Genomic DNA, 56,925 nt, shown 5'->3' with positions numbered 1-56,925 from the left:
TGCAAATGTTCAAAGTTGAGATACTGATACCGTTGGCGGTGCTGGCAATGACGTACTCATAGGTGGTACGGGTGCTGGCAAATTCCTTTACAACACTGATGCTGCTTTTGCCCTGAGTGGTGTAGATGCGATCGCTGACTTCAACAGTTCTCAAGGTGATCAAATTATCCTAGATAAAACTACTTTTAGTGCGTTCCCGCTTCTCCTGTCGGAGACGCTACGCGAACGGGTTGCCGTAGGCATCGCTTCAACTGCGGGAGCAAGTTTTAGTAACAGCAGTGATTTTGAAATCACTTCTTCAGCAGGGACTAGCACGGCAACAATTGTCTACGATCCTGTGAGTGGGCAGTTGTTCTACAACCAAAATGGCAGCGCAGCTGGTTTTGGTAGCGGTGGTCTATTTGCGACTCTAACTGGTGCGCCAACTCTTAGGGCATTAGATTTTGTGGTGCAAGCGTAGTTTGTCCAAGACACCCTTTTTCTATAGACCTCTTGCAAAAGTCTCTAATACCCCAACCCCAACCTGACTTTTCCCGTTAAGTCTCTCTAGCAAGCCGCCAACCCTCTCTACGAGACGCTACGCGAACACAGAGATCGTGCAATTTTAATCAGCCGCGCCACAGTACGTTAGTTTAAATTTCCTGCTTCCTTAACTACTTGTTTCAACCCTTCAAAGGTGATACTACCGTCTTGATCACCATACATAGATAGCAATGCCTGGGGGCTACTGATACCTGTTTCTGCGGAGATGATTGCACTTAAGCCTGGGCTAAAAAAAAGCTCATTAATGGAGACTTTGCCATCTTGATCGGTATCTAAGGTATCAAAAAGAGATTGAAGTTCTTGCTCGGTTGCCATAATTTTTCTATCTGAATTAATTTTTTGAATTTAATATCTCAAAATCTTGACAAAGATGCAAGAACAGTTAAAAAAAACTTAATCACTTATTCCTACGCGATCGCACCTTGTACTTTGCTCAAGGGGTGCGATCATCTGGAGTGCGGAAGGGGAGGAGGATGGGAGGGGGCTTATCAAACTATCTGTCTATCTGTAATGACTGTGCTTTTCATGTATTTGAGGGCGTTGTGCGGTGTATTCACCCTGATGAAGCAGGTGATAACCCGGATTTCTCACTCCTCTTTATGAAACCCAAGTCCAAAGGCTGTAGGGGCGGGTTCACAAATATGCTTCAATCATTCACGAACATCTCGTGAACCTGCCCCTACCGTTTTGTGAGAAATGCGGGATAAGTCCTACATCCATTTCCCACGCTGTAATTCCTATATTTAGCTATTTTTCGTTTGTCTCCTAACTCCTAGTACTGTCCCACTCTTGCGCCGCATCTTCTACAGCTTTATCTACCGTCTTCTGGCCTAACATTGCTGCTTGCAAGTTTTCGTAAACTGCCTTTTGCAGTTTGTTGGAATCCTTCAAGGTAGGGGTTAATATTTCTGCCTTTGGCAGTTCTTGAGCACTCATCACTCGCGCTTTTTCTATTGTTGAAGCATTAGCTGGAACATCATTAAAGTAACTATCAGACAATGCTTTGACTGTAGAAGGTAAGACATTTGCAGCTTTAGCAAAGGCTAACTGATTTTCGTCATTGGTGACAAATAAACCAAATTTCACAGCGCCATCTGGTTGTTTGCTATCGCGGGGAATAACTATATTCATTACCGCAACATTTTTCTTACCTGTGTCACCGGTGAGTTGAGGTGCTATTTCCGAAGCTTGAGCAATTTTTGGGGCATTATTAGCGATCGTTTTCAGGAACTCTGGCCCAGAAGAGAGAAACGCAGTCTCTCCAGATTGGTATAAATCGATCGCATGGCGATGTCCTTGGGTCAAAGCCTCTTTAGGAAGCAACCCTTTTTTATACAAGTCTACCCAATACTGAAACGCAGCTTTTCCTTGTGCTGAATTAAACGCCGCTTTACCCTCAGCATCTATGAGAGTCACTCCCATTTGCACGAAAGATTCCAACACTTCACCAGAATCTTGCGGTACGAAAGTTGCAAAAAAGGCATATTTCCCCGTCTTGTCTTTAATTTGTTGCGCAGCTTGTGCCAATTCTGCGTAGGTTGCAGGGACTTTATTGATACCTGCCTGTTTTAATAAATCAGTGTTATAAATGGTTAGCCGTGTGGTGAGATACCAGGGAATCCCAAAACTCTTACCATTCAGCGTGCTTGCTTTCCAGATATTCGGCAGATAGGAGGAACGTACATCATTTGGGACTTTCGCATCTAAATCTAACCAGGCATTTCGTCCGGCAAGTTGGGAAGCAAAACCCGGATTCAAGTTCACTACATCAGGCGGCGTTTTTGCGGAAACAGCTGTTAATATTTTGTTCTCCATTGCCGCCCAAGGTACATCAACCCAGTTAATCTTTATACCTGGATTTTGCGATTCAAAATTCGCAATTAGGCTTTTGAAGTAGTCGGTAAATTGAGGTTGGAGTTGCATTGTCCAAAACTCAACAGTTCCCACTCCTGAAGTAGCTTGTTTTGTACTTGTATTAACATTACCTGTGCTGCAACTTACAACCCAACTGGTTATTAAGCCAAGCAGTACCAAAGCAACAAGTTGTTTAAATTTTCGCAATTGAATCATTTTCCCAGTATTTTTACGCTTGATCGGTGTGAAAAGCTTAGACAGAATTGTTGAGATTATAGGTTAAATAAATTATCCGTAAAGACGTTATACATAACGCCTTTACTGCAACTAATTTAAATTTTCAATTTAGCAGTCCAGCGGGCACAACTGTGGTAAAAAGCTTCAATAGTCTGTTTGGCAAATCGAAAAAAGGGGTAGGCATTGAACTCGCTCCCGAACGGGTGAATGTAGTTCAGCTACGCAAGCAGGGTCAAGGCTTGAAATTAGAAATCTATACATCGGTAGCAGTTCCAGAAGGGATAGTTACCGATGGTCAAATCAACGACCCTCCAGCAATGGCGCAATTAATCCAGCAGGCCCTAGCTGAGAGCAAAATCAAAACTTCTCACGTTGCTACTGGTGTCCCAGGACGAGATTCCATCGTTCGGATTATACCAGTGCCAGCAGAGTTAGATGATAAAGAACTGCGAGAAATGGTGCTGAACCATGAAGCAGGTTTGTATTTACCCTATCCTCGTGAAGAGGCTGATGTAGATTATCAGAAACTTGGGTACTTTGTAGATGAAGATGGCATTGAAAAAGTACACGTACTCCTAGTTGCCACCCGCAAGGAGATAACGGATACCTATATAAGTACCTTCGAGCAGGCAGGATTACAAATTGATGTTTTAGAAATTAACAGTTTTGCTCTAATTCGGACTATTCGCGAACAACTGCGACAATTTGGGCCGCAAGAAGCAGCAGTATTAGTTGATATCGAGTTCGACAGTACAGAAATCGCCATCATCGTTAACGGAGTGCCGCAATTTTCGCGCACAGTCCCCATCGGGACTTATCAAATGCAAACTGCCTTAGCAAGGGCAATGAGCTTACCTACATCACGAGATATGGAACTGTTACACGGAATGGTTATTCCTGCAACTTCCCTAGACGGCGGCAAAACTGGTGTTACCGAACTCAATCCTGGTATGGCTGCCATATTAAGAGTTTTGGGAGAACTAACGGATGAACTGCGCCGTTCCATCGATTTTTACCTGAATCAAAGTGAAAATTTGGAGGTAGCGCAGATTTTATTAGCTGGGCCAGGAGGTGGACTTCAACAGCTAGATGAATTCTTTACCCAACGATTGAGCTTGCCAACTACCCAAATAGATCCAATCGGGTCTTTATCTCTGGAAGTGGACACTGATAAATATCCACAGGTACAACGCTCTGGCTTGGCGATTGTACTTGGTCTAGGAATGCGGGAGGTGTAACACAATGTACAGCCTAGATGTTAACTTTCTTAAAGACCGCCCACAATACCAAAAAAAGCCTGAGAGAAACAAGGGAATATCCCTAAAGTTTCCTACGGGAGATTTGACACTATTGTATGTGGGAGTTGCAGTAGGTATAGGTATTCCAGCTTTATTGGGAATTGGTTGGTGGTTGTTGCAAGGAAAGATTGTTGAATTAGATGGTCAGATAGCACAACTAGATCAAGAAAGCAAGAGGTTAGATACAGAAATAGGAAATATTAATAAAATCAAGGACGAGACGAAGGCAGTTAAAGGGGAAACCCAAGCTTTAGTAACAGTATTTGACCAAATTCGACCTTGGTCAGCAATGCTGCAAGATTTGCGCGATCGCATCCCAACGGCAGTGCAAATCGAGAACATCAAGCAAATTCCACCCGTTGCGGTAGCGGCAGGTCAGCCACCAAATAATCCCGCAGGGGGATTAGAAATTAATGGATTGGCTCGTTCCTTTAATGATGTCAATGATTTCTTATTGAGTTTACAACAGTCTCAGTTTTTGAAGTCCACAGAAACCAGAATTCTGACAGCAACTTTAGTAGAGGCTCCCTTAACATCAGGTGGGGGTCAATCTCCTAGCGATGTAATAATTAAGCCACCCCAAGTAGTTAAATACACTATTCAATCGAGCATGAACAACGTTCCAGCGTCGGAATTAATTCGAGAGTTGGAAAAAAAAGGCACAGTGGGGTTAGTGACTCGAATTCGTAATATGCAACAAACAGGAGTCATTTCAAAATGACGCTGAGTGATGATTTAAATTTTTCCGAACAAAGTGGGGAATTCGACCAGGCAACGCCAGCCTCACCTGTGGTATTTGGTATTGCCTTCACACCAAAAATTATTGGGATCTTGGTGGGGGTAGCTGGTTTAGCGGGAGCAGGTTATATATTCTTAAACCTGCTGATGCCAGCTTGGGAAAGCTATCAGCAGCAACAAGCCAAAAGCTCTGAACTGCAAGGGCAAATTGAGCAAAAAAAAGCCAATATCAAACAGATTGACAAAGTTAAAGATGAACTAGCACAGGCAAAGCAGCAAAAAGTTCAGGTTTTAAGTTTATTTGCTAACGAAAAAACCTTAGATACATTGCTATTGGATTTGAACCGCTTAATTGAGTCTGGCAATACTGCAACTTCTATTAACGCAGTCAGAGCCAAACTGAAGAAATATGTGCCGATTTCCCAAAAACCAGAACCGATTACCGATGGAAGTCTAGGACTACTGGTTGACGGCAAGCTGCAACGCAGTACTATCAGTGCTGAGATTACAGCAACTTATGAACAAACACAATCGATAATTCGTAACATTGAGCGGTTACAGCCTTTGTTAATAGTTAAAGATTATCAAGCAACTTTGGCTCCAGCAGAAACAAGATCTCCATCAGATAAAACGCCGATGCAGGTAGGCCCAGCAGCGATTAATACATCATTCCAGTTACAGGTATTGATGCCACTTAGTCCAGAAGAAATAGCCGCCGCAGCAGCTAAAATTGCCCCGAAAAAGTAGTTAGAAGTTGTGAGTTAGGAGTTATGAGTTATGAATTATGAGTTATGAATTATGAGTTATGAATTATGAGTTGTGAATTATGAGTTGTGAATTATGAGTTGTGAATTATGAGTTATGAGTTATCACTCCTAACTATTCACTCCTAACTATTCACTCCTAACTCCTAACTATTAACTCCTAACTATTCACTCTTAACCCCCAACTTCTCAAAATTGTTTGTAAACAAGGTTTTATCAGGTGAGGAATGAACTGTGAAACAGCTTCACGGTAATAGTTTTATTTTAGGTACTGCCGCTTTTGTATTTTTGGCAGCTCAACCAGTTTGGGCACAAATGAGCCAAGTTACTAGTGTCCAATTAAATCCAGCTAATGGTGGAGTTAGTGTTGTTTTGAAAACTTCTTCTGGGTCACGCCCCCAAGTTTTCACTACAAAAAGGGGCAAGGCTTTAGTCGCAGATGTTATCAACACTCAATTACGATTACCACAAGGTAATAGTTTTCGTCAAGATAACCCAGCACCAGGAATTGCCTCTGTTGAGGTTAATCAGCTTGATGCTAATAGTATTCGGGTAACGGTAACTGGCAGCAACAATGCACCTGGCAGTCAACCGGTGGTGCGATCGCCAAATGGAATTACACTCAGCTTTAGCCCTTCAACAGGCACTACAGCATCAGCACCAACCCCAACAGCCCCAATATCCACAGCACCACCTGTTACTACTCCAGCCCAACCGGGTCAAAAGCCAGGTGTTCTCGTTCCTAACCCGCAAGTCACTATTGACGGACAACTTGCACAAGCCGCTGGGCCAGGTCAACCTCTGAGTCAGGCTCCACCTTTCTTACCTCGAGCCGTCGCCCCACCAGTGGGAGATATTGCTATTTCGGCTACTGATGCTTCTCCTAGCACCGTTGACTTAGCAACTCAGGAACGTGTACCTCGTCTAGTACTGCGAGATGCGCCGGTGCGTGAGGTTTTGTCATTGCTTGCTCGTGCTGCTAATTTGAACCTGGCTTACGTAGGAGGTGAGCAAGGTGCCAGTGCTAATGCACCAGCAGTTTCTCAAACTATTTCTTTAGATATAGAAAATGAGCCAGTGCAAGATGTGTTTAACTACGTTTTGCGCCTGAGTGGTTTAGAAGCTAATCGCAGTGGTCGTACAGTTTTTGTCGGGGCTAAATTACCTAATGCTACGCGTGATATGGTTGTACGTAGTATACGACTCAATCAGGTAACAGTGGGAACCGCTCTGAATTTTTTGGTTGGCTTAGGAGCAGAAAGTGCCGTCAGCCGCGAACGACAAGTTACCAGTGTTAGCGCCGTAGCCGTGGGTAATACGGCTGCTCCCATCACCCAAACTCAGACGACCACGGAAACCAGACTGGAAACCCAACGCGCTAATTTTACAGACTCTAGCCCATTACTGAGAGGTTTACAGGCATTAGGAGATGAGCGCACCAATTCCCTGACCTTAATTGGCGCTCCTAGACTGATTGAGATTGCAATGGCTCAACTAACTCAGCTTGATATCCGCCGTCGTCAAGTGGTAGTTAACGTCAAGATTATTGATGTCAACCTCTCGAACATTCAAGACTACAACACTAGCTTTTCTTTTGGGGTTGGTAACAACTACTTTAGCAATGATGGTGGTGTCGCATCTCTGAATTTTGGCGGTGCCAGACCAGCTACTAGTGCTGAAGCGAGAACTAGCTTGACTAGTACACCAATCGTCAATGATGTCGTTAGCACTATTGCAGCACCGATACGGCTTACCAAAAGTCTTCTCGCTAGTTTGCAAGCTCAGATTACAAGTGGCAATGCCAAAATTTTGACCGACCCAACCTTAATTGTGCAAGAAGGTCAACAGGCTCTGGTCAATCTGACTCAAGAAGTAGTGGGAAATATAACCCTCCAAACAACGGATACTTCTGGTGGTTCTAGGACAGAAAGAACAATTGAGAAACAAAAAGTTGGCTTAACCTTGAGTTTAAAAATTGAGCGGATTGACGATAATGGGTTCGTTTCTTTATCGGTTGCTCCTACTGTCAGCGCTCCTTCCGCCTCACAAGATATAGGAAATGGACAAATTGTTTTAGTGTCTGAGCGCTCTCTTACTTCTGGCTTAATTCGCTTACGAGATGGTCAAACACTAATTCTGAGTGGTATAATTCAAGACCAAGACCGGACGGCTGTCTCCAAAATTCCTATCTTAGGCGATCTTCCACTGATTGGTTCGCTATTTAGAAGTACAAACCGACAGAACCAACGTCAAGAGGTAATTGTGTTGCTCACTCCTCAGATTATGGATGACTCTGAAAATTCTTCCTACGGCTATAACTATACTCCCAGCCCAGAAGTGCGGCAAATCCTTGAGCGTCGGGGGTTGAAGGTTCCTGGCAGGTAATAAAGATAATCAGTAGGTGAGTTAACCTGGCAAATGCTCAGATCCCCGACTTGTTTAAGAAGTCGGGGATATTCTTGTTCACGAATAGGATTCAATTTAAACGTCATTCTACAATAAAAATACCCAATCACAATAGAAGTAACAGTAGTGGGTAAATACTAATGAGTTCAGAACAAGAGTTATTAACAAAGTGGCGTTCTCTTCCACAAGACAAACAAAAGGAAGTTTTAGATTTTGTTGAATTTCTTGGTTTGAAAAACTCTGCAAATAAAATCCCATTGGGCGAACGTTTGCAGCAAATTCGCACTGGGATTGTTGCTTCTGGTAAACATTTATTAGATGAAGATGAAATCGAAAAAGAACTCGCCAGTCGCAGAGGTGGGCTACAGGGTAGAGAAGAATGAAAATAACTTATATTACGCCATGTGCAACTTGACTCTCAAACCTAACCCCCAACCCCTTCTCTACCAGGGAAGGGGAGCAAGAATCAAAGCCTCTCTCCGTTTTGGAGAGGGGTTTTAAGAATAAGTTGCACATCGCGTTATATTAATTCTGGGGTGTTACTCAGCGCAAGAGATGGTGTTGGTATAATTGCCGAGAAAGCCCTTGAAATATATGGATATAGATTTGTAGCCTACTCATCTAATAAAAAGGGAAATACTCTTATGACAGCACTTACATTAAACCTCAATTCTGTAATTAAATTGACAAGAGAGCAGTTTTCTCAATTGTGTGAAGAAAACCCCGATTTAAAATTAGAACGCAATGCCCAAGGAGAGTTGATTATCATGCCACCTACGGGAGGAGAAACAGGAAAAAGTAATTCTACTATTAACGCTCAAATATGGTTTTGGAACGACCAATATCAATTGGGCGAAGTTTTTGATTCATCAACTGGATTTACTTTACCTTCAGGGGCTGATCGTTCTCCAGATGTTTCTTGGGTAGAAAAATCTCGTTGGGATGCTTTGACTAAAGAACAAAAAGAAAAATTTATTCCCCTCTGTCCTGACTTTGTGATCGAGATACTTTCGCCTAATGATAGCTTAAAAAGAACTCAGAATAAGATGCAAGAGTATATCGAAAATGGTTGTCGTCTAGGTTGGTTAATCAACCGAAAAAAACAGGAAGTAGAAATTTATCGTCCAGGACAAGATGTGGAAATTTCAAAATTTCCTCAAACTATTTCCGGGGAAAATATTTTACCTGGTTTTGTACTCAATCTAGAACGAATTTGGTAAAAGGTTTGGTATGTAAATTTTAGTTATCACATAGTTAGAAAACAGCAAATGGAGTTGTGGTTACATTAGTAGACCTCCAGCTTGAAAAATCTGTTCAGCAGTTAAATTCAATTCCGGGAAAGTAGGCGAGACTATGTTAGCGTTGCCCCTAAATTGAGTAACTTGGTATTCACTATCGATTAATTGATAAATAGATATAGTCGGCTGTTTGGGGTTGCCAGTGAACTTTTTAGCGCCTAGACCGAGATAATCTACAACCCAGTATTCAGGAATTCCAATACCTTCATATTTACCCTGTTTTGTGTAGTAGTCATCATCCCAGTTGGTACTAACTACCTCAACTACTAAGGGAATTGATGCTGCAAGGCTTACAGTTGATTCTTTTTTCCATAACGGCTCATTTATCAAATTAGGGCGATTGAGTAATAGCACATCTGGGGAGTAGCCAGATTCCGACTTAATTGGTTTTACCAGCGCAGTTTTGGGGATTATATAAGGTAGACCATTACGAACGTACTCAATAGCAATTTTTTCAACCAAAAATCCAACAATATCCTCATGGTCTCCTACTGGTTGTGCCATTTCAACAATCACTCCATCATGTAATTCATATCTTCCACCTTCGGGTCGCCACGCTGCAAAATCTTCAAAGGTTACTAGTTTTGGTATGGCTTGAGTCATAATCTATCACCCCTAGTAGTCGTTTCGATCATAGCTTTCTTACGTTCAGCCTTAACAGTAATATTAAGGGGTACAGTACTCGAAAAAGTTTGTTGCGGAGAACTTAACTATGGTGGCAATAACAACATCCGCAGAAAATAGGGTTTTACTCCAAAACATCAGCTGGCAGACATTTAAAACCATGCTGGCTGAAATGGGTTCAAAACGTAATTCCCGATTTGCCTATGACAATGGAACCATAGAAATTATGACCCCACAAATGCCGCACGAGAACTCAAATCGCTTAATAGAGGTTTTTGTTGGCGTGCTGTGCGAAGAGTTGGACTGGGAAATTAGACGCGCTGGTTCATTAACTTTAACGCGGGATGATTTGCAGCGGGGAGCCGAGCCAGATAGTAGCTACTACATCCAAAATGAAGCATTAGTTCGAGATAAAGAAAATATTGACCTCGCCACCGACCCGCCCCCTGACCTGGTGCTGGAAGTGGAATATTCCCGGTCTGCAATAGACAAGCTGAGGCTTTATGCTGCAATGGGAGTCCCAGAGTTTTGGCGTTATAACGGCAGTGTGTTGCGAGTTTACACACTTGCAAGTGGGCAATACTCAGAAGTCGAAACCAGCCCTACTTTTACGCCTGTGTCAGTGAAGGAGATTCCTCAATTTATCCAAGAAGCAAAGAAGAATGGGGAAATTGCCACTACCCGTGCTTTTCGGGCTTGGGTACAACAGAAAATTTCTGCTGGGGATTGACTCACTCCAGCATTTTTTTATCTACTTTGCTGGGAAGACCCCAAGTGTAAGGCAGTGGAACTTGGGGATGAAAGGCAGTTAAATACGAAACATCCCTTGAATGTTTTCTTGCGGTTCTTGAACAGAGAAAGGGATAGTTGAGTATTTCACAATTTTAGGGAGTAGTACAATCCCTAAAATTCTATATAATTTTTTCAGGTCGATAAGGTGAAAAAGATGATTGTTTTTGAGTTCAAGGCTAAAGGCACTCTTCGACAATATCAACAGATAGATGAAGCATTGCGGATTACTAAATTCATCCGTAATAAGTGCTTACGGTTTTGGATGGATAATCAAAATGTTAAACCTTATGACCTAAATAAATACACTGCTGTGATAGCGAAAGAGTTCGACTTTGCTGAGAAATTAAATTCTTCAGCAAGACAAGCAGCAGCAGAAAGAACAGCTTTTGCAATCAAAATATTTTTTGATAATTGTAAGACTAAAATCCAAGGGATAAAGGGATATCCAAGGTTTCAGAAAAATAATCGCTCAGTAGAATATAAGGTGAGTGGCTGGAAACTTTCAGATGACCGCAAGTACATGAAATTCACAGATAAATGTAATATCGGTCAACTAAAGTTAATCGGAACTTGAGATTTGCATTTTTACCAAATCAAACAAATTAAGCGAGTCAGAATAGTTAAACGTTTAGACGGGTAGTATGTTCAAATTTGCATAGATGCTGAACGTAATATAGATACTCAACCAACAGGTAAAACCATAGGTTTAAATATTGGTTTGAATCATTTCTACACTGATTTGCAAGGCAATACAGTTGATAACCCTAGATATTTACGCAAGTCGGAGAAGGGATTAAAACGACTTTAAAAACAAGTTAGTCGTCAAAAGAAAGGGTCTAATAATCGCAAGAGAGCTATTAACCATCTTGGTAGAAAATATTTGAAAGTTTCGCGTCAGCGTCAAGATAACGCTATCAAGAAAGCGTTATGCATGGTGAGGTCTAACGACCTTGTGTCCTATGAAAAACTGCAAGTGAAAAACATGGTTAAAAATCGAAAACTGGCAAAATCTATTAGTAATGTTTCATGGTCATTGTTCACGCAATGGCTAGAATATTTTGGCAAAATATACGGTTGGGTGATTGTACCAGTAGCAGCCCAATTCACTAGCCAAAACTGCTCATATTGTGGTGAAGTCGCGAAAAAATCTCTATCTGTTCGCACTCATATTTGTAAGTGTGGATGTGTTTTAGATCGGGATTTGAACGCAGCAATTAACATATTGAACAAAGCCCTAAAACAAACTAATTACGACTTCAGTACGGTGGGGCGCACCGAAACTTTAAACGCTTGTGGAGAGATGACCCTCTACCCAGATTTGGAAACAAGTTTGAGCAAGGTTGCTCAGTGAAACAAGAATCCCCGTATTCCGCTACGCTTCATACGGGGAGCGTCAAAAAGAATAAAGACCAAAGTCCTGACTACGAAATTGTTTACCCATAACTTTAAAGATAGACTACTACGGCGAGGTGCATGAGTTGACCTCACCAGCCATAAACCAGCTGACATTTGCTGCTTGTATGTGTAAAGTAGTTGAGAGTCAACTACAATTTCTAACCTTTGACAGAATTTTAGATTTGGAATTTTGCTGAAGCAGCCCGCTTAAACAGTGGCTCAAGTATGGAAAAATCCAAAATTTTTTATCCAGACTAAGTGTATTTACATACCGATTCAATTTAAAGTCTAAAATACAAAATTGAGTAAAACATCCATCTATGGCTAGAAAAACACAACGCCTTTTGCTGCTGATTGTTTCTTGTAGTATCACTGGTGTAATTTTAGGAGGTACTGCTGGTTGGGCAGAAAGTAATCTCTGCTTGGAAGACAGTAAGGTTACAAGTGAGTGCTTAACCCAAGATCCATTCCAAAAAACTATCCAAGGAATGAGTACTGGATTGTTAGCTGGGGCTGGGGCCGCTTTTGGTGCAGTCTGGCAGTTACGGAATGAAGATTGAGCATGAACTACCACTAACCCGAAACTTCGGGTTAGATTAGGTTTCTGTACTAATTAGCCAATGCCTACACTTTAAGGGTCAATCATCCTGATTTATATGGCTTTGGAAGAATACCGATCTATTAATGCACGAGCAAATTTCTGGTGTTGTTCAGCTAGATATTGAGGAGAGATGAACTGAGCATTGCCCATGAAGCGGTACACCCAGCGACAAAACTCCTCCAGCGATCGCTCAGGCAATCTTACAATATAATCTACATAAGCAAATTTGCCATCTTTTCCCTTAAGCCCTGGTTTGATTTCTTGGTGAAGATGTCGCTTTTCTCCCTCTTGGATAAATCCCATTACTTCAGGGAAAAATCGAACTTTCACTTCTACAAGCTCCAGTTCTCCACGGATCTCTTTTTGTTGCTCTTCTCTTAAACCCAACTTCAAGCCACAACCTGCCTTTAAGAGCCGATGAGCAATATGTAAGCTTTTCCATTGGCTATCTAAGCCGCGGCCTTTGCTATCCAGAACATTAAAGTGATCACTAAAGCGATCAATACGTGACACTACGAGATGACCGTTGTTATAATCTTCCAGCAACAAATACCAGGCAATGTCTGCATAAATCAATTGTAAAGGATAAACTTGCTCATATCTGGTTTTGTTGGGATTGTACGGATTACGACAACGATAAAGCTCAACTGCTTGTCCTTTAATAATTGCTGCTTCAAGTGTATCTAGTTTTTCAAATAACGTGCCTCGGCTTTGATATTTGCCCTTGGCCATCATTTCCACCGGATCGGTGTAGACAATAACTCGGTCTAATTGGGTTCTCACCGGATAAAGTATCTCATCTTTCAGGTTTAACCCTCCTAATCGCCGCATTAGTCTTTGATAGATCCGGTTAATTTGAGGGTCTTCCTGATATCTTGCCTGAGAGTGTAGGGCATTGAGCGAAACTTGTAACTCCTCCCGATTCATTAAACCTTTACCAACATAGTAACCCCATCGGTAAGGTCGCCTATCCAAAAGTCCATAGCGACGAAGAGTCTTCAAATCTTTTTGGATGGTATAACGCGAATATGGCGGTAGCTTTACATTTAATTCGCTTGCTACTTTTTGTAAGTACAATTGTACTAATTGTAATGTATCATGATTATTAGAGTCAGATTGCATAGGATCAATACAACCAACTCCTGGGTATCGGACAAAGGTTGCAATTAATAGTAAAAGTCGCTCGAAGGCAGGAAGAGGAGCATAAGAATGCGCCATAAACTATATTTCACCCTGAAAAGTCAATAATATAAAAGTATTGACCTGTAATTTATAAAAAGTTTAAAACTTTTGCTAAGTATAGTTCCTAAAGATTTCATTTTATAGCCTTTAATACTGCCAAATAGTCGCGCTCTATCTGAACCTCTTTGTAAAATGCAGTTCAAATAGAGTTTTGGAGACTTAAAAATATGCAAACATGTCCCTCCTGCCAACATCCCTTGTCTAGCAATGGATTCTACTGTTCTAACTGTCCTCAGCAGATTCGATGTAAAAACAAAGACTGCTATGAAATACTTCTTCCCGGCGCAAAAGGATGTGTAATGTGTGGAACCCCAATAGGTGAAGGGCATAACGGATCAGCATCCAGTAATAATGGTCTTCTACCTGCCGTAATGAATACATTAAAATTTGTTGAAACCAGCAAAGGCTACTCACGAGAGATTCAGGCATCTCTGAGCAACGAAGTAGGTATTAGCTGGGGTGGTGCTGCGATCGCCGCGATCGTTGGTGGACAAATGACACCTGGAAAACCACCTAATGGTCGTCCTGTGATTCGTAATTTAAGTAATGCCAAACCTCAACAACTTTCCTTATTCAACGACGAATCCAGGGATGAGAACAATAAATCTACAATTGATACAGTTGCTCAACTTGCTGCTGCTAATGGAATTGATGCTGACAAATTAAAACAGATTTTCCGACACAACGGCGAACAACTACAGCTAATGGAAACGCGGCTCAAAGCTGCAAACAGGCTAGATGCTGCACGTCGGTTAACCTATCTGGTTCTCCTGTACTCATTGGATGTCGATGGACGAGAGGAAATTCCTCGTAATGAATTGAATGACATTCTTAAAAGAGTTGGATTGTATGACAACAATACGATCACATGGATTGGCAAAAGTCCTGAATTGATTGTTGAGAAAGATATGGTTGGGCTGCGACTGTCGGGACAAGAGCAAGCGCGAAAAGTTCTCACAGAGGTACTTGATGACAAGATAAAGGGTAAGTGGAATTTAGCTACAGGTGCAACTTCACGAAGCTCGAAGTCTAGTGCCAAAAGTGAGGAGGATTCAGAGAATTCCACAAAGAATGGCAAGCGCAAGAGTAATGGATTTTCCAAAGAAGTGGAGCCTTGGGTAGCTAGTTGGAAATTATTTGCCTCGAATATTGATTTTCATGCAGCCATTAAAGATTGCACAGTCACACAGAAGGGCTTATTTAGTCTGTGGGCAATTGGTAAAGCAACAAGCAACCCTGAAATAGTGGTTTCGAGCTACAAGCTACAGCAGTTCCTGTATTTCGGACTTGGCATCAAAATAGATGAGCGTCATTTAGGACGGAGCTTACAAGCTACTTCAGGACAAGGAAGCTTGATTAAAGTGCAGGGTGGTTTCCAACTACTACCTCCAGGCTTGGCTGAGGTAGAGAGATTGACAGACTCCGCACAAAGTAACGCATCCACCGATGAATCTTCTGAAAATTCTGGTGAGGTGTAGCTATGAGAAGGACATCTGAGCAACTAATTCAGGAACTTTCAACAATTATTGACTCTCACTTTGCCCATGCAGTGGTGGAATGCTACGTCGAAATGCAGCAACGATTTCTAGCTGGCGACTGGCAACCAACAGAACTAGACGGTGGGCGGTTTTGTGAAGCGATTTCGCGTTGCTTGCTTCAAATGGATACCGGAAAGATTGATCATCGCAAATTGCCTGGTAAGGTTCGTGAAGATTTATTGAACAAAAACATTCCTCATAAACTTGGCTCGAAGGATCGTTATCATTTGGCTAAAGTGATTGAGGTTGTATATGGATTTCGCTCTGATCGCGGTGCTGTTCACATATCAACCGAGTATACCGCAAACTATATGGATTCAATGCTGGTGCTTCATGCAAGCAAATGGATTTTTGCAGAATTTCTCCGCCTAGTTTGGAATCGAGATCGAAAGCTTGTTGCAGAAACCATTGCCCAAATTGTTCAACTAGAACATTCAGTAATTCATGAATTGGATGGAAAACCTCTAGTTCTAGCAAGGGATATTTATGCAACGGATGAAGTTCTGTTGCTGCTGTATCATGCAGCTAATAATCGCTTGAGTCGGGCTGAACTACGTGAACATGCTGTCAGCCAGAACCCTAAAAACGTTAATGTTGCTATATCTAGGCTAATCAAAAGTAAAGATATTCGACCTGTTGCAGAGGATGAAGTTGCTCTCACCCCTAATGGTCAAAAACGAATCCTTGAGCAGGTATTGCCTAAGCTCGTTCCCCAAAAATAGAATTCCTAGTTCAATTGCAGGGTAAGCATTTATCAAATCCCGTCTAAATATGGCGAAGATAGCAGATTACTCAACAAAGTGAAGATTTTTTACAGCAGTTCAGAGTAAATACGGCTTCTATTGAGCTTTCAGTTACTCTATGTTTAAAGATAAATAGCTATTTTACAAGCGATCGCACAATCATGGATGACAGTAAGGCATTGTTTGACTATTGGCATGACCGAGTTCGGCTGAAAAACTCTGAGTTAATTGCAGATCCTGGACACGTCAAAACCCAGGATCTACGCCATGATTGTACCAACTACGATGAACTTTGGCGTAGCCCCGAAGTTTAACGACTTGAGGAACCAGAGCGTAGCAGGGTTATTGCGATTATTAAATACGAATGTACAGCCAAAGTCTTACAGAATCGGGCTGGTCGTCTGCGCGATCGCGCTCATGAGCTTGAAGCAGCTTATCATGAACAAGATCAACAAAAATCCAAGCTCTTGGGTCTGATCAAGGCATTACAAGAGAAACTGTTTGGCAAAGATAAAGAAATTAAGAGATTAGAAGCACGAATTGCTTCCCTAGAAGCGGAAAATGAAGCCTTCCGATCTGAAGCCGAGAATAGTAAAGCTCAGGTGGAATTGGTTAAAGAACTAGAGCAGCTTAAAAAGAAATACAATGAAGTTGAGAAGCGAAGACAGGAATTAGCTCAAAATAATAAGAGTTTAGGTGGAAGAGTTGCCCATACAAAAAGATATAAGCAGCAAAGAGATGAAGCAATAGCTTTAGTTGAACAGCAGAAACAGCAAATTACTACATTATTTCAAGAGAGTCAGCGTCTTCGTGAAGAGAATGAAAGACTTTATCAAAAATTAAAATAAGCGGATCGATAAAATGCTCTAAATTGGGGACGCTCGATAGTAATTATGAAACTTCAAGAGCTAAAAGCTAAAGTCTACGAGTTAGCTGGAGTAAATAATACCAAACAACTCAAGGCAAAAATTCAGGAGATTAAGACGTTAGATATGCGCCTTAAAATCTCCTGGCAAAAAACTATTGCTATTCTTCAAAAACCGCAAAGTGAGTTTGACGAGTGGTTGGAAAATCCACCTGAAGAATACAAAGATATTTTTTCTGAAATTACAGAAGCTTCTCAAAAATACGATCAAAAATCAGCACAGACGAAACAGTTAGCACGAGAGGTATTGTCAATAGCGAATAATCTTGAAGAACTAGCAGAAGAATGTCAAGACGAAGCAGATAAAATCAAGCAAGAAATTGAAATAACTAGACGGATTTCAAAACAAGCGAGACTGAACTAGTTTTGATATCAAAGGATAGCTAAAAACTAGCTACACTGAACATAAGCATTAGTTAGTCGCTTATACTGTATGAAAATTGGGACTTCTCACTTTTAACCACCTGACCAAAAAAGTAGAAACGCTCTAACCAATAAAATTGGTGATTTCGGCTTCAGTTCGGTGAAAATTAATCTATAACGAAAATGGAGCAGCATTAGGCTTTGGTAATGGAGAACAATTCGTGATCCTTGCAACATTTCCTATGCTTACAGCCAATGATTTCCATGCTTTCTGACAAGCCAATTGTCTAACTGTGCTAACACTTTGCTGCAACTGACTAAATCGATATCTGGGTTGGGATGCAAAGAAGCAAGGGTCTGGGCGCATTTGCATTCTTGGTGGCTTATAGAGAATCCCCAGTGAGTTACTCTTCTTGGGTGTTCTCTTCATATTCACGTATTGTAAATGCAGTATCTTTCTGCAAATAGCGTTGTACATCCCTGGTGTAAAAGAGCAGCCGCTTAAATTTGTTAACTTAAAACGTAATGTAAAGGGTGAAATACCATCAGGAAAAATAATCACCCTTGGGATTTTATTGGGTAAAGCATAACTGCTTGACGTTTGTGCTATGCCACCTACTTGAAAGAGGTTAACTGTTTGCACCAAGTACCCTGCTATGTTCCTGGGGTTAATATTGGTGGTAGTAGCGAGTACTGCCACTATTCCTGATGTAAATTCTCTGGGAATATCAAAATTTTGATTACCTAAAATAGATTGGTCAAACCTGACATTCCACAGATAATTGTTTCTTAGGTCGCTATAAGCTTCCGACAATTCCATCCTAGTTACTCTTTAATGTGCAACTATTGATGTTGTATTCCTTGCGTGAGAGTTTTTAGTTTTGATATTTCCATTATCTTATTCAACTACCAACACTGATTGGTCATAAACTGGGGATTCTTCTATCACTGTTCCCAGTATCAAAATCCGGTCGTCATATTGCAACAAGCCGTATCCTACATCCCTTCATTCAAATGAAGGATTTTGAAATCTTCAAACTTTCAGTTACCCTGAAAGTGGATTTATTATTACTTCACTTCGCTGGGTTCAAATTTAGTTACCTTACCTTTTTTAATGGCAACAATCACATCGTAATGCGAACAGTAAGCGAAGGTGACATCATTAGCTTTGTTATAAAGGTTAACTACATGACCTGCACCACCTACTTGGATACCGATTGGTTCCAAGTCACCAAAGAAGAAACGACGTAGTTGATCGCCACTACCAATTTGACCCTTACTCTTAGTAAGCAAGTCTAATTTTTGTGCTACAGACATTTCTTCGGCTGCTGATGCCTGCACTAATGACGGATTAATCGCCTTTAATGGTACGTCCCAAACTGTGAAAAAACCGACCAAGGCTACACTTGTAAGTAAGGGTGCAAGTTTCATTTGTTACTTCTCTTTTTTGTTTTATCCTGAACATCCCAAGCATCTCAGGTGGCAGTGAGAGCTGATTGAAACTAAGCTACTATTTTCATGAATTTATCCCTTAAGAAAATTTAGTTGATTCTCAGCATTTTCTCAGCTAATCATGGCTGCTCAAAGTCACAGGATAATTTAAGTATTTTCTCAACAAAACCTCATTTTGAAGTGCGTGAGGATAACTTAATATGATGAGCAATGCTTTCGTTGCAGTGATGTTATTGTGACTAGACCCAAAAGACCACATCGCCAAATCCATAGAATTTCAGGACAAACATATCTTTGGCTAGCAATGCTAATTTTTGGAGCATCTAGCGCCGTTACCCGGAAACTAACAGAAATTGGTGCTCAACATTTTATTGACAATCGCAATCCGATTTCTTTGTGTAATGTTTTATTTGTGGGAAACCTTTGCGCCTTGATACTTCTGATCCTAATCTATGGGCGGCAGTGGAACAAAGCTACTTTGAAGCAACTCTCAAGAAAGAATTGGGTCAGTCTAACAGCAGTGGCTATTTTATCAGGAGCGTTAGCCCCTGGCTTAATTTTCCAAGCATTGGCACTCACAGGGGTGAACAATGTCATCTTGGTGGGACGCTTGGAACCGCCTCTAACTTTGGCTTTATCAGTCTGGTTATTAAGAGAACGGGTAAATATTTGGGAATTTGTTGGTGCGATCGCAGCTTTTGTTGGCGTTATCCTAACTATTATCCTTCAGCCTCCAACAGAAACCATGATGAACATGGGAGGTTTTGGTTTAGGCATAGGGGAACTTTTGGCCGCAGCCGCATCAGTGGCCATAGCTGCTTCTACGATTATTAGCAAGAAACACCTTTCACAAATTCCTTTGGGAATCTATAGCATTTTTCGGACTGCACTAGGAACTGTAATCTTTTTCTTTATTGCTTTAATTCTCTATGGCAGGGATCATTTCGCTGGTGTTTTCTCACCATTCTTGTGGCAGTGGATGTTTCTTTATGGCGGATTGATTGTGGTGCTAGGCCAGTCTTTTTGGATTAAAGGCTTGAAAACTTCTACTGCTTCTATGGCTTCCTTAGTTAGCTCATTTGGCCCAATTGTGGGAATTATAGCAGCCTATTTAATTTTGGGTGAAGCCCCTACCCGACCTCAATATATTGGCGGTAGCTTGATTTTAGTAGGCATATTCTTGAGCCAAGTTGGTACTAGACGTCAGACTTCTAGCATTGCATCTGACAAAGTAAATTCTACTCCAGCACAGCAACAGGTAGAAACTGGTATGGGATTTAAAGGGATTTGAAGGAAGCGGAGGGTAAAAAAGCTTATATCCTAAGCCTTTGCATTATTTCTAACTGCACAGTTATTTTTGCCTTGCGGTAGTAGTATGTCAAAATAAAAATACCCGATACATCAAGGTGAGCGATCGCTCCCAAAGCTAGATTAAAGGATTGACCTGAGCAATGGCAGACCCAACCAATCACAATCAAGCGGGAGAAGTAGCTCCCAGCACTGTTGACAAGCAAGCTCCCAGTGTGGCTGAAGAACACGCTCCTAGTACAGACTCGCCCGAAGCCACAGACATCCCTACTGCCAACACGCCAGATCCTAAAGCCGCAAACCCCGAAGATAATCCCAATGCTGCTAAACCAGCTGCTGCATCACCCAAGCGAGAAAAACCCGCAGCCGCCGACGCAACGGAAGAAAAACCCGCCGCAGCTAAAGCCGCTAAAAAGGAAAAAGCCCCAGCTGTTGAGAATAAGCCATTTGTAGAGTTTATTGAGCAAGACTACTTGCCAGCTTTACAAAAAGCGATCGCTCAAAAAGGCGTACAAGATTTACAGGTGTCTTTTGCCAAGCAGAAGATGCCAATCACTGGCTTTGAATCCGCCGAAGAATGCTGGCAAATTATTGGCAGTTGGTCAGAAATTGGTAAGCGTCAGTTTAACCTGTATTTCCCCGATGAAGATATTCAAGGAAAAAAGGGATTTTCTTGTAATGAAGGCAAAAAACCCAGCACTCTTGAGTCATTCTTAATCGATGAGCGCAAAATTACCCTCGATTTGTTGGTATATGGCTTAGTTCAGCGCTTGGACGGTCAAAAGTGGTTAGGTAGAAATTAGTCATTGGTCATTGGTCATTGGTCATTGGTCATTGGTCATTAGTCATTGGTCATTGGTTTTTAACAAAAGACAAAGGACAAATGACAAAGGACAAATAACAATTAAAGCTCGTGGAAATGGTAGGTAACGGCTCCAGTATTGGGGTCGTTATCAATTTTTACATAACCTGATTTGTACATCTCTTTGAGAGTAGCTTCCACTTCAGCAAAGCTGGCTCCCGTGAACTTTACGCCTTGAGTGACAGTTAAAAAACCACCCTTGCTTTCCGCCGCTTCAATCAGTTTCATCATGAGTTGGTTGCCTGTTGGTTGGTGGACTTGAGAAGCAACCACTGTTTGATTCAACGGCACACCAAAAGGAGATACACCCGCTTTTAATCTCAGGTTGTGTTCGTATTCGTCAACCATGTTGGGGATAAAGAACAAATCCACGAACTGCCCTATACCAAACACACCACCAGTCAACAGCCATAACAAACCAGTTCCAATCTTGCCATTGTAGAAACGCTGCAATCCTCCCACCCCCATAAATCCGACTGCACACAAGATATAAGAGACAAGAAGTCGGTCTTTATGCTGCTGATTGTTTTCAAGATTCATCTTGTTTTCAACCTTTTGGATTTACTCTTGTTGTTTAAGATGGGTTTTTTGTACTGTTTTTTATACTAAGTACTAATAGCTAGACTTACATCTTGCATCAGTTGCTTTCTAGCAATTTTCGTAATAGACACTACTGTTCTGATTTGAAGTTGTAGGCATTGTCTAATCTCAAGTTATTTATAAAAGTGCAAAATATTACTAACATATTTAGAGATTTTCAGTAATTATACTATTCATGAATTGTTAATTTTAAGCGGTCTAACGTATTAATAGAACCCCATGAATTTATTGTAGTAACAACCACAGAAAATTACTGAGATAGTAGTGTTTTGAAAATCAAGAGGTGAGTGCTATTCAACTTGAACGAGATAATACTGCTTGCTGAACTATATTTATTTGACTACCAATCCGCAATTTTTGATTCCGCAAATATTGAATGATTGTTGCAACTCTTAATGTTTTGCTTACAAATTTCTCACCCGCACCTTGGTAGACTGAACTTTATACAATTGGATTATTGTGGGCTGTTACGGTTCGCCAGAGCATTTCTGGTGAGGCAGTCCGGTCTTATCCCAAAGGGAGAGGCTAGCGCCAACGGGGTTTCCCCATGAGGAACTGCCGTTACCGTGGCGGTAGAGACGTAGGAACGTCACCCGAAAGGTCTACTTAAGATAATAAAGACGAAAGAGAAATCAAGACATGGTAGATTCCCTCAAAAAACCAGGCTTTGAAGAAATCCGGCCAGGGATTAAAGTCCCGGCAAAAGAAACCTTGTTAACACCTCGGTTTTATACTACCGATTTTGATGAAATGGCACGGATGGATATCTCCGTCAATGAAGATGAGTTAAGAGCCATTCTTGAAGAATTCCGCACTGACTACAACCGCCACCACTTTGTTCGGGATGCCGAGTTTGAACAATCCTGGGATCATATTGACGGGGAAACTCGCCGATTGTTTGTTGAATTTCTAGAACGTTCCTGTACGGCAGAGTTTTCCGGCTTTTTGCTGTATAAAGAACTTGGTCGTCGCTTGAAAGGCAAAAGCCCCGTCTTGGCAGAGTGTTTTAACCTGATGTCACGGGATGAAGCGCGTCACGCTGGCTTTTTGAACAAAGCTTTGTCGGACTTTAATTTGTCCCTAGATTTAGGGTTTTTGACTAAGAGTCGCAGTTATACCTTCTTTAAACCGAAATTCATTTTCTACGCTACTTATCTTTCTGAGAAGATCGGTTATTGGCGCTACATTACCATTTATCGCCATTTAGAAACACATCCCGAAGACCGGGTTTATCCAATCTTCCGATTCTTTGAGAACTGGTGTCAGGATGAAAACCGTCACGGCGATTTCTTTGATGCAGTCATGAAATCTCAGCCGCAAATGTTGAATGATTGGAAAGCACGGCTCTGGAGTCGGTTCTTCCTGTTGTCGGTATTTGCGACTATGTATCTCAATGACATTCAACGCAAGGACTTTTATGCCACCCTCGGATTGGATGCACGAGAATACGATATCCATGTAATTAAGAAGACCAACGAAAATGCAGGTCGGGTATTCCCACTGATGCTGGATGTAGAGAATCCAGAGTTTTATGATCGGTTGGATGTTTGTATAAGCAATAATGAGAAGTTGGGTGCGATCGCTAACTCCAACACTCCCAAATTCCTGCAATTCTTCCAAAAACTGCCGCTTTACATCTCCAACGGCTGGCAGTTATTGCGGCTGTACCTGATGAAACCGATTGATACTGTTTCTGCTCAAGGGGCAGTTCGTTAATTTATAACAGGTTTGCGAAAGCTTTGGTGGTTCTGCTGGTTGCAGAGCCACCTTTTTTTGTCCTTTTTCCAAGCCAATAATTACCGATATGTCAACCAATTAGTACTGCGATCGCTAATTTGTTAGCAGGCAAAAATCGGAGATAGTTGGTTAGGTGTAGTTTGGTAGTAGATACCTTGAGTTAAGCTGATTTTTCCATTCTGATTACATCTGGAGTCAATGTTTGATGCTTTGCTGCTTCTGCCTCGTAACATCTGAGAATCAGTGATGTCAGCTTATCTAAATCATTAACAGAGGAAATAATTATTTTTGATGCGACATCCCCCAGAGAAGCTGTTACTTCCTGCACTTCAAAGTTTGAAGCTAGCGACTTTACTTCATCTACACTTAGTCTAGTAACAAAACTTTTTTTCTGCGAAGATAGATACAGCCGCAGAAACCACCAAGTACTTTTGCCAACAAGATTGATACCAAAGTATGAAACAGTATCTTTGTATTGAAGTTGATAATTGTAACTCGTTGAGGTTTGCGTGATTGCTTTAATTTTTTCAAAAGCTTCGATTTCTTCAGCAGTTGTCACTACTTTTGATTCTTGAGGATCTGGTTGTATATCCCCTTGTTCAATATCTACGTCTATTGGAGGTTCAACAGGCTGATCTATTACTGGAGTAAGTGAGCGAGTCATTAACTCTACTAAACTTCCCTGAATCGACTTTTTAACAATTGGTTTAAATTTATCAATAATTTTACCAGTAATTCGACCTTTAATTTCATAACTAGGAGCAACTGTACCAAGTTCAGTCACTAAAAAGCGAACAAATTCTTCAGAAGGAGAACGTAAAAGATTTCCTAGAAGTTGAGTCATGCCTTTTACATAAACCATTTCCTCAGCATGGTTGGTAATAGCTGTAACCTCAAAATTATCACGGTGAAAGAATTTGAGGTTATCAATATCTTTGGTATCATATTCCAGGATGTTAAAAGTAAAAAATGGCTCCTTGTCCATGACATTTTTATCATGCAAGTCTGTAAAGAAACGGTACTCAACCCCATTAGTGACGATAGCTACTTTTGTTGTCAAAAGTCCATTAAAATAGCGACTCAGTTGCCCATCATGTGCTTCAGCTTTTTGACCACGGGCTTTTGCCTCTACGAGCATAACTATATTATTGTTAATAGCTAAAGCGTAATCTACTTTTTCAAACTGCCCTGCTTTTTTAATAGCAAAATCTGCCACGTATTCCGGCATTACTTCACTAGGATCATAGACATCGTAGCCAAGAACACTCAAAAAAGGAACAATCAGTGCCATTTTAGTAGATTCTTCGCCAACAACTTGGTCAGCCCGCTTACGCACTTGTTCAGATAGCTTGGTAATATCTTCAGTGAATCCCATCTTGCTTGCTCCTAGTAAAGTAGTGATTTTTGATACATTTTTTTGTAAAAGAAGAGTGATTGTAAGATGACGTAGTACATTTGAATTGAAAGTGTTAGTGCGATCGCCTTCCTTATCACTCCTATAAAAGTATTCCCAAATAAGTACCAGCTTGTAACACTCATGACTTGTTCACAGGTGCAATGGCATCAGTAATGAATAAAAATAAATCAGAATGATTTTTTATAAAGCTTCAGTCTATAGCGATTATCAAAAAAAATGCTCAAGCTATAAAGCCCACGAATTCATCCGTGGGCTTTTTAATATAAGTAGGTAGGTGTAAATAATTATTGTTGGGATAAAGCAGGGGGCAGGGGAGGAAAGAGTTTGAGCTTTATTTACTTTTCTTCACACAGTTTGGTTTTATTGCACCGACTTACTTAAGTTAACTTGCCGTTCCTGCTTTGAAATGGAAATCTTTGCTCTTTCTTCTCTGCGAGACGCGCAATGGGCAGACCAAAATATTGCTGAGTCAATGAATTTTACTTTTTACTCAGCAATATTTTGGTGGGAAAGGTTTTCGTGAGTTTCTACGGTTATAACAGAAGCCGACATTAGGATACACTGGCATTTGAATACACCGGAAGTTCATCAGCGACTTAGTTTGTCGCTTCTGGTGACTTCCCTCCTAGTATCCTATCGCTTTTGGCTGTATGAAACTTACTCCAATCTCCGGTAAGTCTCCCTGAAGAAGGTTTTTTAGCATCTAAAACGACTGCCACTGTTTTGAGGCTATAGCCTTAGAATATTTACAAGCTTTACTTACGAATTAGCTTTCTTTAGATAAAAATACCGTTTTTGCTGTGTAAGCTGACATTTTACCTGTTTCATCCAGATTTGTGTAGCTTATTAACAAATCAGCGGATTCATTAATATTAAGCCTGTTTTACTATTTAGTTTCTTACCCCGACCTATTAGACAGCTAGAGTGTTCATTTCATTTTGTTCAATAGCTTTTAGCCCTTATCGCTCCCATGCTGACCCATCACCGCAAGCCCGTGTGCTTATCACTTATTTCCACTGACCTACCAATCTGGTCTGTTGTCGAAACTGCTGCGACATTGTATCAAAAAGATACCGACCGATTCCATTTATTGATGACCGCACCGCCCTTAATTAGCTGCGAAGTAGAGAGTGTCATAAGTCCAGAAGACACACTTCCCCAAAGAAAGAGCAAAGCTTACGCCCCTAACAGTCCCAGAATTTTGTGGCTGGAGATTTCCCCTTACCGAGTCATCATGACTATGCAAGGTAATGCTCAAGTGAGTTACCGTCACTTTTGGGAACAGGGTGTTTATGGCGTTAGTCGCTATTGGTTGCCAACTGAGTCATTGCAACCTAACGATCCTATTCGTTTACGAAATTTTACTCGTAGCCTAACTCTCAACGGACATCCCTTGCCAGAGAATTTGCGGCTGGAATATGAATTGTGGGCAGAAAAAGTCCAATTAGGATGCTACATACTGAATTTGGAAATTAAACATTGATATCAGGGGACTGGGGACTGGGGATGGTGGGGCCCCCTCTGGGGATAAGGGTTAATGGGGACTGGGGAAGATGAGGGGACAAGGGTAGTCATTCTTAACTTCTAACTTCTAACTCCTAACTCAGCACTCAGCACTCCCAATACCCTATGTCTTTTAACCAAAATAACTCGGTTGGTTTCCAGGTTTCCATTTAATATTGCAACCAACACTCGGCTTTTGCTCACTTGTAACAGGTTTTCCCGCTAGCACTGCTTCAATGGCTGCACGTAAATCTGCACCTGTTAAGGGTTTACCGTTACTGGGGCGGCTATCATCTAATTGTCCTCGATAAACAAGTTGGCGTTGGTCATCAAATACAAAAAAATCTGGTGTGCAGGCTGCTGTGTAAGCCTTCGCTGTTTCTTGGCTCTCGTCGTAACATAAGGTAAAATTAAACCCTTGTTCTGTTGCAAATGCTTGTAACGACTCTGGCGCATCATCAGGGTAATTTTTTGCATCGTTAGCACTGATGGCAACGATCGCTAAATCACTTGTAAAATAATCTCTTCCTAACTTTACTAATTCTTGTTGGACGTGTTTTACAAACGGGCAATGCCGACAAATAAACATTACCAATAGTGCTTTTTTCTCTGCAAATGTAGAAAGTGAAGTTGCCTTTCCAGATACTACTTCTGGTAGATTAAAATCTGGCGCTTTAGTGCCTAACGGCAACATAGTTGAAGTAGCTAAAGCCATAGTTCATCCAATATTTTTACGCTGATAACTAACGGCTTTTGTTATCAGTATATTTTCACTCTAGCACTAAGTTTTACATAAATTAAGAGACGGTAAATTTACCGTCTCTTATATTTTTTGAGAGTTATGTTAAATAAATTAGTTTTTACAGACTTGTCAAAACACCAACAATACCGTGTCCTGTAAATACTTCTAATGCTATCAGAGAGACAAAACCAATCATTGCTAAACGACCGTTGAGCAATTCTGCATAAGGAGTAAAACCAGTGCGATCGCCTTGCTCATCTATATAAACCCTTGGCTCGATCGCAAAGTTGTTGAGTTTGCCTTGGTCATCAATTATAGCAGTGCTTGTACGCATGGATTTTCCCCTTTTTTATGTCTATGTAAATAACTGTAACAAAATTATTAATATTTGTAAAGTATCTTTATCTAATTGAGTAGTAGTCCAAGCCAGAGAAAAGATATGATGATGAATCGAGTTCAAAGCCATGTCTAAGCAATAGGCTTTGCTCCTTGTTCGTAAGCACTTTCAATCACGGTAGTTTCTCATGGGGGAAACCCCGTTGGCGCTAGCCTCTCACGAGTGGGAGAAGACCGAACTACCTCACAAATCCATACCCCAACAGCTAATGCATCGATTTCGAGTAGAGGTTATTGCCAAAACACCAAACCCGCAGCAGGTGATTTATGCCGCGATGCACCAGGACTATACCGATGGGTTCGTGTTTGATGAGCGCGACTCTTGGCCGTCGGAGTCACAAAGCGGCGAAGTAAGTTATTGTTAAGCGGCTTTTAGCGGGTGAGAGGGGACATTATGGGCCTTTAGAGCATCCCCAGATTGTTTTCAACTGTGGCTACTTTCCTCACAGTGTCATGCAGCAGGCGCGGACTCATCGGGTTTCTGTATCATTTGATGTACAATCTTTTAGGTACACAGGCAACCAATTTATTGATGTAGTAGAAGGTAAGAAAGACATAGAAGATGTTTTTTACCTACGTCCCATTGGTTATTACACTGATAGACAAGGCAAAAAATACCATTATTCACCTGAAGCTAGAGCAGCAGATTTGCAATGGTGTCTAGAAGCAGCTAAACGATATAAAGCTGATTTTGAGGCGGGAATGTCTGAAGAACACGCTAGAGGTAAAGTACCTTTTGATTACCGCCAGCATTTTGTAGTTAGTTTTAATTTAAGGTCTTTCTTGCATTTTTGTGACCTGAGAAATAAGAAAGATGCTCAACTGGAAATTCAAAAATTGTGTGAAATGATGTGGCCTCATTTTGAAGATTGGGCACCTGCGATCGCACAATGGTATGAAAAGCAGCGTCTAGGTAAAGCAAGGTTAGCACCTTAGATAATGGCTTACCTTGCTCTCTATATACAAGAGTTGACATAATAATTTGCGGTAGGATAAAGCGACGCGACTATCCTCGGATTTATTGGGTTTGATTTAGGGCGATCGCATCTATTTTTTTGATGAACAAAGCTGCCGATATTAGTACTAAAAAATTAATCAGCCTTGCACCAAATAATTGGGCAAAATGGGTGACAGGAATTGCCGACATTGTTACAGGCGAAATCTTAAATACAGAATTCCAATGGATTAGCCGACAAAGCGATGTTGTAATTCAGGCTGAAAGTCCCCAATACGGAAAATTTCTCATCCTCAATGAGTTACAATTACGGCACACATCAGAAATACCGCGTCGGATGCGTGCTTATGCTGCTCTTGCGGAAGAGAAATATAAACTACAAACCTACCCTGTACTGATTAACATTCTCAAAATCAGCAACAGTGAAATACCTACAAGCTTTGCATCAAATTTTATCGGGTTAAGAGCAATTCAAGATTACCGCTTAATCAACCTTTGGGAGGTTGATGTAAATATTGCTTTTGAGACACCGTTACCATCGCTGCTTCCTTTTGTACCAATTCTCAAAGGCGGAGAAAACGAGTCTACAATTAGGGAAGCATTGCGAATGTTGCGTGCTGATGAGCAATTAAATCAACTTGAGACAGTTCTGGCATTTTTTGCAACCTTTGTATTAGAAAGTACTTTAGTTCAGGAAATCATGAGGTGGGATATGACAGTCTTAAGAGAGTCACCTTGGTATCAAGAAATTTTACGTGAGGGACAAGCACGAGGACAAGCAGAAGGAGAAGCACGAGGAGAAGCACGAGGAGAAGCACGAGGAGAAGCACGAGGAGAAGTACGTGGAATAATCTTTAGCATCGAAACAAGTTTAGAGGCGAAATTTGGCAGCGATGGTTTGGAGTTGATGTCGCAAATTTCGCAAATTTCTGATTTAGAGCAATTGAAAGAGATTTTACGCAGGATTGTTGTAGCAAATACAATTAAAGATTTAGGGAATGTTTTGTAGGAGAAAGCATCGCTCCAACTCCTGCCTGAGAGCTAGAATGTGATGAAAGTTTAGACTATCTCTAATTAAAATTTCAAGGAATGTCTGCAAGAGATATTTTCCATAATTTAGTTAGATTGGCTTTGCAAAAAGATGGCTGGACAATTACACACGATCCACTGTCTATTGATTTAGCAGATGGACAATTGCAAATTGATCTGGGTGCAGAACGGTTAATTGCTGCCCAAAAGCAAAACGAGCGAATTGCTGTAGAAATCAAGAGTTTTGTTGCTCCTTCTGCGATTTCTGAGTTTCATACAGCTTTGGGACAATATTTAAATTATCGAGTAGCGCTAAAACTCAAAGAGTCAGAGCGAGTTCTCTATTTAGCAGTTCCACTAGTAACTTATGAAGATTTTTTCTCACGACAATTGCCACAACTGAGTATTCATGAATATCAATTAAAACTGTTAGTATTTGACCCGGAACATCAGGTAATTGTACAATGGATAAACTAGCAGAGTATAGACAAATCATTCAGCACGTTTTGACAAGTCATGCTCAGATTAAACCTGCCTATGGTGAAATCGAACGGCAAACTATTTTTGATGGACAACAGGATCGTTATCAAGTTGTGAATACGGGTTGGGAAAATCGTCGTCGGGTTTATGGCTGTTTAATTCACTTAGATATTCAAGATGATAAGATTTGGATTCAGTATGATGGTACTGAGGTTGGCGTGGCTAATGAATTAGTCGAGTATGGTATTCCTAAGCAAAATATAGTGCTCGCTTATCAGCCTCCTTATATGCGAAAGCTGACAGAATTTGCAGTGGGATAAAGCGAGCGATCGCACTCGGATTTTTGGGTGGTATTCAGTGCAATTTAGATTTAGTGATACGATAGAAGATCGTTAATTTTTTTAGCCAATCATGACAGCAACGGGTAAGGCAACCCAATTTGAGTACAAAGCACTGCACAAGCCCAACCAGCTTATTTATGGTCTAGGTCAGACGGCAGTGATTACAGGATGGACAGTAAAGCAGGCGATCGTTAAACATTTGCAACCGCAAGAGTATGCTGTAATTGGGCAACTATACTCGCCCACAAGGGGAATAAACTTACTGATTCGCAATTTGCTATTTAATCCCCACGTCCGCTTTTTGGTTGTTCTCAATGCCACGAGGGAAGATAATAACGCGGGTGCTGGAGAGTGCTTGCTGGACTTTTTCCGTAATGGCTTTGAAGAAGGTATTTGTGATACTGGGTTGCGTTGCTGGGTAATTCTCTCTCCTATCCCTGGATATATTGATATTGAGGTGAAAGCTAGTGCTTTAGAACACCTACGGCGTTCTGTAGATTGCAAAGAAGTCAAATCAATTAGTGAAACCGTTAGTCTAGTTAAATCTTATGCCCAATTGGAAGCACTTTCTCCTTGGGGAACGCCTGTAGAATTTCCCATATCTATCGTTGAACCAAATGTTTTACCAGGGCCACGCTACGGGCATCGAATAGAAGGCAAAACTATAGCCGAAACTTGGGTAAAAATTATTCATCGGATTAAGACGACAGGAACAATTAGACCAACTGGCTATGATGGGCAATGGCAAGAATTAATTGATTTAATGGCAATTGTTACTGATGAGCCTCCTAAATTCTACTTTCCTGAGCCTAATTATTTGCCAGTTGACCCTCCTTTTCTTGAAGAATATACTTCACAGATTTTACATGATGCACCCTATCGAGAAGGGTTGAAATATACGTATGGTCAACGTTTACGTTCCTGGTTTGAGCGCGATCAAATTGACCAGATAATTAAAAAGCTAATTGGAGAAATTGATGCCGCTAGTGCAGTGATGAATTTATGGGATGTAAAAGACCATGAAAAAGGTGGTAGTCCTTGTCTGAATCACATTTGGTTGAGAGTGGTTGATAATGCATTATCACTAACTGCAACTTTTAGAAGTAATGATATGTTTGCCGCCTGGCCTGCAAATGCAATGGGATTGAGAGCTTTGCAACAACATATTAGGGATGAAATTGCTCAACGTTCTGAGTATGACTTGAAAATGGGGCCACTCATAACTATTAGTCAGTCTGCTCATATATATGATGATACCTGGGACAATGCAGAGAGGCTAATTGCAAATCAATACGCTGCAATTTTTAATCAGCGAAGCTATTATGACCCCTCCGGTAATTTCCTAATTGAGGTTGATGGCAAAGAGATAGTCGTTACCCACACAACCCCTCGTAGTGGTAAGGGTAAGGTGATTGAGTCTTATAGTGGTGAGGTGATTAAGTCTTATCGTGGGAAAAACCCCCTCAGCCTACTAAGAGAGATTTGTGCTACCTCTCCAGCAATTCAGCCTGAACATACTGGTTATTTAGGTATCGAACTGCAAAAGGCTAGTAACTGTATTAAAAGTGGCAAACCTTATATTCAGGATCAGTAAGCAAGAAATCTGTAATTCATATAAATAAACAGCAATGCTAGGGTGGATATCATCAGGCTAAATATATCAAGTAATTTGCAACACACCAGAATATAACTTAAAATACGTATTGTCAAAGTAGCATTTTCATCAAGACAGTCAGAGAGTCCTATTTAGCGACTGACAGGATGTACTTGATTTTATAACTACATTGAATGCCTTTGTCGAAAATTCTGGTGGTTTGTGGAATTAGGGAGTATTTGGATGTCAGTTTTGAGTTATCAGGATATTATTAGGGAACTTGGTAAAGGTATACTTTTTCATCCTCTTAAAGCAGGAAGTATTAAGGCTTGTGATTTATGTTTAACTGCTAGTGAGTATGCTTATGCAATTGGACAAGAACAACGTTTGATAATTCAAACGGAACAAAAAAAAGACAGGCCAGGAGAAGAACAGAAGTTTTTCGAGATACCCAAAGGAGAGACTGCTTTAGTATGGACTGATGAAGCAGTCTATCTAAGTAATCAATTTCGAGGGCCACTTTATTCTGTAGTGAAGCAAGTCTCAGAAGGTTTAGGACACATTGGTACAAGAGTAAATCCTGATTGGACAGGTGTTCTTTGTATAGCACTTCATAATGTTTCAGATAAAGCAGTCCGAATTTACGTGAAAGATGTTGAAAACCCAATTGCCCATTTGGCTATTGAGAAATTAAGTTCCAAGCCTTCAAATATTACCCATCGTTCAAGTGATGCAAGACTTGATGTACTTCGTGGACGACCTAATAGTCAAGAAATAACTGACTACTTTAATCAAAAACAAAATACTTGGATGAAGCGTGATACAGAAATACTAAAAAAACTGATGCTCGAATCAGATGAGTATAAAAAACTTAGAAAAGGTTTTAAAGACACATTAATAGGTTTTTTCGGTTCAAGTGAAGATACTAGGTGGAATAGAGTAAGTATAATAGGAGCCATATTAATCGGGGGATTATCAGCATTATTTAGTGGACTTACTTATTTCAATTCTTCCCATCAGGCTCCTACTCCTAATCAAATCCCAACAAATACAACAGTAACTCCAAGCTCAACCAAATAGTGTCTCTTGTTTTTCGTGCTAAAGATATTTATATTAAAATCTCATTTTTTTGTGAGAAAATTAACTTTCGGTGATTAATAACTGAGAAACATATAAGTTCTAATGCAACTAATTAGTAAAAATGTACAAAATATATGTATCTGGTGCTTTAACTAATGTAGAAAATCCAACAGAAACTAAAGCGCTTTATGAAAAAATTGGTTTCCTTTGCGAAGAAATTGGTCTTCAAGCCTATGTTCCACATAAACAAACTGATCCCGTAAATAATCCCGATATTAGTCCTCGTGAAGTTTTCGAGCAAGATAAGTATCAGGTAAGCAATTCACACTTAGTTATTGCTTACCTTGGCTCACTATCCTTTGGTGTTGGAATGGAGTTAGCTTTCGCAGAGACAAACAACATTCCTATTATTTTTCTATACCAAACAGGTAAAAAAATATCAAGATTTCCACGCGGTATTCCCACTGTGATTGCTGAAATACAGTTTCACGATCATGAAGATGCTTTGAATCAGCTTAAAAATATTTTGGCGAAGTGGAACCCAGAGCATCCACAGCTTCCGTTGTCAGCAAGGCAGTAGAATAAAGTTTGATAAATTATGCAAGATATTTTTCCAATCGACGAACGCCATCAAAGACCAACATGGGATGAATACTTCCTTATGTTGGCTAAACTTGCAGCAACTCGCTCAACGTGTTTAGCCTTTCCAGTGGGTGCTGTGATTGTGAAAAACAAGCAGGTGGTGGCAACAGGTTACAATGGCTCACCATCGGGTTCAGCCCATTGTACGGCTCAGGGCTACTGTTACCCAGGATTAAGTAGCTGTGATGCTAGTAAAACTTTACCATCAAGGGCTGTACACGCGGAAGCAAATGCGATCGCACAAGCAGCAAAGCATGGGACTTCTACAGATGGTGCAAGTATTTACGTTACTCTAGAACCTTGTCTGTCTTGTTTAAAATTAATTATCTCCGCAGGAATTAAGGAAGTGTTTTATGAAACTTCTTTCAATAGCGGCGAGAAAGCTTTGGTAAGAGATTCCTTTGTGAATGAAGGTCTAGTTACCCTTAAACAGATTCAGTTATCTCAAGTAACGGCACACCAAGCTGCTCAATTTCTCCTCAATCCGACATCTGTAGCTAGAACAGTCAGGTGTGTTCACGAACTTTAACACATCTCTGATTGAAGATTATTACATCCAAAATCTCAAATCCTGAAATTGTTTAAGGTCGATAACTCCGACGGATTTCTGTAATTTGATCTGCCACATCTAAGAGAGATTTCGGCATTTCTGGCCCCGTGAGAATGATATCGACGTGGGGAGGGCGTTTTGCCAAAAACGCTAAAACTTCCGTTTCAGGAATTAAACCAAAGTTAACCGCTAAACTTAACTCATCTAACACCACAAGAGAATACTTACTCTCACACACAACTTGTTGTGTATACTGCCACAGCTTTTGTAAGGCTTGATTTTCCGTATCATCTAAATGTGGTGTATCAATACAACGAGGCAAATCACAGCGAATCCAATCTAAATTTTGTCCTAATTGTATAGGTCGATCTTGTCCTTGACGAATACCTCCTTTGAGAAACTGCACTATTAATACTGGCGTTCCTTGTCCAGCTATTCTCAGTGATTGAGCCATCACGCTCGTAAAAAAGTTGCGATGGGAACTAGTGAAAACTTGCACTAGTCCTTCAACTGGATATGGTAGGGTTAAGGTTGAATTGATACTTTGAGTTTCTAGCTGACCAACCATAAAGTTAAGTTCAAAAAAGTACAATAAGTAAAGGGTTATTACTGACAATAAAACTGACAAATTTGCCTGTATAATCAATCTGCTTTTCACAAGTGTGGTGGATTTGGCAAATTGCATTCTTAGTCAAACACTAGGTTTGTATTGAAGTCAAGAGTCCTGTTTGATTTACAGCAGATTTCAGGTAAATGAAGTACATAGACAAAACCCGAAAGCCTGTAGAGACGTTGCATGTAACGTCTCTAGATGTAGTTTATAAAACGTTAACCGCTGTAAATTTTCGTCTTTTATCTGAAATCAATTGTAAAAATGAAAACATAAAAGTTACAGTTCCAATTATTTAAAAAAGTTAGGCACAACGCCTAAAAATCGCTAAATGTTAGATTTATCGGTTGTTTGGGCAAAACAGACTTAGCTAGTAGTGAATTTGACAGGATGAGGAGTAAATTGTTGTGAGATTGGTGATTCTGGGAGGTTCAGGATCGGGGAAAAGCACTCAAGCACAAAGGCTTTGCAGATACTTTGATATTCCTCTGATTTCCACAGGTGAGATTTTACGGTCAGCAATATCTGGCAATCAGCCCCTGCCGGAATGTCGATGCTTGGAAGCCGATCCTCGGACTTCTCTTTCGGTTTACGCTAGCTTGAGTGAACTAGGCTACCACGCACGGCCCTACATGCAAAAAGGGGAGTTAGTTCCAGACGAAATGATCGTTGAATTGATGCGAATACGTCTGAGACAACCAGATATTAACTGCGATTGGGTGTTAGAAGGCTATCCCCGTACTGCCTTCCAAGCGGAAGAATTAGATTTTTTATTGGATGATTTAGGGCAAAAGCTAGATTGGGCAATTTATCTCCAAGTCCCGGAAGCAGTAATGGTTAGTCGATCCTTGGGGCGATCGCTACCAGATGACCAACCAGAAATCGTACAGCGCCGTGTAGAATTATTCTACGATCGCACCATTCCCATCCTAGAGTATTACGACCGTCGTCGCTGCTTGTTGACCATCAACGGCGACCAATCACCAGAGATGGTACAGCAAAATATTTTGACTTTGCTTTCAGTTCCTTGAAAAGTGCTGAGTGCTGAGTGCTGAGTGCTGAGTGGGAGGTTAGGAGTTAGAAGTTAGGAAAAATTCTTGCCAATGCCCAATGCCCAATGCCCAATGCCCAATGCCCAATAACACTAAGGTAATCTTAAGGCAGTATTGTAAAACTTGAGGCAACTCCAATGGCTTGGCAGCGTCCTGACGGTCGGATTCCCTACGAACTACGTCCGATTAGCTTTCACCCCAGTTTCACCCGCTTTGCCCCCGGTTCTGTTCTCGCAAGATGCGGTGATACTCAAGTACTTTGTACTGTTAGTGTTAATAAGGGGGTTCCAAAGTTTCTCGAAGGAACTGGTAAAGGCTGGCTAACTGCTGAGTACCGAATGTTACCATCTGCTACTCAAAAACGCCAAGAAAGGGAACTATTGAAATTATCTGGACGGACGCAAGAAATTCAACGTCTAATTGGACGTAGCTTACGCGCCGCAGTGGATTTTGAGGCACTGGGAGAACGCACGCTGACTGTGGATGCCGATGTATTGCAAGCAGATGCTGGAACTCGGACAACAGCCATTACAGGCTCGTTTGTGGCGTTGGCTCATGCAATTTCTAAATTGTTGCAAGAGGGCGTATTGGAGCGATCGCCTTTGTGTGGACAGGTAGCAGCAGTTTCCGTAGGATTACTGGAGGGAGAGCCATTTTTAGATTTAAATTATACTGAAGATGTGGCTGCAACAGTAGATTTTAATGTGGTGATGAATCAACACCTGGGAATCATTGAAGTCCAAGGAACAGCCGAAGAAGGCAGCTTTAGCCGCACTCAGTTAGATCAACTGCTAGATGTCGCCCAAAAAGGAATTCAGGAATTGTTAATTGCCCAACGTGAAGCGATCGCAAACTGGGAGGCGTTGTTTGTGATTAATTAGTTTTATTAATTTTTAATAATAATTAATAAATGTATCCTTTGTGGCCTGATCAACAAAGTATCAAGTAACTGGATGTAAATAAAAATAATCATGAGAGCGGTTAGTAGTTAGTACGACTCACTACTGACAACTTATCGTTAAAGGTGATAAAGAGGGTCTACGTTTTTCCAGTCTACTTAATCCACGATGTTAAATGTTTCAAAAGTTAAAAAGGGAGATTGTAATAAATTCGGTATTGTATTGCCAGAAGCCAGCAATATGATGATGTAGCTATGAACAAAACTGTTGAAGTTCTACCGGATCAGCCGGCGCTGGTTGCACGAGCGCTAGAATTAATCCTGTCCAAGTTAGAAACTGCCATTGAGCAGCGGGGGCGGTTTAGCATCGCCTTGTCTGGTGGCAGTACACCTAAACCGTTATACGAAGCGATTGCTACTCAAAAACTGCCTTGGGATAAAATTCATATATTCTGGGGGGATGAGCGTTACGTACCACCAGATCACCCCGATAGCAATGAACTGATGACGCGTCGTGCGTGGCTAGATCGCGTTAATATCCCAGCAGCTAACATTCACCCCGTACCAACTTTAGAAGCCAATCCAGAACTGGCTGCTGCCAAATATGAACAACATCTCAAAGAATTTTTCAATTCTTCTGGGGTTGAGTTTCCCCCCTTAGATGTAGTATTACTAGGAATGGGTGATGATGCACACACCGCATCTTTGTTTCCCCACACAGAGGCTCTTAAAGTACGCGATCGCCTCGTGACTGTAGGTAACAAAGACGGAAACCCCAGGATAAGTTTCACATATCCCTTCATCAACTCTGCTCGTAGCGTGATTTTTCTGGTTGCTGGTGCTAATAAACGACCAGCTTTAGCGCAAGTCTTTGCACCTGTAGCTGATGACTTTACTTATCCATCCCGCTTAATTCAGCCCCAAGGAGAACTTTGGTGGCTGCTGGATGCGGCAGCAGGTTTGGAACTTCAACAGTAAACTTGGGGATTGAGCATTGGGCATTGGGCATTGGGCATTGGGCATTGGGCATTGGGCATTGGGCATTGGGCATTTGTCATTTGTCAGGAATTATTATTCTCTCCTGCTTCCCCTGCTTCCCCTGCTCCTCTGCTCCCCCTGCTCCCTCATCTCCCTCATCTCCCCCTGCCCCCTAAAGTGTCCAATTCATCATTCCATTAGCAGTAATTGCTAGAATCTAAATCTAGGGCCGCCCTCTGCTTGCCAGTCCTACCTATATTTATGATGATCTTGAACAAAGGCTAAATATCGATGATCGTCTGCCCTAATTGCAATCATCCCAACCCTGATGGCGCTGTCCAATGTGAAGCTTGTTATACACCATTACCTGCGACTACTAATTGTCCCAGTTGTGGGGCAACTGTGCAGGCAGATGCTGCATTCTGTGGTCAGTGTGGCTATAACCTTCACTCCGCAGGTGTTCCACACGTTCATACCCCAGTAGCGACAACAGTAACTCCCGATATTCCCGTGGAAGTACCAGCGTTAGTTCCACCCGATCCACTGTTAGAACTATTACAACCAGATGCCTTGGGAATAAGCGGTTCTACTAACTCCCGTCCTCCCGAATCATCTTTACCACCAACAGAGGTGGCAGTTCCCCCAGAACCAGCGCCACAGATACCTGTTGCAAAAAGCAGCCCTCCAGAGCCAGTGCCAACCGTTGTAGCTCAACCCGTAGTCTCTGGACAAAGTAGTATTCCGACTCCACCACCTGTGGAACCAGCACCAGCCCCCCAAGCCGAAGTAAAAGAGCCAGCAGCACCAACTGCAACTGCTGCCAGAACGCAATTGCAGCAGATTACAGCACGGTTAATCCACGTTCAAAGCGATCGCTTAATTGAATTACCGCAAAATTTTTCTGTGATTCATATCGGCAAGCCCAATGACCGGATTCCTCCAGATATAGATGTTTCAGGATTTCCCAATTCCGAAATTGTCTCGCGGATTCATGCAGATATTCGCGTCGAGGGAGATGCTCATTATGTAGAGGATGTGGGAAGTTCTAATGGCACTTACATTAATAATTTGCCACTTTTACCAGGCAACCGTCATCGCTTGCGACCAGGCGATCGCATCAGCTTGGGTAAAGGAGACTTGATGACATTCCTCTTTCAACTTGCTTAACTGATTCTCGATCAATTGTAACATCAGTCTAAGTATCTTCTGCCCATCCTCCGGCATCTATAGCAGTTCTCGCTTGGGTGCAGTACAGTTTTGACCTCTCTCCAAACCTCTCTCCTAAAAGAAGAGAGGCTTTGAATCTTACTCCCCAACGCGCTTTAGGGAAGGGGCTGGGGGTTAGGTCTGTATTCCATGCAATTGAGAATCGCTATATTTTGGAGGAGAAACAAATCAACTGCATCAGACAAGCGACGGATAACTATGTTGTTCAATGGAGTTTGCCTGCTATCGCCAGTCCTAGCATCTTGAAGTAGCTTTATTTAGGGACACAGCCTAACTGTGTCCCTTTCAATTACCATTAGTAGGACTTACGCACTGAAGCCTGAAACCTAGATCCCCCCTAGCCCACGCCAGTCGCTCCACTTGGGGAGACCCCTTCTCTACAAGACGCTCCGCGTTCGCGTAGCGTTCCGTTCGCGTAGCGTCCCGTAGGGAAGGAAAGGCGCTAGCCTCTCCCAAAGGGAGAAGACCGCGCTGGCTCCCCTTAAAAAGGCTACGGTGTACACACAAGTCGAAACAAGCTTGATTGACCATTGTTCTCTCGTTCCCATGCTCCGACTGGGAATGGCTGATTAGGAGCTACTGCCTCCAGTCAGACGTTGAGTCAGAGACTCAATGAATGCATTCCCATACTCTGTATGGGAACGAGGATGAATGCATTCCCATACTCTGTATGGGAACGAGGAAACCCTTTAATTGACGATAATAGACTCTTTGGTGTTCTGATTTTTGATTCACTCCTACGCTTGAAACTGTAAAAATTTAAACCTTTGCAGCTAAGATTACTTCATCTATAAGAAAGGCTTAAGTTTTTCCTGCAAATGTATAAGTCGTTGCTGCAAAGGCTTAATACTTTGCAACAAATGTTCTTTCATGTATAAGAAAGGCTTAAGTTTTTCTTGCAAATATATAAGTCGTTGCTGCAAAGGCTTATATATTTGCAGCTAAGATTACTTCATGTATAAGAAAGGCTTAAATCATTGCAGCAATTGTTGGAACTAACTTATAAATCTATTTAATACCTAGAATAAAATATAATCTAAGTGAAATTAACTAAAATTTTCGAGATGCGATGTCTACGACGGGCTACGCCTACGCAACTAATTTGCTATATTTTCCCATGACAAACAGAGATATATTTGTATAAAACATCGAAACAGCCTATTCAGTAAACTGAATTCGACACTCAGGAGTTTTTTGTGCCTACTTTGAGAATGCTGCAACCTGGAGATGAAGTATCGCTGGAAACATTTCTCTTGCAACACACTGATACTTCTATGTTTTTGCGCTCTAATTGGCGAGCTGCGGGACTACTTGACCAAGGTGCAAGATTTCAAGGAACTTATATAGCGGCTTACATAAATGAAATTATGGTGGCAGTTGCAGCCCACTTTTGGAATGGGATGCTTGTAGTCCAAGCCCCTGTCTATTTGACAGAGGTGGTGCAAGCAGTTGTGGCACAATCTGGACGTGCTATTTCTGGAATTAGTGGGCCAGTAGCACAAGTTGAAGCGACAAAAAGCATTTTGGGACTTAGCAAGCGACCAACTGAACTTGATGAGCCGGAGATATTGTTTTCTCTAACACTGCGAGACTTGCAAATACCTCAAGCTTTAGCATCAGCAAAGGTCCAGTGTCGTTTACCACATCCAGAGGAGTTAGAGTTACTGGGCGAGTGGTGTACTGCTTATAATCTGGAAGCTTTAGGAAAAACAGATACTCCCAGTTTAAGACTTACTTGCGATCGCATAATTGAGGCACGTCAAGCTACGGCTATGCATTGGGTTTTGGTAGCAGGGGATACCCCAGTTTCCTACTCTGCTTTCAATGCTAGCCTATCTGATATTGTGCAAATTGGTGGAGTGTGGACACCGCCAGCGCTGCGAGGTAAAGGCTACGCCAAAAGTGTGGTAGCAGGCTCCTTGTTAGATGCGCGATCGCAAGGAGTAAAACGTGCCATCCTGTTTACAGGTGATAATAACCAAGCAGCCCAAGCAGTTTATCGAGGAATTGGCTTTTTGCCTACTGGTGAGAAATATGGCTTAGTTTTATTTGAAGAATAGATTGTACATTTTTGCATTCAGACCGTCTTAAGTCAATTGGTCATCTGTACGAGTGAAATACAAATGACCAATGACCAATGACCAATGACAACTCTCTCCTGAAGGAGACGCTGCGCGAACACGATTAAATATACAAATTAAATCCGTAACAGCTTAGTAATACTTGAACTATGAACCAGTATCGTTTCAAACAGTCATTCTCTGATGATCCCAGTTTAAGCGATCAGCTTTTTGACTTGATGGAAGTCACATTTCCCGGAATCAGCAGTTTGGCAGAATGTGCAAGAAAACTCGGTGCATCTTGGGAAACAGCTTCAACTCCGTTTATCCGCTTTCATAATCATATAGCTATTACCCATGTAGGAGTGTTAGAAATTCCCATGCAAATTATGGGACAAAAGCTCACTGTTGGAGGAATTCATGGAGTAGCTACCCGTGCAGAATTTCGCCGGAGAGGATATTACCGTGAAGTGATGGAGGAAGTGCTAGGGTATTGCGTTGGCGTAGCCCGTCGTAGACATCGCATTTATGAAACACTAGTATTGACGACACCACAACCAGAGTTTTACTTACCTTTTGGCTTTCGTGTTATCGAAGAACACATCTTTAAAGTTAAGTATAACTCTACAGGTAGCACTGATAGTTTCAGAATACTAGATTTTACAGATACCAAAGATTACACATTATTACACAGACTTTTGGAAACACGCGCCCCTGTCTCTAATATAGTTGGCGTAGTTAAAGAAAAACCTGTGTTCTGTGTCAATGAAGGAAGTCGTCCCTTATACTATGCAGAAGATTTAGATTTAATTGCTTGTATGGAGATAGAAGATACCCGACTTCATCTTTTTGATTTAGTTACAACGCAGATATGCCCTTTGAAGAATATTCTTAGTAAGATACCTCAACTAATTGCAGAAGTGGTGATTTACTTTAGTCCAGAACTTTTGGATGTCAAAGATGTGCAAACATTCACCCATACTTTTGATGAAACTGTGCTGATGGTTCGTGGTAAATTTGCAGCTGAGGGTGAGAAATTTATGCTGCCTCGTTCTGCAAGGTGTTGAGTTAGTCAAAAACAATTGAATCATAATAGAACTGAAAGTTTCATCATCAGGACTGCTTTATGATGTATCAAACCGATCCGCCGCGATCGCCAAAAGATGTATTGCCGACCATGTACGATCTTCCCAGTGAAGACCCAGAGGAGCCTGGTTTGCCCGATCAATTTCATTTATTGCAACCTCGTCTGTTAGACGAAACCTTTCGTCCAGAGAATTATCCTAGCGATCAGATATTTGTTGCTAGCGATCTGAATCTTTATTATGATCCGCGCTATCCACTGTGGTATAAGCGACCAGATTGGTTTGCCGTTTTAGGTGTTTCCCGTCTCTATGAACAACGGGATTTACGCTTAAGTTATGTCGTTTGGCAAGAAGGTGTCCATCCTTTTATTGTGGTTGAATTGCTGTCTCCAGGTACTGAAAAGGAAGACTTAGGGCAGACATTGCGAGATATCAAGCAACCACCAGGAAAATGGGAAGTGTATGAGCAGATTCTACGTATTCCTTATTATGTAGTATTTGATCGGTACAAATATGAATTAAGGGTGTTTAAGTTAGACGGTGGTCGTTATGCTGAGATAGCACAGTCAGAGTCACGCTTCTGGATACCAGAACTAGAATTAGGCTTGGGTGTTTGGCGAGGACGCTATCAAGATGTAGAACAGCCGTGGTTACGGTGGTATGATTGGACAGGCTGCTGGGTATTGACTTCTACAGAACAAGAAAGCCAACGGGCTGAACACGAAAGTCAACGGGCTGAACACGAAAGACAACGAGCTGAACACGAAAGTCAACGAGCTGAACACGAAAGTCAACGGGCTGAACAAGAAAGACAACGAGCTGAACGGTTGATTGCACAATTGCGATCGCTAGGCATTGAACCCGATATAGATTAGCTTTTTGCCTTCTTTATAGCCCTGCAAACCACTCATAGCCTTGATCCTCCCAATAGCCTTTAGTAGGTAACAAATTGCTGACGAATGTAATTTGAGTTACCCACTTGCTTTGCTTGTAGCCCAGTTTAATTGGGGATGCTAGGCGCATCGGCGCACCATTATCAACTGATAAAGGTTGTCCATTCTTTTGATAAGCCATGAGAGTTTGGGGATGTATAGCAGAAGCAAGATCCCAGCTTTCATAGTAGCCATCAGCAGATTTGAAGTAGACATAGCGAACGTTTGACTTAGGCTGTACCAGCGCTACTAAGTCTCGTAATCGCACGCCTCCCCATTGAACGATCGCAGCCCAGCCTTCAACACAGACATGGCGAATTACCATTGAAGTCAAGGGAAGTTTTTGAATATCTGCCATGCTCAATTGCATCGCATTATTGACCTCACCATCAATTATTAAGCGAAATTGCGCCGGATCAATTTGTGGGGTGAAGTCAAAGGTATTAACCAGCAATTTATCTGCTTCTATGGCACTGATAGGAAATTCAGGTATAGGTTTTTGAGTTAGCAGGAGTGCTTCAAGACTTTGGTTTATTGGCTCAGATATTTGCCGCAGATTATCTGAGAACAAATTTGTTCCACAGCCACTAAGAAGAAAGCCTACCCCTGAAAGTCCAGATAGTTGCAGTAATCGGCGACGGGATAAGGTGCGTTTGGGAAGAATCAGACTCATATTACCTCTACAAAAACATAGATTTCACTAAACGGATGCTTCTTAGCTTCAGGGCAAGTAAGGAATGAGCAATTGTAAACAGTATGACAGTAGGAACAGTGATAAAGTGAACAGTGCGTAGAGTTTGCTAATTACCAAACAGCCCGGAAAGCTAATGGAGTTGGTCAGGTTTGTACATCGCCAGACCACTCAATATTGCCAGCAGTGGGATGGGAATGATAGCAGTGTAAACTAGACGATGCCATACATAATTCTTGTGCTTGGGGTTCTGGCTGACTTGCAATACTTTTAAGTCACCACGATGTTTCCAGATAAACTGCTGTCTGCAATACGCTATAGTTTGGTGGACATCTTGAAGAAAATGCGGAGATTTGATCATGACCGCTGCCACCACGCCCCAGGTTCCTGTTGAAGCCTCAATCCGTCCGGTAGAACCCTGTGCGATTATTATCTTTGGAGCAGCAGGAGATTTAACCAAGCGTCTGCTGCTTCCCGCCCTCTACAACCTCAAACAAAGTAATTTGCTGCCGCCGGAATTTGCGATCGTTGGAGTCGCACACACTTCAATGAGTCAGGACGATTTTCGTAGCAAACTCGCCGAAGACATTCATGAGTTCGCAACGGTTCCCGTAGACGAGAAGCTCTGGCAACCGCTTGAGCAGCGACTGTACTATCTTGCTGGTGAGTTTCAGGAGCCTGACACTTACCATCAGTTGCAAGACTTACTCACTCAAATCGATCGAGACTGTGGCACTCAGGGAAACTATTTGTTCTACCTGGCAACTGCCTCTAACTTCTTTTGCGACATCATTACGCAGCTTGGTGCAGCCGGATTAGTGCGCGAAGAAAGCGATCGCTGGCGGCGAGTTATCATCGAGAAACCGTTTGGGCACGATTTGGACTCGGCTCGTACCCTGAATAAATCCATTGGTGCTGTCCTTCAGGAAAAACAGATTTATCGCATCGATCACTACCTGGGCAAAGAGACTGTACAAAATATTCTGGTGTTTCGGTTTGGTAATGGCTTGTTTGAACCAATTTGGAATCGCGAACATATCGATCACGTACAGATTACCGTAGCCGAAACGGTTGGAGTCGAAGGCAGAGGCAACTTTTATGAAGGTACAGGCGCAGTGCGGGACATGGTGCAAAACCATCTGTTTCAACTGCTGGCAATGACGGCGATGGAACCGCCCGTCTCGTTTTCAGCCGATGAGGTGCGTGATGAAAAGTCAAAACTATTGAAATCCATCATTCCGCTCACTGCTGAAACTGTGCAAACTCATACTGTACGGGGACAATATGGTGCAGCAACGGTGAAGGATACCCAAGTGCCTGCTTATCGATCAGAGCCACGAGTTGCGTCAGACTCTAACACTGAAACTTATGCTGCCTTAAAGCTAAACATCGATAACTGGCGCTGGGCAGGAGTGCCGTTTTATCTCCGAACGGGCAAGCGTTTAGCTAAACGCGTGACTGAAATTGCAATTCAATTTAAGCAAGTACCTTCACTATTATTTCGCCAAACCTCAATTGAGCGTCTTACGCCTAATTTCTTGACCATCCGCATTCAACCACAAGAAGGAATTCACCTCCAATTTGGTGCAAAGGTGCCTGGCCCCGCGATGGCAATGGATGCGGTGGAAATGGAGTTTTGCTACACTGACTACTTTGGCAAGATCCAGAGTACTGGCTATGAAACTTTGCTGTACGACTGCATGATTGGTGATGCAACTTTGTTTCAGCGATCGGACAACGTAGAGCTAGGCTGGAGCGTTGTCACCCCCATTTTGGAGGCTTGGGCAACCACCTCACCTGAAAACTTTCCCAACTATGCAGCAGGCTCATGGGGGCCATTGGCAGCAGATGATTTGTTGGTGCGCGATGGTCGGCAGTGGCAGAGGATTGACTTATAGTCTAAACATACACTTATGTGCTAAATCTCTTAACATCAAGTTTTCGCACAATTGAGGTGACATCAGATGCCAGATATTATAGATACTGCAATTAATGCAGGTTCTTTCAACACCTTAGTAACAGCTATTACTACCGCTGGTCTTGATACTGCACTTAAGGGAGATGGGCCATTTACTGTCTTTGCCCCAACAGACGAAGCCTTTTCCAAGCTGCCATCAGGAGCGGTAGAAGAACTCCTAGAGGATGTGATTAAGTTAAGAAAGGTTTTAGAGTACCATGTGGTTTCTGGCAAGATTAATGCAACTAATTTAGTTCAGTCGCAAAAGCTAACAACAACCGAGGGAAAAGATATCAAAGTTAATACTGAGAATAATGTTAAGGTGAATGATGCTTACATTGTGACTGCGGATGTAGAAGCTGACAATGGTGTTATTCATATTATTGATAATGTATTATTCCCTGAATAACTTTGTTCAGATACTTGCTTTCATTGAATTTTGTCATTCAGATCGGATGAGCATTTAACCCACATTCCGCAGATATTAAAGCGGATTTAATATCTGCGGAATGTGGGATTTAAGAAAATACAGCAGTTTGCAAGTAAATGAGGTACAAAACATAGGACTCACGCATTAAATATAAAAAGTTTCTACCTCCTGCCTTGTCTACGACACGCTGCGCGATCTGCCTCCTGTCTCAAAACCCGTAACTTTGTACCTCATGTAAAAGAAAAGTGCTGTAAGGTATTATATATTGCAAAACAATGCTGGCATTTTTCTAGTAGCGATCGCTCGAAAGCAACTGATAGATCGAGCTTGAGCTCGTCAAACGTTCAGACGACACAAAAGGCTTCAACTTACTACCGAAACACTAGATTGTGGAAGGAATGCTCAGATAGCTGAACTTTTCTATAAATTCTCATATGTTCCTTCCGTTTTGCCCATAATAGCAAGTAGTAAAGAAAACTTTTTTATTCAGTAATATTTCGCCAACGGTATCCTCAATTAACTTTTGTTAAGTTTCGGAAAATCTCTCATTTTTTTGAAGAGTATAAGCAGTTGTCGACAGTTCATTACAACTATCTACAACTGTAGTAACAACCATTTCCTTAACCAAAGGAGTAAAACATGAAAACTTTTGACACAAATCCCCTTTTTGTAGAGCTTTCCTTTGAAGAAGCTAGTACCATTAAGGGTGGAGCGAAAGTATTACTTCGTGAAAACATCAATTATGGTGGTAAGACATTCAGTGCAACCCGAAGCCGTCCATACGTCGGGGATGATTTTAACGATGAAACTTCCTCAATTATTATTACAGGAGGAACGTGGCGTTTCTATGCAGATGCAAATTACAGAGGTTCTTACAAAGATTTAGGACCAGGCTACTATCCTTGGGTCGAAAACTTTGGGATAACTAATGACACAATCTCATCCTTGAAATTAATCGCATCTTAGAGTGCTTGGTTGTAGGAAAAATTGAAGCAGTACTCTGTAATGCAAAACCCGCAGCCATCGATAGTGGTAATTCACGCTCGGTGTCATCGCCCTAATGCTAGAGAAGCTGCAAAAAAGGCAAAGTAGCGTTTCGGAAGGGTGGGCACTGTTACCCACCCTAACACTTTAACTTGCTACTGCTTCAGCAACGGCTACGGGTGAATAAACACTAACTTTTTTACGAGTTTTGCCCTTTCTCTCAAACGTCACAACACCGTCGATTAAGGCAAACAAAGTGTCATCACTACCAATACCGACATTGTTACCAGGGTGGAATTTAGTACCACGCTGACGCACGAGAATGTTTCCTGCACGTACAACTTGGCCGCCATAACGCTTGACACCCAGACGTTGGGCATTAGAATCACGACCGTTACGTGTACTACCTGTTCCTTTCTTATGAGCCATGATTTCCTCTTGTGTATCTACTTCTTTTATTATTCAGCAGCGGTTTCAACTTCTTCAGCAGCAGTGTCATCTACAACGGGAGTTTCCTTCTCCGCTTCTCCTTGGGCAGCAAATACTGCACCGTTAAGAGTGATGGAGTCAATCATGAGTCTGGTAATTTCCTGACGATGCCCCCGCTTTTTGCGGGTTTTCTTTTTCGGCTTCATTTTGTATACCAGAACTTTACGACCTCTGTAATGTCGCAGTACAGTCCCTTCTACAGTCGCACCTGTTACTAATGGTTGTCCAATGGTGACTTCGCCATCGTGCTGCACGAGTAATACGGAATCTATTGTAACTTTTTCATCGGGTGCGATCGCAAGCAGTTCAATGTCGTAAAACCGCCCTGGCTCTACTCGTATTTGTTTGCCGCCAGTTTCAATAATTGCGTAGGTCATGGAATTGTCCTTGAGGTTGCCGTACAGGTAGCTGGTTTTTACCTCCTATAGAGATGCTTTTGCCAGCCTTTGTAATATGTCTACCTGATCCGAGCAGGAATTAGACAGACAATCTAACATAGTATTTTATTAACAAGCGTCGAGTCAAGCTCTAAGAGGATTTTTGGGTTTGGCATTGCTGTCTGGTCAGCCTGAAAATGAAAAATCAGCTAATTACGGGACGTGATGCGTAAAGCCCCCTTTTTCTAAAAGGGGGATATAAGCGGATGACCGAATTTATTCGGTTGTGACATGATATAATTACGTTAGTGTACCTGACGTAAAAATGCTGGTATTTGAGGCAAAACTTGAAGGAACAAACGAGCAGTATCAATCGCTTTCTGAGGCGATTAGAACCGCTCGTTTTGTTCGCAACGCTTGTCTTAGATACTGGATGGATAACCGAAATATTGGCAGGTATGAGTTAAGTGCTTATTGTGCTGTACTTGCTGCCGATAAAAACTTCCCTTGGGTGGACAAGCTTAACTCTATGGCTCGACAGGCTTGTGCCGAAAGAGCATGGAGTGCAATTGCCAGATTCTTTGACAACTGCAAGAAAAACAAACCTGGAAAGAAGGGTTATCCCCGTTTCAAGCGCAGTCAGACGCATGGTTCTGTCGAGTATAAAACCAGTGGGTGGAAATTTTCTGCTGACCGTCGCTACATTAGTTTTAGTGATGGCTTTAAAGCAGGAACCTTTAAACTCTGGGGAACCCGTGACTTGCATTTCTACCAACTCAAGCAGTTTAAGAGAGTACGGGTTGTGCGTCGTGCTGATGGCTACTATTGTCAGTTTTGCATCGACCAAGAGCGAGTAGAAAGACGAGAGCCAACGGGTAAAACTATTGGTATTGATGTGGGATTGAACCACTTTTTGACCGATAGTAATGGGGAAACAATCGCCAATCCTAGACATCTCCGTAAAAGTGAGAAGTCTTTGAGACGACTGCAACGCCGAATGTCGAAAACTAAAAAAGGTTCCAACAATAGAGGCAAGTTTAGAAATAAACTTGCGCGTAAGCATCTCAAAGTAAGTCGCCAGCGTAAAGACTTTGCCGTGAAAACAGCAAGGTGCGTGGTGAGGTCTAATGACCTTGTGGCGTATGAGGATTTGCGGGTGCGGAATATGGTCAAGAATCATCGCTTGGCTAAGTCGATTAGTGACGCATCGTGGTCTTTGTTTCGTGAATGGGTTGAGTACTTTGGCAAAGTATTTGGCGTGGTAACTGTTGCAGTGCCTCCCCACTTGACTTCGCAAAATTGCTCTAATTGTGGGCAAGTTGTGAAGAAATCTCTTAGTACTAGAACCCATTCTTGTCCTCATTGTGGACATACCCAAGATAGGGATTGGAACGCGGCACGGAACATATTAGAAAAAGGATTAAGTACGGCGGGTCACGTCGGAACTAAGGACACTGCGCTCTTGCGCTCTGCCGACTTGTAGCATGTGTCCGGTACGCCTCTGGAGATATCGACCTCTGCTTGGGTGGGGAAACTCCTCCAAGTAAGCCGAGTCGTGGAAAGAGGAAGCCCAAGGAGTAATCTTTGGAATCCCCGTCACTTTTAGTGCGGGGAGGATGTCAATCTGTTCTTTTGCTCATTTTCCAAGACTGGCGAGGGATTAGCCAACTGTCGCCATGAGTATAGACGTAGCTCGTTGTAGACATCGCCCACTCGCACGAATGTAAATTGTATTTACAATAAGTCAGAACAAATACTTTTTAGATAAAAATTGCTACTATCTTAGGGCTGAATCGACCAAAAATTAACATTAGTTAGTATTAGCTGAAAAGTTATATTTTTTTATCAAAATCAACACATTTTTGTTCTTTGTTTTAATATCAAATATAAGGTGTCTCATCTAGAAATTCTTTACAAAAGTTAGTGAATCCTCAAAAGTTAAACTATCACATTCAAACCTGATATTTCAAACAGGAGATTGATTGTCATGACACAGGAAAATGCTGCCCGACTTTTTCAAGCTATAAAACAAGATCAAGCATTACAGCAAAGACTCAAAGCAACAGCCGATCCAGAAGCCTTCATCAAAATTGCTCAAGAGCGTGGCTATGATTTCAACGGCAAAGAACTAGACAGCGAAATCAGCAAATTATCTGAGGAAGATTTAGCTGCCATTGTCAATCCAGGATGGGGAAATAGACGCCACATTTATCCTAGATAATTCCTGTTCATAGGAACTCGAAAGTATAGGAACAACTGAATTGACAATTTTTGCTCCTGAAGGGGATAGCGTTGCATCATCCCCTTTAGGGGCATTTCTGTTAAACCGAGGCTCAGATCCCTGATTTCTTAGAGAAGTTGGGGATTTTATGGTTCGCAGATGATTCCTTTCTCTACTCCAATACGGTTCAGATAAGCTTTTTTTTCTCCCCCTGCTTCCCCTGCATCCCCTGCTCCCCCTGCCTGCCTCAACGGATAAATTTCCTTAACTGAACCGTATTGTTCTCTACTCTCCATCTCGCCACCTGCTTAACTCATGAGTTAGGATGACTATATTTTAATCAGGTGATATGAAAAGAATAGAAGTTGAGCAAAGAACTATTTTAATTGGTTTGGCAGGTAGCCACGGTTATGGTTTAAATCGTCCTGATTCTGACTTTGATTATCGGGGAGTATTTATTGCACCCAAAAAGTACTATTTGGGATTTGATCGGATAGAACAAAAAGATAGTGGTTGGGATGAACCAGGAATATTTCCATTCGTTGATGGTAACAAAGACACAGTTATATATGAATTAAGAAAAATCCTCCAGTTATTAGCGGGCGCGAATCCCAATGTTTTAGAATTGCTTTGGTTGAATAACTATCCTTTTTTAAGCGCAGTCGGACAGCATTTAATCGATCGTAAACAGTTATTTTTGAGCAAGAAGGTAAAACATACTTATACTGGTTATGCCTTTGCCCAAATCAAAAAGATGGAAACTCATCGTAAGTGGTTGTTAAAGCCACCGCAAAAAAAACCAATACCATCTGACTTCGCTATAGAAGACGAAGCACCTTTGAGCAAAGATGAGCTAAATGCTTTTCTGGAATATCTCTATAACTTAATCAGAGGGCGGATTGAATTTTTGGAAGAAGCGGAACAATTATATCAATTGCTGACAGCAGATATTGATTTTAAAGGGGTATTAAAACAATACACTTTACCTGATGAAACTTTGGAATATACTCAAAAGTTAACCAATAGCCGTAAAGATTTTATCCGTCTGCTTCAGAAAAGCCAAAGCTATCAAATAGCTTTAAGAGAATGGAAGGCTTACTTATCTTGGCAGGAAAATAGAAATCCGGCTAGAGCAGAAATGGAAAGAAAGTCGGGTTTTGACCTGAAACATGGAATGCACTGCATTAGATTGTTACGCAGTGGAGTAGAAATATTGCGGCGAGGTGAAGTGATTGTAGATAGGAGAACAGCTGGTGATGTTGAAGATTTAAAAGCTATTTTAAAGGGTGAGTATTCTTATGAACAGGTGATGAAAATGGCAGAAGATTTGGTCGCCGAAATGGAGATTGTTTGCGAACAATCTGCCCTACCTCATAAACCTGATTTGGAGCAAATTAATGAATTGTGTATGGAATTGGTGGAAATGCAGAATTGGTAATTGGGCATTGGGGATTGGGCAAAACAGTTCCGAGTTTCGAGTTCCGAGTAAAGAAGTGAGATTTCCCACTCAGCACGGGCTAAACGCCCCGCTACCGCTAACAGCACTTAGCACTCAGCACTCCTGAAGGGCATTGGACATGGGACATTGTTAATTAAGTTTCTTCCCTATTCCCTATTCCCCACTCCCCACTCCCCATTAAAGAGTGTGCATTAAATCAGCAAAGCCATAAAGGCTGATGATGAGTAATAGGGATGCTGTTAGTTGGGTAATTCGTCTCTGGGGTGAGGGGGCGATCGCTTCCCGCACTAAGATGGAAATAGATGCCCCAACTACTAAGCTCAAGCCTAAGATTAAATAGGGTATGTCGGGTAAAATACTGGCTATTGCCAACATCGCGATCGCTAATAAGAGCATCAATAATTCTACAAACCTGGGCGGGTTGTATTGGCTAGATAGAACAAAGCTGTTGAACCAAAAAGACCAAATTCTCATAGTTAGTGTTGAGTTAAAAGTTAGGAGTTAGAAATTATGAGTTATGAGTTATGAGTTAGGAGTTAGAAATTATGAGTTAGAAATTATGAGTTATGAGTTAGGAGTTAGGAGTTGTGAATTATATAGTCGGTGGTGAGTGAAGAATTAAAGTTATGAGTTACGAAGCAGCTTTCCATTCAAAACTCCTCACTCTTAACTTCTAACTCCTCACTCCTAACTCCTAACTTTTAACCCCTCACTCCTAACTTTTGACCTGTGCCGTTTTTTTGTGCAGTATCACTTTCTGGTAGTTCGACGCCAAAAACACGGCTAAAAACTTTGGCGACTTTATAGCCAGAATCAATCGATTCTAAAGGGTCTTTCCGCAGTCTGTGACGCAGGCATAGCGTAATTACGCGGTGGATATCATCAACTGTAACTTCAGTGCGTCCTTCATAAGCTGTTAAGGCTTTGGCGGCGCGGTTACTAACAATGTCACCCCGCAAACCATCCACATCCAATTCTGAACAGACTTCAGAAATTTTCACCCGCAAATCGTAGTCAATTTTCACTTCTGGCAAAAGCTGTTGAGCATTGACAATTTGCTCTTGCAATGCTTCTTGCTGGGGTTTGTATTTTTCGAGAAATACTGGCGGATTTTGGTCAAAATCCGCCCGTTGTTCCACTATTTGCACCCGCAAAGCTGGTTCTTTGACTGTGTGAATTTCTGCGTGCATCCCAAAGCGATCGAGTAATTGGGGGCGTAGTTCGCCTTCTTCGGGGTTCCCAGAACCCACAAGCACGAAACGGGCTGGATGACGGATAGAAATACCTTCTCGTTCTACAGTGTTCCATCCACTGGCAGCGGAGTCGAGTAACACGTCTACAAGGTGGTCATCTAGTAAGTTGACTTCATCCACATAGAGAATGCCGCGATTAGCCTTTGCTAGTAGTCCCGGTTCAAAAGCTTTGACACCTTCAGATAAAGCTTTCTCGATGTCGATTGTGCCACAAACTCGGTCTTCTGTAGCTCCTAGCGGCAGGTCTACCATTTGGACTTTTTTGTGAGTTATGGGAATTTCCGCTCCTTGTTCTAAAAGTTGGCGGACTTCATCGCTCATCAAGTCGGGGTCGCTAGGATCGCTACTGAAGGGGTCATTAGCAACCACAGAAATTTCTGGTAGCAGATCCGCCAGCGCCCGGATAGTTGTGGATTTCCCGGTGCCGCGATCGCCCATAATCATTACACCCCCAATTTTGGGGTCAATCACGTTCAATAGCAGCGCCAGTTTCATTTCTTCCTGGCCCACAATTGCCGTAAAAGGAAATACTACGCGACGTGCACTTGTCGTGGATTGAGCAGTTGGACTCACTAAATTACCTTAACAATATTTTTCTTATTACAGTTCTTTATTGTGACACAGGTAGGGTGTCGGGGAATGTGAAGATCGGGGGCAGGGGGCAGGGGAGGCAGGGAAAGAAAATTTTACCTTGTCCCCCATGCCCCATGCCCAATGCCCAATGCCCCATTCCCCATACCAAATATCTATTGGGCACAAATGCTTATTAGCTGCGTCAACTATCTTAATTTGTCTACTTTAGTTTTTTTGGTGCAAAAGTTCCATAAGCAAGGAACGAACAACTACTAACTCATCAATTTTGTACTAAGCATAAATACTTGTAAACTATATGGTTAGTAGATTCAATCGTAAAAGTGAGCAGTGGCTTGTGTGGGTAGCTAATGCATCATTCAAATTCATGAAATCATCATTTATTGTTCAAAGTTGGCGGCGACTACTCAAGTCTCTTTTTCCGATTCTTATTTTAATATCGTTTGTTACTGTATTGTTGGTGGACAGTTTCACCCCTGCGATCACTGAAGGTGGACGCTTCAGCGCCTTCGCACAGTTACCCCGTCAGGAAATTCGCGGGGTTTGGATGACCACTAATGATTTTGACACCCTCAAGAATCGAGACAAAGTACAGGATGCAGTAAGTCAACTGCGGCGGATGAACTTCAACACAATCTATCCTGTGGTGTGGAATTCTGGCTATGTGATGTATCCTAGTGCCTTAGCACAACGCGCAGGTATTCAGCCTTTTGTCTACAAAGGTTCAGATGGACATGATATTCTGGCAGACCTGATTAACCAAGCCCATCGCCAACGATTGCTAGTGATTCCCTGGTTTGAGTTTGGCTTTATGGCTCCCCCAACGTCAGAACTAGCAATGAATTACCCGGATTGGTTCACACAAAAGCGGGATGGCAGCCAAACTTCGATCAGTGCGGCTGGTGAAGTGATGTGGCTCAATCCGTTCTTTCCGCAAGTGCAACAGTTCATCACTAATCTTGTGTTGGAAACTGTTACCCAATATGATGCCGATGGCATTCAGTTTGACGATCACATGAGTTTGCCTCACGAGTTTGGCTACGATCAATATACAGTTGCTTTGTACACCAAAGAAACCAAGAATCCTCCCCCAAATAATCCCCAAGATGCGGCATGGGTAAAGTGGCGCGCAGATAAAATTACGGCGTTCATGGTAAAACTTAACCAAGCTGTAAAACAGAGAAAACCCCAGGCGATTTTCTCTGTTTCTCCTAATTACTATGATTTGGCTTACAAGTTTCACTTGCAAGATTGGCTAGGTTGGATGCGACAAAATATTGTGGACGAGTTAATTGTGCAAATTTATCGTCCCGAACTGAAAAGTTTTGTGGCAAATATTTCCCGCGCAGAAATTCAAGAAGCGCAACAAAGAATTCCAACTGGAGTTGGCATTATGACAGGGTTACGAAATAACCCAGTTCCCATGCAGCAAATTAAGTCTCAGGTGCGGGCTGCCCAAGAACGGGGTCTAGGCGTAATTTTCTTTTATTATGAAAGTCTTTGGAACGATGCTCTAGAATCTTTAACTGAGCGACAAGCTGGATTTGAAAATCTTTTTCCATCTCCTGCACTGCGCGCCAGAGTTGAATAACTTTTCTGTTTAAGATGACATTAATGAGTTCGTAGTAAGCACTTTAGTCCTTATTTTTTAGCACTAAAGTGCTTACTACAAACTCTTCATTCAAAGCGACGGTAAACTCCATCCCGCAAGTGGTGTGGAGAGGGATAGTCGCCTCGTCGCTTGGGGCATTGGGCATTGGGTACAAGAGGCAGAGGTGCAAAGGGGCAGAGGGGCAGAGGGGAAAGACTTACTACAACTGCTCCCCTGCTCCCCTATCTCCCTCATCTCCCTTATCCCCCGCTCCCTACTCTTAACTCAGCATGGCAATCTTCGACCGAAGTGCGTTGTCGCATGGCACTAACTAAAGTCTCATAACTAGACCAATTTTCTTGCAATAGAGTTTTTGCCTGGAGGGTATGGAAACGCAGTTTTTGCTGATAAACTGATTCAGAAAAGCCTAAAATTGTCAAGACTCCTATCAGCTTGCTTTTATCATCAGTTCCACCCTCAGCATTATTAAAAACTAGGGTTTCAGCAGCAATACCCGCCATCCAAACAGTGCAGTAGCGGTCTAGCATTTGGGCGCTGAGTTTACCTACTTCTAGTTGAGATGCTAATTCACCATCATCAAAGCTAACGCCGCCTTGTCCAGGTTGCCCCTGTTTCCAGGCTTCCCAAGCGCTGAGTGTGTAGCCAGTAACGGGAATACCCAACAGGTAAGCAACCAAAAAATGCCCTGCTTCGTGGTGGACGATGCGATCGCGGTGTTCTTTTGAAAAACCAGCAATCCAATCCAAAAAGATAGTACCACCTTTGCCTTGCAAGCTGAAACTATCTAATGTCGCTATGCCTAAGATGGTGAAGGTAGCCAGTGCTGGTACTGCCGGTGATAAGTTGAAGAATGGCCCCACCAGTACCGATAGGGTCATGAGAAAGATAGATATTGCAACTAAATTTAGACTAGTTTGGCTCATTGAGAGTTTTCTGAAAATCTGCTTAATCTTTCTACATTATGGGGCAATGTCTACGACGGGCGTAGATGCAGCACAGCTTTTGTATCAAGCTAGTTGGAGCGATCGCCTAATTTTTTTATCTTACACTAATTAAATTACTGGCTTAATAACGGATGTTTTCTCTATCACTAGAATGATGGCTGCTTTTCCAGTCGCAGACATAATGTGACTTTAGCAGGTATAAAACATCAAATTAGGAGATGAATGTGACTGAACAATTCAAAAAAGGCGATCGGGTTGAATGGAACACTTCACAAGGCAAGACAACTGGCAAAGTAGTAAAGAAGCTCACTTCACCTACAGATATTAAAGAACACCATATTGCTGCAAGTGAAGATAACCCTGAGTACTTAGTTGAAAGCGATCAGACAGGAAAACAAGCTGCTCACAAACCTGATGCTCTTAAGAGAGTAGAGGAGTAAAGCTTAGTCATGAGTAAAGATGTTAAAACGGTGATTGACGAGTTTCATCAAGTTGTCAATATGACACCCAAGGAACTAGAGTCTTGGCTAGATACGGATGAGTCACAAACTGTCGGGCAAAAGGATGGCGACGATGAGTCAATCGGTCATAAATCTGGACGGCGTATCATCCAGCTATTGCAGAGAAAAGATGATTATACTAACGACGATCTTTCGCACATGAAGAAAGTTATTAGTTACGTCCACCGTCATCTTGCACAGAAGCCATCGGGTGATTTGGAACACACACGCTGGTGCTATTCTTTGAAGAATTGGGGACACGATCCACTCAAGTAAAGTATCTTATACCCCGCCATTTAGGTGGGCAAATTCCCGCGATCGCCCTAAGTACAGTTTTGCGTAAAAGCATAGCATTTTTAATGTAGGGGGATGCATTGACATTGCAGAGGGATGCATTGACATTGCAGAGGGATGCATTGGCATTGTATCGAGATGCATTAAGATTGTATTGGGATACATTGGCATTGCAGAGGGATGCATTGACATTGCAGAGGGATGCATTGACATTGCAGAGGGATGCATTGGC

General features: G+C 41.9%; 60 protein-coding genes and 3 pseudogenes. 43 read left to right on the top strand and 20 right to left on the bottom strand.

All coding sequences use genetic code 11. The annotated features are described in order from the left end of the window. Positions 1-337: 337 nt before the first annotated feature. Complete coding sequence (locus RMY63_RS08150; RefSeq protein ID WP_322728223.1) at positions 338-460, top strand: hypothetical protein; 123 nt, start codon at positions 338-340, stop codon at positions 458-460. Positions 461-627: 167 nt separating this feature from the next. On the opposite strand, the gene RMY63_RS08145 is transcribed toward RMY63_RS08150, so the two are convergent. Further along, the gene (locus RMY63_RS08145; RefSeq protein WP_322728222.1) at positions 628-858 is read right to left on the bottom strand and encodes an EF-hand domain-containing protein; all 231 of its coding nucleotides are present in this window, start codon (positions 856-858) and stop codon (positions 628-630) included. 450 nt (positions 859-1,308) lie between these two features. Next, positions 1,309-2,613, bottom strand: a complete 1,305-nt coding sequence (locus RMY63_RS08140) for a sugar ABC transporter substrate-binding protein (RefSeq protein WP_322728221.1) — start codon at positions 2,611-2,613, stop codon at positions 1,309-1,311. A 152-nt stretch (positions 2,614-2,765) separates the two neighbouring features. Here RMY63_RS08140 and RMY63_RS08135 point away from each other — a divergent pair, with 152 nt between their 5' ends. The 6 genes from RMY63_RS08135 to RMY63_RS08110 all read left to right on the top strand — a co-directional run bounded on the left by RMY63_RS08135 (position 2,766) and on the right by RMY63_RS08110 (position 9,060). After that, positions 2,766-3,872, top strand: a complete 1,107-nt coding sequence (locus RMY63_RS08135; protein ID WP_322728220.1) for a type IV pilus biogenesis protein PilM — start codon at positions 2,766-2,768, stop codon at positions 3,870-3,872. 4 nt (positions 3,873-3,876) lie between these two features. After that, a complete protein-coding gene (locus RMY63_RS08130) occupies positions 3,877-4,653 on the top strand; it encodes a PilN domain-containing protein (protein WP_322728219.1) in 777 nt (258 codons plus the stop codon). Then, entirely contained in the window at positions 4,650-5,417 is a 768-nt protein-coding gene (locus RMY63_RS08125) for a pilus assembly protein PilO (RefSeq protein WP_322728218.1), read from the top strand. The genes RMY63_RS08130 and RMY63_RS08125 overlap by 4 nt, the downstream gene beginning before the upstream one ends. Positions 5,418-5,668: 251 nt before the next feature. Continuing rightward, positions 5,669-7,819 (top strand): AMIN domain-containing protein, encoded by a 2,151-nt coding sequence (locus tag RMY63_RS08120; RefSeq protein ID WP_322728217.1) that lies wholly within the window; start codon positions 5,669-5,671, stop codon positions 7,817-7,819. A 161-nt stretch (positions 7,820-7,980) separates the two neighbouring features. Then, positions 7,981-8,223, top strand: a complete 243-nt coding sequence (locus RMY63_RS08115; RefSeq protein WP_322728216.1) for a hypothetical protein — start codon at positions 7,981-7,983, stop codon at positions 8,221-8,223. A gap of 261 nt (positions 8,224-8,484) precedes the next feature. After that, complete coding sequence (locus RMY63_RS08110) at positions 8,485-9,060, top strand: Uma2 family endonuclease (RefSeq protein WP_322728215.1); 576 nt, start codon at positions 8,485-8,487, stop codon at positions 9,058-9,060. Positions 9,061-9,120: 60 nt separating this feature from the next. Here the strand turns inward: RMY63_RS08110 and RMY63_RS08105 are convergent, their stop codons facing one another. Then, positions 9,121-9,741 (bottom strand): Uma2 family endonuclease, encoded by a 621-nt coding sequence (locus RMY63_RS08105; RefSeq protein ID WP_322728214.1) that lies wholly within the window; start codon positions 9,739-9,741, stop codon positions 9,121-9,123. Positions 9,742-9,850: 109 nt separating this feature from the next. Here RMY63_RS08105 and RMY63_RS08100 point away from each other — a divergent pair, with 109 nt between their 5' ends. The 3 genes and pseudogenes from RMY63_RS08100 (at position 9,851) to RMY63_RS08090 (ending at position 12,509) form a co-directional block, all read left to right on the top strand. Beyond that, positions 9,851-10,492 carry a Uma2 family endonuclease gene (locus tag RMY63_RS08100; RefSeq protein WP_322728213.1) on the top strand — a complete coding sequence of 214 codons (642 nt, stop codon included), beginning with the start codon at positions 9,851-9,853 and terminating at the stop codon, positions 10,490-10,492. 216 nt (positions 10,493-10,708) lie between these two features. Next, positions 10,709-11,905, top strand: a pseudogene (locus RMY63_RS08095) (RNA-guided endonuclease InsQ/TnpB family protein). 364 nt (positions 11,906-12,269) lie between these two features. Then, complete coding sequence (locus RMY63_RS08090) at positions 12,270-12,509, top strand: hypothetical protein (protein ID WP_292749220.1); 240 nt, start codon at positions 12,270-12,272, stop codon at positions 12,507-12,509. A gap of 92 nt (positions 12,510-12,601) precedes the next feature. On the opposite strand, the gene RMY63_RS08085 is transcribed toward RMY63_RS08090, so the two are convergent. Then, positions 12,602-13,768 (bottom strand): WYL domain-containing protein, encoded by a 1,167-nt coding sequence (locus tag RMY63_RS08085; protein ID WP_322728212.1) that lies wholly within the window; start codon positions 13,766-13,768, stop codon positions 12,602-12,604. 323 nt (positions 13,769-14,091) lie between these two features. Between RMY63_RS08085 and RMY63_RS08080 the strand changes: the two genes are divergently transcribed. From RMY63_RS08080 to RMY63_RS08060, 5 genes are all read left to right on the top strand, one after another. Further along, entirely contained in the window at positions 14,092-15,270 is a 1,179-nt protein-coding gene (locus RMY63_RS08080) for a hypothetical protein (RefSeq protein WP_322728211.1), read from the top strand. Positions 15,271-15,272: 2 nt separating this feature from the next. Then, positions 15,273-16,052, top strand: a complete 780-nt coding sequence (locus RMY63_RS08075; protein ID WP_322728210.1) for a hypothetical protein — start codon at positions 15,273-15,275, stop codon at positions 16,050-16,052. Between the two features lie 182 nt (positions 16,053-16,234). Then, positions 16,235-16,387 carry a hypothetical protein gene (locus tag RMY63_RS08070; RefSeq protein ID WP_322728209.1) on the top strand — a complete coding sequence of 51 codons (153 nt, stop codon included), beginning with the start codon at positions 16,235-16,237 and terminating at the stop codon, positions 16,385-16,387. Between the two features lie 153 nt (positions 16,388-16,540). Next, positions 16,541-16,921 carry a hypothetical protein gene (locus RMY63_RS08065; RefSeq protein WP_322728208.1) on the top strand — a complete coding sequence of 127 codons (381 nt, stop codon included), beginning with the start codon at positions 16,541-16,543 and terminating at the stop codon, positions 16,919-16,921. A gap of 45 nt (positions 16,922-16,966) precedes the next feature. Further along, positions 16,967-17,362: a hypothetical protein gene (locus RMY63_RS08060; RefSeq protein ID WP_322728207.1), complete on the top strand. Its 396-nt coding sequence runs from the start codon at positions 16,967-16,969 to the stop codon at positions 17,360-17,362. Positions 17,363-17,533: 171 nt separating this feature from the next. Here the strand turns inward: RMY63_RS08060 and RMY63_RS08055 are convergent, their stop codons facing one another. Continuing rightward, positions 17,534-18,181, bottom strand: coding sequence for a hypothetical protein (locus RMY63_RS08055; RefSeq protein ID WP_322728206.1), 648 nt, complete (start codon positions 18,179-18,181; stop codon positions 17,534-17,536). 248 nt (positions 18,182-18,429) lie between these two features. Next, entirely contained in the window at positions 18,430-18,792 is a 363-nt protein-coding gene (locus RMY63_RS08050) for a hypothetical protein (protein WP_104906199.1), read from the bottom strand. Positions 18,793-19,048: 256 nt separating this feature from the next. Between RMY63_RS08050 and RMY63_RS08045 the strand changes: the two genes are divergently transcribed. Both RMY63_RS08045 and RMY63_RS08040 read left to right on the top strand, forming a co-directional pair. Continuing rightward, a complete protein-coding gene (locus tag RMY63_RS08045) occupies positions 19,049-20,104 on the top strand; it encodes a DMT family transporter (protein ID WP_322728205.1) in 1,056 nt (351 codons plus the stop codon). Between the two features lie 160 nt (positions 20,105-20,264). Next, positions 20,265-20,924 (top strand): DUF2996 domain-containing protein, encoded by a 660-nt coding sequence (locus RMY63_RS08040; RefSeq protein ID WP_322728204.1) that lies wholly within the window; start codon positions 20,265-20,267, stop codon positions 20,922-20,924. A gap of 101 nt (positions 20,925-21,025) precedes the next feature. Here RMY63_RS08040 and RMY63_RS08035 read toward each other — a convergent pair whose 3' ends face one another. Further along, the gene (locus RMY63_RS08035; RefSeq protein ID WP_322728203.1) at positions 21,026-21,523 is read right to left on the bottom strand and encodes a TM2 domain-containing protein; all 498 of its coding nucleotides are present in this window, start codon (positions 21,521-21,523) and stop codon (positions 21,026-21,028) included. Positions 21,524-22,222: 699 nt separating this feature from the next. On the opposite strand from RMY63_RS08035, the gene acsF reads away from it, so the two are divergent. Further along, positions 22,223-23,299, top strand: a complete 1,077-nt coding sequence (acsF, locus tag RMY63_RS08030) for a magnesium-protoporphyrin IX monomethyl ester (oxidative) cyclase (RefSeq protein ID WP_322728202.1) — start codon at positions 22,223-22,225, stop codon at positions 23,297-23,299. 181 nt (positions 23,300-23,480) lie between these two features. Here the strand turns inward: acsF and RMY63_RS08025 are convergent, their stop codons facing one another. Further along, a complete protein-coding gene (locus RMY63_RS08025) occupies positions 23,481-24,695 on the bottom strand; it encodes a type I restriction endonuclease (protein WP_322728201.1) in 1,215 nt (404 codons plus the stop codon). Positions 24,696-25,707: 1,012 nt separating this feature from the next. Here RMY63_RS08025 and RMY63_RS08020 point away from each other — a divergent pair. Continuing rightward, positions 25,708-26,220 (top strand): hypothetical protein, encoded by a 513-nt coding sequence (locus RMY63_RS08020; RefSeq protein WP_322728200.1) that lies wholly within the window; start codon positions 25,708-25,710, stop codon positions 26,218-26,220. Between the two features lie 153 nt (positions 26,221-26,373). Here RMY63_RS08020 and RMY63_RS08015 read toward each other — a convergent pair whose 3' ends face one another. Both RMY63_RS08015 and RMY63_RS08010 read right to left on the bottom strand, forming a co-directional pair. Beyond that, the gene (locus tag RMY63_RS08015; protein ID WP_322728199.1) at positions 26,374-26,955 is read right to left on the bottom strand and encodes a thioredoxin family protein; all 582 of its coding nucleotides are present in this window, start codon (positions 26,953-26,955) and stop codon (positions 26,374-26,376) included. 145 nt (positions 26,956-27,100) lie between these two features. After that, positions 27,101-27,316: a chlorophyll a/b-binding protein gene (locus RMY63_RS08010; RefSeq protein ID WP_322728198.1), complete on the bottom strand. Its 216-nt coding sequence runs from the start codon at positions 27,314-27,316 to the stop codon at positions 27,101-27,103. Between the two features lie 271 nt (positions 27,317-27,587). On the opposite strand from RMY63_RS08010, the pseudogene thyX reads away from it, so the two are divergent. From thyX to RMY63_RS07970, 8 genes and pseudogenes are all read left to right on the top strand, one after another. Then, positions 27,588-28,314: pseudogene (gene thyX / locus RMY63_RS08005) on the top strand (FAD-dependent thymidylate synthase). A 122-nt stretch (positions 28,315-28,436) separates the two neighbouring features. Beyond that, entirely contained in the window at positions 28,437-29,342 is a 906-nt protein-coding gene (locus RMY63_RS08000; RefSeq protein WP_322728197.1) for an Rpn family recombination-promoting nuclease/putative transposase, read from the top strand. An 80-nt stretch (positions 29,343-29,422) separates the two neighbouring features. Next, the gene (locus tag RMY63_RS07995; RefSeq protein WP_322728196.1) at positions 29,423-29,839 is read left to right on the top strand and encodes a XisH family protein; all 417 of its coding nucleotides are present in this window, start codon (positions 29,423-29,425) and stop codon (positions 29,837-29,839) included. Next, on the top strand, positions 29,827-30,162 hold the full coding sequence (locus tag RMY63_RS07990; RefSeq protein WP_322728195.1) for a XisI protein: 336 nt from the start codon (positions 29,827-29,829) through the stop codon (positions 30,160-30,162). The genes RMY63_RS07995 and RMY63_RS07990 overlap by 13 nt, the downstream gene beginning before the upstream one ends. Before the next feature lie 91 nt (positions 30,163-30,253). After that, complete coding sequence (locus RMY63_RS07985; protein ID WP_322728194.1) at positions 30,254-31,777, top strand: thymidylate synthase; 1,524 nt, start codon at positions 30,254-30,256, stop codon at positions 31,775-31,777. Positions 31,778-32,020: 243 nt separating this feature from the next. Then, complete coding sequence (locus tag RMY63_RS07980) at positions 32,021-32,857, top strand: hypothetical protein (protein ID WP_322728193.1); 837 nt, start codon at positions 32,021-32,023, stop codon at positions 32,855-32,857. A gap of 121 nt (positions 32,858-32,978) precedes the next feature. After that, on the top strand, positions 32,979-33,437 hold the full coding sequence (locus RMY63_RS07975) for a nucleoside 2-deoxyribosyltransferase (RefSeq protein ID WP_322728192.1): 459 nt from the start codon (positions 32,979-32,981) through the stop codon (positions 33,435-33,437). 18 nt (positions 33,438-33,455) lie between these two features. After that, positions 33,456-34,028, top strand: a complete 573-nt coding sequence (locus tag RMY63_RS07970; RefSeq protein WP_322728191.1) for a dCMP deaminase family protein — start codon at positions 33,456-33,458, stop codon at positions 34,026-34,028. A gap of 52 nt (positions 34,029-34,080) precedes the next feature. Here RMY63_RS07970 and RMY63_RS07965 read toward each other — a convergent pair whose 3' ends face one another. Continuing rightward, entirely contained in the window at positions 34,081-34,617 is a 537-nt protein-coding gene (locus RMY63_RS07965; protein WP_322728190.1) for a P-loop NTPase family protein, read from the bottom strand. Between the two features lie 449 nt (positions 34,618-35,066). Between RMY63_RS07965 and RMY63_RS07960 the strand changes: the two genes are divergently transcribed. The 7 genes from RMY63_RS07960 to RMY63_RS07930 all read left to right on the top strand — a co-directional run bounded on the left by RMY63_RS07960 (position 35,067) and on the right by RMY63_RS07930 (position 42,834). Next, a complete protein-coding gene (locus tag RMY63_RS07960) occupies positions 35,067-35,690 on the top strand; it encodes a nucleoside monophosphate kinase (RefSeq protein ID WP_322728189.1) in 624 nt (207 codons plus the stop codon). Between the two features lie 158 nt (positions 35,691-35,848). After that, a complete protein-coding gene (gene rph, locus RMY63_RS07955) occupies positions 35,849-36,592 on the top strand; it encodes a ribonuclease PH (RefSeq protein WP_322728188.1) in 744 nt (247 codons plus the stop codon). A gap of 272 nt (positions 36,593-36,864) precedes the next feature. Next, complete coding sequence (pgl, locus tag RMY63_RS07950) at positions 36,865-37,587, top strand: 6-phosphogluconolactonase (protein WP_322728187.1); 723 nt, start codon at positions 36,865-36,867, stop codon at positions 37,585-37,587. Positions 37,588-37,878: 291 nt separating this feature from the next. Continuing rightward, on the top strand, positions 37,879-38,754 hold the full coding sequence (locus RMY63_RS07945; protein ID WP_322728186.1) for an FHA domain-containing protein: 876 nt from the start codon (positions 37,879-37,881) through the stop codon (positions 38,752-38,754). Positions 38,755-40,010: 1,256 nt separating this feature from the next. After that, a complete protein-coding gene (locus RMY63_RS07940; protein ID WP_322728185.1) occupies positions 40,011-40,874 on the top strand; it encodes a GNAT family N-acetyltransferase in 864 nt (287 codons plus the stop codon). Between the two features lie 170 nt (positions 40,875-41,044). Then, on the top strand, positions 41,045-41,941 hold the full coding sequence (locus tag RMY63_RS07935) for a GNAT family N-acetyltransferase (RefSeq protein WP_322728184.1): 897 nt from the start codon (positions 41,045-41,047) through the stop codon (positions 41,939-41,941). A gap of 62 nt (positions 41,942-42,003) precedes the next feature. Then, positions 42,004-42,834, top strand: coding sequence for a Uma2 family endonuclease (locus RMY63_RS07930; RefSeq protein WP_322728270.1), 831 nt, complete (start codon positions 42,004-42,006; stop codon positions 42,832-42,834). Between the two features lie 13 nt (positions 42,835-42,847). Here RMY63_RS07930 and RMY63_RS07925 read toward each other — a convergent pair whose 3' ends face one another. Both RMY63_RS07925 and RMY63_RS07920 read right to left on the bottom strand, forming a co-directional pair. Then, positions 42,848-43,564: a molybdopterin-dependent oxidoreductase gene (locus RMY63_RS07925; RefSeq protein WP_322728183.1), complete on the bottom strand. Its 717-nt coding sequence runs from the start codon at positions 43,562-43,564 to the stop codon at positions 42,848-42,850. 151 nt (positions 43,565-43,715) lie between these two features. Beyond that, the gene (locus RMY63_RS07920) at positions 43,716-43,943 is read right to left on the bottom strand and encodes a hypothetical protein (protein WP_322728182.1); all 228 of its coding nucleotides are present in this window, start codon (positions 43,941-43,943) and stop codon (positions 43,716-43,718) included. On the opposite strand from RMY63_RS07920, the gene zwf reads away from it, so the two are divergent. From zwf to RMY63_RS07905, 3 genes are all read left to right on the top strand, one after another. Further along, positions 43,942-45,480, top strand: a complete 1,539-nt coding sequence (gene zwf, locus RMY63_RS07915; protein ID WP_322728181.1) for a glucose-6-phosphate dehydrogenase — start codon at positions 43,942-43,944, stop codon at positions 45,478-45,480. The genes RMY63_RS07920 and zwf overlap by 2 nt on opposite strands. 66 nt (positions 45,481-45,546) lie before the next feature. Further along, on the top strand, positions 45,547-45,948 hold the full coding sequence (locus RMY63_RS07910) for a fasciclin domain-containing protein (protein WP_322728180.1): 402 nt from the start codon (positions 45,547-45,549) through the stop codon (positions 45,946-45,948). A gap of 660 nt (positions 45,949-46,608) precedes the next feature. After that, complete coding sequence (locus RMY63_RS07905; RefSeq protein WP_322728179.1) at positions 46,609-46,935, top strand: beta/gamma crystallin-related protein; 327 nt, start codon at positions 46,609-46,611, stop codon at positions 46,933-46,935. A 165-nt stretch (positions 46,936-47,100) separates the two neighbouring features. On the opposite strand, the gene rpmA is transcribed toward RMY63_RS07905, so the two are convergent. Beyond that, positions 47,101-47,382 carry a 50S ribosomal protein L27 gene (gene rpmA / locus RMY63_RS07900; RefSeq protein WP_322728178.1) on the bottom strand — a complete coding sequence of 94 codons (282 nt, stop codon included), beginning with the start codon at positions 47,380-47,382 and terminating at the stop codon, positions 47,101-47,103. Between the two features lie 29 nt (positions 47,383-47,411). Beyond that, a complete protein-coding gene (gene rplU, locus RMY63_RS07895; RefSeq protein ID WP_322728177.1) occupies positions 47,412-47,819 on the bottom strand; it encodes a 50S ribosomal protein L21 in 408 nt (135 codons plus the stop codon). A gap of 325 nt (positions 47,820-48,144) precedes the next feature. On the opposite strand from rplU, the pseudogene RMY63_RS07890 reads away from it, so the two are divergent. Together RMY63_RS07890 and RMY63_RS07885 are read left to right on the top strand one after the other, a co-directional pair. Then, positions 48,145-49,400, top strand: a pseudogene (locus RMY63_RS07890) (RNA-guided endonuclease InsQ/TnpB family protein). Positions 49,401-49,806: 406 nt separating this feature from the next. After that, complete coding sequence (locus RMY63_RS07885) at positions 49,807-50,040, top strand: Nif11-like leader peptide family natural product precursor (protein WP_322728176.1); 234 nt, start codon at positions 49,807-49,809, stop codon at positions 50,038-50,040. A 146-nt stretch (positions 50,041-50,186) separates the two neighbouring features. On the opposite strand, the gene RMY63_RS07880 is transcribed toward RMY63_RS07885, so the two are convergent. Continuing rightward, positions 50,187-50,336, bottom strand: a complete 150-nt coding sequence (locus RMY63_RS07880; protein ID WP_322728175.1) for a hypothetical protein — start codon at positions 50,334-50,336, stop codon at positions 50,187-50,189. A 53-nt stretch (positions 50,337-50,389) separates the two neighbouring features. On the opposite strand from RMY63_RS07880, the gene RMY63_RS07875 reads away from it, so the two are divergent. Then, positions 50,390-51,478 carry a DNA polymerase beta superfamily protein gene (locus RMY63_RS07875; RefSeq protein WP_322728174.1) on the top strand — a complete coding sequence of 363 codons (1,089 nt, stop codon included), beginning with the start codon at positions 50,390-50,392 and terminating at the stop codon, positions 51,476-51,478. A 198-nt stretch (positions 51,479-51,676) separates the two neighbouring features. On the opposite strand, the gene RMY63_RS07870 is transcribed toward RMY63_RS07875, so the two are convergent. After that, positions 51,677-51,973: a hypothetical protein gene (locus RMY63_RS07870; RefSeq protein ID WP_322728173.1), complete on the bottom strand. Its 297-nt coding sequence runs from the start codon at positions 51,971-51,973 to the stop codon at positions 51,677-51,679. Positions 51,974-52,200: 227 nt separating this feature from the next. Continuing rightward, positions 52,201-53,325 (bottom strand): magnesium chelatase ATPase subunit I, encoded by a 1,125-nt coding sequence (gene bchI / locus RMY63_RS07865; protein ID WP_322728172.1) that lies wholly within the window; start codon positions 53,323-53,325, stop codon positions 52,201-52,203. Positions 53,326-53,641: 316 nt separating this feature from the next. On the opposite strand from bchI, the gene RMY63_RS07860 reads away from it, so the two are divergent. After that, positions 53,642-54,934: a glycoside hydrolase family 10 protein gene (locus tag RMY63_RS07860; RefSeq protein WP_322728171.1), complete on the top strand. Its 1,293-nt coding sequence runs from the start codon at positions 53,642-53,644 to the stop codon at positions 54,932-54,934. A gap of 260 nt (positions 54,935-55,194) precedes the next feature. Here the strand turns inward: RMY63_RS07860 and RMY63_RS07855 are convergent, their stop codons facing one another. Further along, positions 55,195-55,878, bottom strand: a complete 684-nt coding sequence (locus tag RMY63_RS07855; protein ID WP_322728170.1) for an ATP-dependent Zn protease — start codon at positions 55,876-55,878, stop codon at positions 55,195-55,197. 245 nt (positions 55,879-56,123) lie between these two features. Between RMY63_RS07855 and RMY63_RS07850 the strand changes: the two genes are divergently transcribed. Both RMY63_RS07850 and RMY63_RS07845 read left to right on the top strand, forming a co-directional pair. Then, entirely contained in the window at positions 56,124-56,339 is a 216-nt protein-coding gene (locus RMY63_RS07850; RefSeq protein WP_322728169.1) for a DUF2945 domain-containing protein, read from the top strand. A 9-nt stretch (positions 56,340-56,348) separates the two neighbouring features. After that, positions 56,349-56,675, top strand: coding sequence for a DUF3140 domain-containing protein (locus RMY63_RS07845; RefSeq protein WP_322728168.1), 327 nt, complete (start codon positions 56,349-56,351; stop codon positions 56,673-56,675). On the opposite strand, the gene RMY63_RS07840 is transcribed toward RMY63_RS07845, so the two are convergent. Next, on the bottom strand, positions 56,668-56,925 hold a 258-nt coding region (locus tag RMY63_RS07840; RefSeq protein WP_322728167.1), incomplete at its 5' end, for a hypothetical protein. The two genes, RMY63_RS07845 and RMY63_RS07840, sit on opposite strands and share 8 nt — an antisense overlap.

Source organism: Nostoc sp. ChiQUE01b (genome assembly GCF_034531255.1).
Taxonomy (GTDB): domain Bacteria; phylum Cyanobacteriota; class Cyanobacteriia; order Cyanobacteriales; family Nostocaceae; genus Nostoc.
Note: the sequence above shows the minus strand (reverse complement) of the source record. Positions and strands in the feature narration are given on the sequence as shown.

What these genes read in the sequence shown, in the direction of transcription:
- RMY63_RS08015 (WP_322728199.1), bottom strand. Translation starts at nt 26,955, where the DNA reads ATGGCTTTAGCTACTTCAACTATGTTGCCGTTAGGCACTAAAGCGCCA.
- RMY63_RS07930 (WP_322728270.1), top strand. Translation starts at nt 42,004, where the DNA reads ATGTATCAAACCGATCCGCCGCGATCGCCAAAAGATGTATTGCCGACC.
- RMY63_RS08060 (WP_322728207.1), top strand. Translation starts at nt 16,967, where the DNA reads ATGAAACTTCAAGAGCTAAAAGCTAAAGTCTACGAGTTAGCTGGAGTA.
- RMY63_RS08080 (WP_322728211.1), top strand. Translation starts at nt 14,092, where the DNA reads ATGTGTGGAACCCCAATAGGTGAAGGGCATAACGGATCAGCATCCAGT.
- RMY63_RS07855 (WP_322728170.1), bottom strand. Translation starts at nt 55,878, where the DNA reads ATGAGCCAAACTAGTCTAAATTTAGTTGCAATATCTATCTTTCTCATG.
- RMY63_RS07870 (WP_322728173.1), bottom strand. Translation starts at nt 51,973, where the DNA reads ATGAGAATTTGGTCTTTTTGGTTCAACAGCTTTGTTCTATCTAGCCAA.
- rph (WP_322728188.1), top strand. Translation starts at nt 35,849, where the DNA reads ATGGCTTGGCAGCGTCCTGACGGTCGGATTCCCTACGAACTACGTCCG.
- pgl (WP_322728187.1), top strand. Translation starts at nt 36,865, where the DNA reads ATGAACAAAACTGTTGAAGTTCTACCGGATCAGCCGGCGCTGGTTGCA.
- RMY63_RS08090 (WP_292749220.1), top strand. Translation starts at nt 12,270, where the DNA reads ATGGCTAGAAAAACACAACGCCTTTTGCTGCTGATTGTTTCTTGTAGT.
- RMY63_RS07845 (WP_322728168.1), top strand. Translation starts at nt 56,349, where the DNA reads ATGAGTAAAGATGTTAAAACGGTGATTGACGAGTTTCATCAAGTTGTC.
- RMY63_RS07925 (WP_322728183.1), bottom strand. Translation starts at nt 43,564, where the DNA reads ATGAGTCTGATTCTTCCCAAACGCACCTTATCCCGTCGCCGATTACTG.
- RMY63_RS08025 (WP_322728201.1), bottom strand. Translation starts at nt 24,695, where the DNA reads ATGGGATTCACTGAAGATATTACCAAGCTATCTGAACAAGTGCGTAAG.
- RMY63_RS08085 (WP_322728212.1), bottom strand. Translation starts at nt 13,768, where the DNA reads ATGGCGCATTCTTATGCTCCTCTTCCTGCCTTCGAGCGACTTTTACTA.
- RMY63_RS08105 (WP_322728214.1), bottom strand. Translation starts at nt 9,741, where the DNA reads ATGACTCAAGCCATACCAAAACTAGTAACCTTTGAAGATTTTGCAGCG.
- RMY63_RS07920 (WP_322728182.1), bottom strand. Translation starts at nt 43,943, where the DNA reads ATGATCAAATCTCCGCATTTTCTTCAAGATGTCCACCAAACTATAGCG.
- RMY63_RS08115 (WP_322728216.1), top strand. Translation starts at nt 7,981, where the DNA reads ATGAGTTCAGAACAAGAGTTATTAACAAAGTGGCGTTCTCTTCCACAA.
- rpmA (WP_322728178.1), bottom strand. Translation starts at nt 47,382, where the DNA reads ATGGCTCATAAGAAAGGAACAGGTAGTACACGTAACGGTCGTGATTCT.
- RMY63_RS08050 (WP_104906199.1), bottom strand. Translation starts at nt 18,792, where the DNA reads ATGAAACTTGCACCCTTACTTACAAGTGTAGCCTTGGTCGGTTTTTTC.
- RMY63_RS07905 (WP_322728179.1), top strand. Translation starts at nt 46,609, where the DNA reads ATGAAAACTTTTGACACAAATCCCCTTTTTGTAGAGCTTTCCTTTGAA.
- RMY63_RS08035 (WP_322728203.1), bottom strand. Translation starts at nt 21,523, where the DNA reads ATGAATCTTGAAAACAATCAGCAGCATAAAGACCGACTTCTTGTCTCT.
- rplU (WP_322728177.1), bottom strand. Translation starts at nt 47,819, where the DNA reads ATGACCTACGCAATTATTGAAACTGGCGGCAAACAAATACGAGTAGAG.
- RMY63_RS08130 (WP_322728219.1), top strand. Translation starts at nt 3,877, where the DNA reads ATGTACAGCCTAGATGTTAACTTTCTTAAAGACCGCCCACAATACCAA.
- RMY63_RS08010 (WP_322728198.1), bottom strand. Translation starts at nt 27,316, where the DNA reads ATGCGTACAAGCACTGCTATAATTGATGACCAAGGCAAACTCAACAAC.
- RMY63_RS07880 (WP_322728175.1), bottom strand. Translation starts at nt 50,336, where the DNA reads ATGGAGAGTAGAGAACAATACGGTTCAGTTAAGGAAATTTATCCGTTG.
- RMY63_RS07970 (WP_322728191.1), top strand. Translation starts at nt 33,456, where the DNA reads ATGCAAGATATTTTTCCAATCGACGAACGCCATCAAAGACCAACATGG.
- RMY63_RS07995 (WP_322728196.1), top strand. Translation starts at nt 29,423, where the DNA reads ATGTCTGCAAGAGATATTTTCCATAATTTAGTTAGATTGGCTTTGCAA.
- RMY63_RS08020 (WP_322728200.1), top strand. Translation starts at nt 25,708, where the DNA reads ATGCTGACCCATCACCGCAAGCCCGTGTGCTTATCACTTATTTCCACT.
- RMY63_RS07975 (WP_322728192.1), top strand. Translation starts at nt 32,979, where the DNA reads ATGTACAAAATATATGTATCTGGTGCTTTAACTAATGTAGAAAATCCA.
- RMY63_RS08125 (WP_322728218.1), top strand. Translation starts at nt 4,650, where the DNA reads ATGACGCTGAGTGATGATTTAAATTTTTCCGAACAAAGTGGGGAATTC.
- RMY63_RS07990 (WP_322728195.1), top strand. Translation starts at nt 29,827, where the DNA reads ATGGATAAACTAGCAGAGTATAGACAAATCATTCAGCACGTTTTGACA.
- RMY63_RS07980 (WP_322728193.1), top strand. Translation starts at nt 32,021, where the DNA reads ATGTCAGTTTTGAGTTATCAGGATATTATTAGGGAACTTGGTAAAGGT.
- RMY63_RS08040 (WP_322728204.1), top strand. Translation starts at nt 20,265, where the DNA reads ATGGCAGACCCAACCAATCACAATCAAGCGGGAGAAGTAGCTCCCAGC.
- RMY63_RS07885 (WP_322728176.1), top strand. Translation starts at nt 49,807, where the DNA reads ATGACACAGGAAAATGCTGCCCGACTTTTTCAAGCTATAAAACAAGAT.
- RMY63_RS08055 (WP_322728206.1), bottom strand. Translation starts at nt 18,181, where the DNA reads ATGGAATTGTCGGAAGCTTATAGCGACCTAAGAAACAATTATCTGTGG.
- RMY63_RS07985 (WP_322728194.1), top strand. Translation starts at nt 30,254, where the DNA reads ATGACAGCAACGGGTAAGGCAACCCAATTTGAGTACAAAGCACTGCAC.
- RMY63_RS08070 (WP_322728209.1), top strand. Translation starts at nt 16,235, where the DNA reads ATGGATGACAGTAAGGCATTGTTTGACTATTGGCATGACCGAGTTCGG.
- zwf (WP_322728181.1), top strand. Translation starts at nt 43,942, where the DNA reads ATGACCGCTGCCACCACGCCCCAGGTTCCTGTTGAAGCCTCAATCCGT.
- RMY63_RS07945 (WP_322728186.1), top strand. Translation starts at nt 37,879, where the DNA reads ATGATCGTCTGCCCTAATTGCAATCATCCCAACCCTGATGGCGCTGTC.
- RMY63_RS08100 (WP_322728213.1), top strand. Translation starts at nt 9,851, where the DNA reads ATGGTGGCAATAACAACATCCGCAGAAAATAGGGTTTTACTCCAAAAC.
- RMY63_RS07860 (WP_322728171.1), top strand. Translation starts at nt 53,642, where the DNA reads ATGGTTAGTAGATTCAATCGTAAAAGTGAGCAGTGGCTTGTGTGGGTA.
- RMY63_RS07875 (WP_322728174.1), top strand. Translation starts at nt 50,390, where the DNA reads ATGAAAAGAATAGAAGTTGAGCAAAGAACTATTTTAATTGGTTTGGCA.
- RMY63_RS08000 (WP_322728197.1), top strand. Translation starts at nt 28,437, where the DNA reads ATGAACAAAGCTGCCGATATTAGTACTAAAAAATTAATCAGCCTTGCA.
- RMY63_RS07910 (WP_322728180.1), top strand. Translation starts at nt 45,547, where the DNA reads ATGCCAGATATTATAGATACTGCAATTAATGCAGGTTCTTTCAACACC.
- RMY63_RS07965 (WP_322728190.1), bottom strand. Translation starts at nt 34,617, where the DNA reads ATGGTTGGTCAGCTAGAAACTCAAAGTATCAATTCAACCTTAACCCTA.
- RMY63_RS07935 (WP_322728184.1), top strand. Translation starts at nt 41,045, where the DNA reads ATGAACCAGTATCGTTTCAAACAGTCATTCTCTGATGATCCCAGTTTA.
- RMY63_RS08140 (WP_322728221.1), bottom strand. Translation starts at nt 2,613, where the DNA reads ATGATTCAATTGCGAAAATTTAAACAACTTGTTGCTTTGGTACTGCTT.
- RMY63_RS08075 (WP_322728210.1), top strand. Translation starts at nt 15,273, where the DNA reads ATGAGAAGGACATCTGAGCAACTAATTCAGGAACTTTCAACAATTATT.
- RMY63_RS08145 (WP_322728222.1), bottom strand. Translation starts at nt 858, where the DNA reads ATGGCAACCGAGCAAGAACTTCAATCTCTTTTTGATACCTTAGATACC.
- acsF (WP_322728202.1), top strand. Translation starts at nt 22,223, where the DNA reads ATGGTAGATTCCCTCAAAAAACCAGGCTTTGAAGAAATCCGGCCAGGG.
- RMY63_RS08110 (WP_322728215.1), top strand. Translation starts at nt 8,485, where the DNA reads ATGACAGCACTTACATTAAACCTCAATTCTGTAATTAAATTGACAAGA.